A 56,692-nucleotide genomic window follows, 5' to 3' on the forward strand; every position below is an offset into this window, starting at 1 on the left:
CGCGTTGTTTGCCGTGGGACTTGGGGAAGAAAGGCTCAAGACGCGCCATCTGCGCATCCGTCAGCCAAAAAAGATCAGACATGGTCACCGCCCGATTTTCGAACCGTGACTCACGCAGCCACGCGGAAATCAATGGGTCCTGACCCTAGCACGCTTAATGGTGTCCAACGATAAGGAACCACAAGATTGCGAATATCAGAAAGTGCGGGAATAGCATACTGCACCCTCGCCATGTTCACACCGCCTAAGGCCGATATGGCTCAGTGGGCATGAGACCGCCAACAAGGCGATCTACCGAAGGCGTATGGTGTTGCAGCGAACAAAACTGTTGGGCATGAGTTAATGGCTCCAAAAGAACGGACAAAAGCAAGCGGAAAACTGACAGTTTGCGGCTGTTCTTCAAGCTCCAGAACCGTTCATCAAAGAAGTTTGCGGCGATTCCCGGCTGCTTACTTGTCTTTGATCAGCATTTTTTATAATCTCTTCTCGTGTTTTGTTAGATAATTAGAGACTGTGCCAAACGTCTTTTTTTGCTCTTGTTTCAATAATGTAGAGCATAGCGCAATGACCGTTTTGGGGGTTGCTTATGTCAAAGGTTGGCGACACAAGTACGCTACCTGAAGTTGCGGGTGATGGCGGTGATGACGCGTCACAGATTCATGATTTTCTGCAGTCAGAAGAATGGCAGCAGAAGATTGAAAACGCGCGGAAACAGCGGAAGAAAAAACTTGCGGATCTTGGTCGGAACCGCAAGGAAAATCCGGACCGCGAACTTGATCAACCGGGAAAGGATCGCTCAACCAAAAGGGTGAATGAATCCAGACCACAGCACTTGTGGGACAGGCTGGAAGAAGCGCGCAGGCGAAGACAGGCGGTGCTTGCGCGTCACTCGGCTGAGGCCGAGAAGCATGCCCCTGGTGAGTCGGACGTCGGTGGTAGTGAGCAAGTTAGCAATGGTGCTGGAAGAGCAACTGCCGCTCCTTCTGAATCCCGACAACAGAAAACAGGCTCAACTGGATCCGTTCGAGAAAGACATCAACAGCTTGCGCCCAGTATTGCGTCTTTGTATGGTGCAAGATCAGAAAGAAACAGGGGCCTTGAACGTTTGTTTCCGGTTGGAGACGTTCCCGCCAAAGTCGACAGAACGAGTGTTGAACTTGAGAGTCGTGTTCGCTCGCCCTCAAGTGCAGACCAGCCGGTCGAAGATGCCGCTGAAAACATTCGCAGAAAGCTAAGTTTCCGCTGGCCCAAACAACAACAACCGCTCAGAGGCAGATTTGCGTCAGTAGCCATCGGGTGTGGAATTGGAGTCGTATTTTCATTTTCGACAATGTTTGCATTGGCCCGGTGGGAATCAAATAGTGGAGAAAAACCATTCTCTTCCAGCAGTTTGGATACAAATACTCCCCAGACCACCACACTGCCGGAAAAGAGTTCTACGCAATCAAATAGTTCGCAAATAGAGGGGCCAAAATCTCCGCCAAGTCAGGTGGTTCGGTCGTTGATGCAGCCGGATACTTCGCCGAATTCGACTTCCTTCGGGAAAATTTTGGCAACGGCAGAAAGCTCAAGCATAGTCGCGTCTGCTATACCCCTTATGAAAGAGATGCCGCTTGATCCCAAGTTGTTCGAACCAATGCTACCGCCGGTCGCTCCTTCGCTTCGTCCGGATCTGCTGACCCTTGAGACGCCAAAGCGGCCAACCGGGCCTCCCGCCACACAGAATCCACAAAGTGCCTTCCCGAATTCTGCTTGGTCTCACGATCAAATAGCGCAAGCGTTTTTGCATTTCAGAACGTCGATCGTTTTGCCTGATGTTCCTGCGATCTTCGACAGTTTGAAAGCTGTTGTCGCAAATGCGACTGATCCAGGCTCAAGCGCTCCCGAGATTTCATTCGAGCTGGTTTCATTGGTCTATGCCGAAGACCAGCCTTCTACGCTGAAACAAGCTGTGGCGTTTCGGTCTGCGCCAAGCGAAACGGAATTTGCCCTGAACAGCCTTGATAATCTACCGAAATTGAATCTCGTCATTCCAGGCAAGGTAAGTCCGCCGGACGCGCCTGATTCAAATGATCGAACAGGAATTGATCTAAGAGAGCTTTCAAAAGCCCCCTTACCAAGAACAGAAGAAGTGTCGCCAAAATCAGTGGTCAGATTGCAAGACAAATTGGAACCACCTTTAACGTCGTCTGAGACGACAGATGGCGCAGCAAAGCCGCGCGAGGACACTGAATCAGCGGAAGTGATTGCCAGCAGCGGCGGCGCAGAATTTAAGCTGTTTATACCAAACAGCCTTGGCGCACGGACAGTGAACTCAGTGGTCAATAACCTCGTAGCGGCAGGTCATGAGTTAAGTGGAACAGCGCGTGTTGGCTTTGGGGTTAAACAATCCAACGTCCGGTTCTATCACAAGGAAGATGCCGCTCAGGCAACAGCGCTTGCAGAAGATGCCGGTGCTTTGTTGCGCGATTTCACGGGCTCTAAGTCCAAAACGCAAAACGGCGTCGTGGAATTATGGTTGGCCGGCAATAATGCGACGAAACCCAAAGTAAAAAAGGTTCGTCGCAGCGCTTCTGCGACAGATCAAGTCGATCAGCTAAAAAGGCAGGTTTTAAGCAAACTAAAAACGGCAACAGACCAATGAATACCTGCCAGTTTCTGGCTGTAAGAGGCAAAAACGATGTAGGTTAACAATCGGAGATCGGGGTTTAAGATGCCTAACTCTAAACTTGTTGCGATAGTAACTGCCCTATTGTTCTTACTGCCGTCCCAGCATGTGCGTGCCGAAATTACATTGGAGCATTTGCTGACGATAGATCAGTTTTTGTCCGAGAATAACATCCAGGCTTTGTGGGATTATCTTCAAAAGAACCCAGACTTGCTATTGGGTGATGACGAATTATCACTTGAGTTGCGCAGTTTTTTTGACACCGTTTCACGGGGACAGGTGGATTACGGCTTTGCTGGCAATGCCGCAAACAGTGCAGAGGTTTCACAAGTTGGCAGCGCTGCGCTTGCCGCTTCTTCCCTGCACTGAAATCATGACGCAATTTCCAAACATTCGATATCCTAAGAAAGTGAAGATAGCATATGTTATTGAGCCCCGCTTTTTAGGTGGCACTTCCATGGCTGTCGCTGCCGAACTGCGTGTGGCCGCCGAGTTCGCTGATCTGGTGGTGCATGCCAGAACCTCAAAGATGTTTGGCAGCAGTCAGCATGTCGCGCCGGTGCTGCAGCGAGTGTTGGACGAGCTTCGTATCCCAGTGGTTTGGGACGCCCCCCGGATAAGCGCTGATTTTGTTATCTTGCACAATCCGTCTTTCCTGAAGTTTCAAAACTCTTTGAGCGCAGAGATTTATGCGCAGGAAATAATCGTTGTAACCCACGAAAACTTCTTGCGGCCGGGCGGCGAAGAAGGCTTCGACGTTTCAAACTGCCTGGATCAGATAGACTTGTCGACCCTCGCGCTTAGGAAAACGCTTGCGCCAATTTCGGCGTATAACCGTGAGACCGTTACAGGCTGGTTGTCCAAATTTCGTAAGGGCGGCCATTGGAATGTCCTGGAAGATGACTGGTTCAACATCTTTTTCAGTGACAAAGACGAACCATGCGAAAAGCCAGAGGACCGACGCGGTCGACATTCGCGGCCTGGCTTCGAAAAGTTTCCATCTGTCGCTGATCTTGATTTGTGTTTTCCCAAACACGCGAAGTCCAATGTCATTCTTGGTGCGAACGCGTTGATGGACACGGACATCGTTCGTCCGCATTGGACTTTGTTTCCATTTGACGCGATCAGTCTGGAAGATTTTTTTGAGATGATAGATTTTTTTGTCTACTTTACAGCGCCGACTTGGCGAGAGAGTTTCGGGCGCGTAATTGCGGAGGCTATCGCAGCCGGCAAGGTCGTCTTGACGGATCCGGAAACGGCAAAGACATTCGGAAATGCCGTAATCCCCTGTAGCCCCGGGGATGTGGACCGGATCATTTCTGACCTGATTTCGTCCCCCAACCGGTATCATGAAAAAGTTGCTGAGGCACAGCCGCTGCTTGAGCGCTACTCAGGCCACAAATTCAAAGAGCGATTGGGCGCCATTCTGACCGCGGACAGAGAGGCGCTGACATGATTTTTGTTGAAGCGGGTACACTTTCAGTTCGGTCTTTTGACGCACAATTGATTTTTGCTCTGAAACTCCGAAAGCGTGGTTTCGATGTTTGCATCGACGCAACCTATTTTCCTGAGGATGCAGGGCGCGGAAGACACTACGAGGCTGCGACACTTCTCGCCGATACCGAAGAACTCGAAGCTGAAGCCGTGTTTATCCTCGGCGCGGAAGAAGTAGATGACCGGCTGCTTGCCTCATTGCGACAAAAGCAACTTGGGACGGATGTTCCGGTAATCGCAACTGGCCGGTTCAGTACTCAGCAAAGCTACATTAGTGCAAAAGCCCGTCTCGCGTTTGCACTGGGGCGCGAAGCAACTGTCATTGATCTATCGGACCTTCAGCCGCGTTCCATTTCACCTTCAGCTATCAGCCCCCTGGTAACTGAAACCCGACCGATCACCCGGCCAATTGGTGAATTGGCGAACGTAACCGTCGTGTTGGGATCCTTGGAGTTGGACGACTCTGAAACGTTGTCCTGTCTGTCCCGGATGAGCAATCAGGGCAGCTATGGCTTTAAGCTGGTTGTGAGCGGTGCGCAGAATGAGTTCCTAAAGGCGTCAAAATTCAACGATCTCCCCAGAGTTCTTTATACTGATCTTTCGCCTCTAACCCTCGCAAATTCAACGGATATCCTCGCGATGTTTGGGAATGGCATCGCAGGCGACCGGATGGCCGAGCTTGCGCTTGAAGTGATTGCAGCCGGTGGCGTCGTGATCGACTGCACCGAAGACGAGGTTTTGATATCGTCCGGAGCGCCGGCGTTACTTGGACCCAAGACGCTTTTTGCTTTGGATGGATACCTGATCGGCAAAATTATCGGGAATACACCACACATCGCTGAACAAACACGAAAGTCTCCGTGGCCGCGGACAGTAGATATATCCCGGCTCGAGACCGCCGCGGGGCTTAGCGCCAAACCGCGACCACCCAAACGGACGTCGCCGAGAACCTTGTTTTTGCCAACTAACGGAGTTGGGTTGGGTCATGCGCAGCGGTGCACTGTGATCGCCAAGGCTTTGCCAAAACACATGTCCCCGGTGTTTGCGGCCTTCCCAAGTTGTGTTCCTATGGTTCGACGCGAAGGGATCGACTGTATACCGCTGGTCGCCCGGTCAGACGTAAACGACAGTTCCAACGCGAATGACATCCTGACTTACCGGCGTCTGAACGCCGCATTACAAGAAGGCGACCGGTTCGTTTTTGACGGTGGCTATGTGTTCGATTCCGTCAATCGCGTAATCCGGGAACACAGATTATCCGCAATCTGGATTCGCCGTGGCCTTTGGCCCAAAGGTCGGTCACGTCATACCATGCTTCGTCGCGAGGGTATTTTCGACCGGGTCATCGTGCCGTCAGAGGCTTTTGAGGAGCTTAACGACGCTTACAGTTACGGTGAACATGTTCACAACATAGGGCCAGTTTTTCGCCAGGTAGATCAATCGCCCGAGGACTCCGAAAACCTACGTGCGCGCCTGGCCGAGCGGTTTGATCGCGACTTTAAACTGCTGATTGTCAGCATGTTAGGCGGAGGAGTTGCCTCTGACAGGTCCGCTCAACTGCAAGCAATCTCAGGAATGCTTGAGTGCCGCGCAGACTGCCTTCACCTGGTCGTAACCTGGCCTGGTAGCGCGGTTCAGGCAGCCGCGTTTGGTTGGAAAAATTCAAAGGTGGTTAATACTTTAGAGGCTACAAAGCTATGTCTATCCGCCGACTTGGTAATATCTGCCGCCGGGTACAATTCGGTCCACGAGATCCTCTACCACAAGATTCCCGCAATACTTATCCCACAGTCTGCGCCTTATTTGGACGACCAGGAACGACGCGCAAGAGCACTATCTGACCGCAATCTTTGCGCAACCATTACGGAAGCGGAATTCATGAAGCTGGAACGAACGGTACAGGTTTGTCTGGATGACGGGGGCGCGGAAGACTTTCGTACAACACTGCAACAAATAGAGCTGCCTGAATCCGGTGTGTCCGCAGCTGCTGAAATCATAGCGACGAGCTGAAAAAATGGCTGAAAACAACTGGTACAAGATAGTCAACACCTTCACGCCGGAACAACCGGCTAATTTGGATGACGTTATCCTTCGAGATCGAGGAACGCGGCAATTTGGAAAAGTTCTGTTCCCCGATATGGACTTACTTCCGTCAACCGCACTTTGGGAACGCGAAGTTGAGGACCACACATATATTGGCGTCAGGATCGTTGAGCCTTCGAAGTCTCCATATACTGTTGCAAGATTACTCGCCGCCGCAGCAATCGAAAGAAATGTGGTTCCGATTATTCTGAGCCGAGTTGATTTTTGCGGGCTCGAACAGTTTGGTTTTCGAATTGAACGCATCCCTGACGAGGAAACAGCGGCACGGTCAGCTGAGGCAGAGGTCGGGAAATTCTGGAACTTTGCTATTGTTATCGACGGTCACGACGTTGCCAGATTGAGTTAGGCAGTGTTGAAAACATGCCGATGTTCCTGATCTGAACATCTGGTGCAGAAATTCAAAGGGCTTCCGAGACTACCTCCAAAACAGGATCGTCAGGCTGGTTCAAAGCGCCAAAGATTGGTGTCACTGTGCCTATTTGACGACCAGGTTTATTGCGGCACTCGATCAATCGGGCCAAAAGAGGTAGCTGGTTGAAGGCCACAGGTCAGCGGCGCAGACACGGTCAAATTGAAGAACCAGAGAATCTGATCGAAGATAACGCTGCATAATCCGCGTTTATCAAAACTCAAAATTTGCGCAGTGAAGGCGCACTTTATTAATATTTTATAGACGCTTAGAGTATTTTCTTGGAGCGGGTAACGGGAATCGAACCCGTAACAAGAGCTTGGGAAGCTCGTGTGATACCTTTTCACCATACCCGCCTCTTTGGCTGGCATAGCATCGTCGCCGGATCGGGATCAAGCAGGATCGTTACTCGGTCCGGGCACGCAGGCTTTCAATCAGCGATTGATCTACGTCTAATGCCTTGCCCGCCGCGTCCAGTGTTTGCCGGTCAAGGTGTTGCGGGTTCAGATCAACATCTTCTGCAAACGCCTTAAAAATGACGTTCATAGCATTGATTCTTGCGTATTTCTTGTTGTTCGCGGGGATCACATGCCACGGCGCTTTCAGCGTCGAGGTTTTGGCCAACATTTCATTCACGGCGACCTCGGTTATCTCCCACTTCTCACGATTACGGAAATCTTCATAGGTCAGTTTCCAGCGTTTCAACGGGTTTGTCAGCCGTTGGGTGAAACGTTGCATCTGCTCATCCTCTGAAATGTGAAAGAACAGCTTCACAATCCGGGTCCCGTCATCCACCAACATGCGTTCGAAATCGTTGATCTCCTGATATGCTTCGCGCCAGCGTTTTTCAGGTGTAAGCTCCTCGATCCGTTCAACCAGGACCCTGCCATACCAGCTTCGATCAAATGCGGAAATTGCGCCCGAAGGTGGCAGACGTTCCCAAAACCGAAGCAGGTAGTGCCGGTTGAGATAGTAGTTTCGGGGCGCTCCGATCGGCCAGACCTTGAAGCTGCGCGGGTCCAGCGCCTGACTGATCCGACGAATGGTTCCGCCCTTCCCTGCGGCGTCCCAGCCTTCGAACACAATCACGCCTTTCAGGTCGTGGAACAAAAAAGCCTGCTGTATCTTTGCAAGCTGCGCCTGAAGCCCCTCAAGCCGCTCGAAATACTCCTTTTTGGTCAGTCTCTTGCTGAGGTCCGCATCGGACAGTTTTGGTGGAATATGTTTGGTCATGAAATCACCTGATCGCAGCGTTCCGATTACGATATTCTGCGGCAGCATGGAAAAACAGCATTGATCAATATCAAAAAGAAAAGGCCGGGTGGAGAACCCGGCCTTTTGAAAAAAGTCGAAACGGTTCAGGCGCGGCGACGACGGCCACCACCGCGACGGCCACCTGCAGCACCGGCTGCACCGGCTTCTTCCGGGTCTTTGTTGAACCGGATCCACTCTCCGCCATGCGCGTCATTGTTGGTCAGCAGGTTGGCAGCACGAATGGCCTCCATTTCCTTACCAGCGCGTGGCTTGGTCGAGCCCAGACCGAACATCTGAACAAAGGCCTCATCATCCATGCCCTCAGGCAGGATGATTCCAGCCGCAGTGACCTGCTCTTTCTTCTCTGCGATCTTCTTCTGCGTCACCGGCAGCGCGACCGGGTTCATGATCGCCGAAGTCATGCCAGCGCCCATTGCCATCGGCAGGAACGCGTTGTTGATGCCGTGGCGGTTCGGCAGACCGAACGAGATATTGGACGCACCGCAAGTGGTGTTCACGCCCAGTTCCTCGCGCAGGCGACGGACCAGGGCGAACACCTGCTGACCAGCCGTAGCCATCGCACCGATGGGCATGACCAACGGGTCGACGACGATGTCATGCGCAGGGATGCCGAAATCGGCGGCGCGCTCAACAATCTTCTTGGCCACTTCGAAACGGACATCAGGGTCTTCCGAGATGCCGGTGTCATCATTCGAGATCGCAACAACCGGAACGTTATATTTCTTGACCAGCGGCAGAACCAGTTCCAGACGCTCTTCTTCGCCAGTGACCGAGTTCAGCAGCGGGCGGCCCTGAGCTGCCTCAAGACCGGCTTCCAAGGCTCCGGGAACCGACGAGTCGATGCACAGCGGCACTTCGACCAGACCCTGCACCAGTTCGACGATCTTGCGCATCAGCGGCGGCTCGGTCTCGTTCGGGTTGGGATTCGAGTTGTAGACAACGCCTGCGTTGATATCCAGAACGGTCGCGCCTGCAGCAACCTGAGCGATGGCGTCTTTCTCAACGGTCGAGAAGTCCCCCGCTTCCAATTCAGCGGCCAGTTTCTTGCGGCCGGTAGGGTTGATCCGCTCACCGATCACACAAAACGGTTCGTCAAAGCCCAGAACGGCGGTTTTTGTTTTTGATTCTACGACTGTACGGGTCATGTCCGTTCCTTAGGAGTTTACAGGCTGCGCCGAAGCACCGCCGTTGTCGATTGCCCAGTTGGCGTTGGTTTTGATACCACCAAGCGGGAAGAAATGTACGTTGGTGATGTTGAAGTCAGGGTTGGCGGCCTTGTGGTTGGCCAGCTCGGTTACAACATCGGTCGGCTCATAGGGCAGCAGAAGCTTGGAGACATCCATGGCACGCTTCTGCAGAACCTTCAGAGACGGGCCGACACCACAGGCAATCGCGAATTTGATCAGCGTCTGCAACTTGGCTGGTCCAGCGATACCAATGTGGATCGGCAGATCAATGCCCGCCGCTTTCAGACCGTCGGCCCATGCGATGATCGGCTTGGCGTCAAAGGCGAATTGGGTTGCCAGCGCCATCTCCGCGTCGGTGGTTTCACTGAACTTCTGTTTCCAGCGCAGCGCGTCGTCGACATTCTTGGTCGAACCGTCCGGGTCGATGTCCTTGTTACCCTCGGGGTGGCCGGCAACATGCAGACGTTTGAAGCCCGCCTTGTCGAACAGGCCAGTTTCCAGCAGCTGCATCGAGCTGTCGAATTCGCCATGCGGCTTGGCAACACCACCGGCCAGCATCAGCGCCTGATCGACCCCTGCTTCGCCCTGGTACATCGAAATCCAGTTCTCAAGCGTCGCGGCATCCTTGATGATGCGCGCCGGGAAGTGCGGCATCACCGGGTACCCCTCGGCCGCAATCCGCTTGGCGGTCTGGACCATGTCTTCGATCGGTGTGCCCTCGATATGGGCGATGTAGACGCGGGTGCCTTCGGGCAGCAACGCGCGGAAATCCTCGACCTTCTCGGCGGTGCGAGGCATCACCTCGATCGAATAACCTTGCAGAAAGGCTTCGACGGTCGGATTCACCGGGGCCTTCTCGGCCACATCACGTTTCTTGAAATTCAGCAAAGCCATTGAGGCCTCCCTTTGTAAAAACCGGGCCTATGCCCAACCGTCGTTGGCGATCAGGGCCTTGATGCGGTCCTGATCGTATTCCGTTTCAAGGCGTACGGCCTGGGCTTCGGCGATTTCTGCCGGATCACCCTCGACCTCGAACGGGTCGGCCTTGCGCCATTCGGCCAGGTAGGCATCACTGTCCTTGGCATTTACCTTCATCGCAGCCCGGTCAATGGCTTGCTCGAACCGCTCCTCCAACTGCCGCTTGGCACCACGCCGGCCTTTGCCAACGATGACCTGAGCGGGGATGTCGCGCCAAAAAACGATTGTGACGTCAGGCATCGCCTTTGATTCCTCCTTACCAGATGGACCGGTTCTAAACTTCAATATGGGCTCGGGTCGGTCGGTTTTCGACACACAACGCTTTTCAAGCGACCTTTTCGGCCCACAACGGGATACCGCGGGTTCTAACCCGTTTCGGTGCTCTGCGCGCACCTCAAAATTCTCAAGTTCTCGATGAAAACGGCACATAAACAGAAATTCCCCGGACCACACCTGCCGTCCGGGGAATGATTCAACTCAGAAGCGGGGCTTAACCGACCAGGCCACCGTCCTCGCGCGTGATGGCGATGATCGCCGAACGCGGCACCGAGTCACCGCCTTCGGGCCAGTGGCTGTTTCCATCCTCACCCGGGTGCTGAATGCCGACAAACATGGTTCGGCGATCCGGAGACCAGCTCAGACCGGTGACCTCGCATTCATTGGGGCCAACCAGAAAGCGGCGGATCTCACCTGTCACCGGGTCCCCTGCCAGCATCTGGTTGTTGCCATGGCCTGCAAAGTCACCGTTGTTGCCGTAATTGCCGTCAGTCTGGATCCAAAGCAGGCCATTGCTGTCAAACTTGAGGCCATCGGGCGAGTTGAACATGTTATCGGCGTTCACGTTGCCGGATCCGGCATAAGCGTCACTGTGCACCGTGGGGTTGCCCGCCAGAACATACAGATCCCAGCCAAATCCAGCGGCGGTGTGGTCCCCGCCATCCGGACGCCAGCGAACGATCTGACCATAGTTGTTTTTGTCCCGCGGGTTCGGGCCATTGGCGGATGTGTCGTCGCCCCCAGCATTCGGTTTGACGCCTCGGTTCTTGTTGTTGGTCAGGCAGCAGTAAACCTCCGGCGCATTCGGGTTCGAGGCGACCCATTCCGGGCGGTCCATCGTGGTTGCGCCCACCGCCGAGGCACCCAGGCGCGTGTGAATACTGACCTCGGCCTGTGAAGCCAGCCCGGTGGTCTCGGGCGTCAGCTCCAGCCACTCGCCAGTACCGTCGTCGTTGAACTTAGCAACCGAGAGCGTCCCGTTTTCAAGCAGCGCATTGGTATCTACTCCGGCTGCATAGACGCCGTCGGATACAAAGCGATACAGGAACTCGCCACGTTCGTCATCGCCCATGTAAACTACGATGCGACCATCGTTGTTGACCACGGTGTCAGCGTTTTCGTGTTTGAAACGGCCCAGGGCGGTCAGCTTACGTGGGGTCGAGTTGGGATCTCTCGGATCGATTTCAACGACATAACCTGCGCGGTTTGGTTCGTTGGGGTTCTTTGCGACATCGAACCGGTCGTCGATTTTTGCCCAACCGTAACCCCAATCTTTAGCGGACACGCCGTAACGCTTAAGCTCGGCACTGGTTTCGTGGTTTTCATCTTCGGCCGAGAAATAGCCGTTGAAGTTCTCTTCGCAGGCCAGATAGGTGCCCCACGGTGTCATCCCGTTGCCGCAGTTGTTCCATGTTCCTTTGCAAGCCGTGCCCGATGGATCGGCTTCGGTTTTCATCAGGTCATGACCAGCGGCGGGTCCGGTGATGGTCATGTCGGTCTGCGGAGTGACTCGGCGGTTATACGGGCTGTCCTTGACAATGCCCCACTTGCCGTCGGTGTTGGCAATCTCAACAACGGTGACACCATGTGCCATCATGCCTTTGGCCACGTCATCGTCAGATGCCGGCTTGGCGTCAGGGTTGTTGCCCCAAATGATATCGCGATTGGTGTATTCATTGTTCACCACCAACAGCACGTGTCCATCATGGAAGAATACATCCTGTCCGTCGGTATTGTCGCCGAAGGCGCGTTCCTGACTTGCACCAGTGCCGCGCGTGGCGTGATCAAACTCGGGCGCATCCGACCACAGCGGATCGCCCCAGCGCACCATGACCTCTGCCTTGTAACCGGCAGGCACCACGACATCGTCCGCTGTGGATACAGGGATCGCTTCGAATGAGAAACGGTTGGCAGCGGCCCGCGCGCCTGTCGGCAGAATCGAGCCCCCAACCGCAGCAAAGCTGCCCATCGCCAGAACACTTCCCATAAATCCACGGCGCGACACGGCGCGTTCGACGACGCGGTCAAAATCACATTCCTCAGGGCGTGGGTTTATGAGTTCATCATACTCGTCAAAAGAAAGGGTGCGCTCGTCTTTCATGGCAGACTCCGTATCTGGCTGTAAGCTTGTAAAGAACCCCGAACAGGGTTCTGACAAGACAGGTTGCACTTCAGTGTGAACGATGCGTGACATTCACCTTAAATTCAGTTTTGAAATCACTTGCACGACGGCGATGTGCCGCCTAGGGTCAGGTTAACTCGAAAATCGGAGGGCGTGAAGATGGCGCCCAAGCGTCCCAAAGGTGCGGGCGCGTTCCCGAAAGCGGTCGAAAGCCCCGCGCCGGCAAAACCCGATCCGGATGCACTATATGCGGCACTGGATCTGGGAACGAATAGCTGCCGCATGCTGATAGCCCAGCCCAAGGGCAGCGGGTTTCATGTGGTAGACAGTTTCTCCAAGTCCGTGCAACTGGGTGCGGGACTTGAACGCACCGGACGTCTGTCTCGGGCGTCTATGGCGCGTACCGTTCAGGCGCTCAGGATTTGTCAGCAGAAGCTCAAACGGAACCGCGTCAAGCGAATGCGCCTGATTGCGACCGAGGCCTGTCGGCGCGCCAAGAACTCGCGCGAGTTCATCCGCCAGGTCAAGCGCGAAACCGGCTTGACGCTGGAAATCATACAGCCCGAGGAAGAAGCCCGTCTGGCAGTCATCTCCTGCGCTCCGTTGGTGTCGACCAAGACCGAGCAACTGCTTGTTGTAGACATCGGTGGCGGTTCGACCGAGCTGGTGTGGATCGATATCTCATCCGTGCCGCGCCGGGATCGCCCTGCTGCAATCATGCGTCTTCATAATGGCTTTCACGCGGCTGAAAGCCCCTTTCCCGCTGCCAAGGTGGTGGATTGGATCAGCGTTCCGCTGGGCGTCGCCACTTTGCGAGATCAGTTTCACGACGTCGAAGACGACTCGGCCCGCTTTGCGCTGATGAGTTGGTTTTTCGAGGAAAACCTTGCCGACTTCGCGCCCTACAAGGACGAACAGGCGCGGGAAGGATTCCAGATCGTAGGCACAAGCGGCACGGTTACAACTGTTGCGGCCTCGCATCTTGGACTGAAACGGTATGACCGGACGAAGGTAGACGGTCTGCGCATGACCAGCGATCAGATTGACAAAGTCATACGTGGGTATCTAGAACTCGGCCCTCAGGGTCGGCGCCGGGATCCGCGCATCGGCGATGACCGGCAGGCCCTTATCATGTCCGGCTCGGCCATTTTGCAGGCTTTGTTACGATGCTGGCCCACCGACCGTCTTTCCGTGGCGGACCGGGGGCTGCGCGAAGGTCTGCTTTATGCACAGATGAGCGCGGACGGCGTATTGGAAGACGGACCGTTCTGATGGCGAAGACACCGACTGGCAAAAATACCTCAGGTCGCGGACAGCGCGACCTGAAGGTCAAGGTCAAGACTGCACGCGGGCGCAAGCTCAGCTCGACCCGCTGGCTCGAGCGGCAGTTGAACGACCCTTATGTAAAGCGCGCCCAAGCCGAAGGTTATCGTGGGCGTGCCGCATTCAAGATATTGGAGCTGGACGAGAAATTCCGCTTTCTGGTTCCGGGAGCCCGTGTCGTGGATCTGGGCTGCGCACCCGGCGGCTGGCTGCAGGTCGCGGTCAAACGGGTCAACGCGCTGGGCGAGAAAAGCGGCAAGCGGATCGGTACTGTTCTGGGTGTCGATTTACAGGAGGTGGAACCGGTCGCCGGTGCGATAGCTCATGTGCTGGACTTCATGGAGGACGACGCTGACCAGAAGGTCAAAGACTGGCTGGGCGGCAAGGCCGACGTGGTAATGTCAGACATGGCCGCTGCATCCTCGGGGCACAAACAGACCGACCATTTGCGGATCATGGCGTTGTGCGAAACGGCCGCCTATTTCGCCTTTGACGTGCTGGAAGAAGGCGGCACCTTTGTCGCCAAGGTTCTGGCCGGCGGCGCTGAGGGCGATCTGCAAAAGCTGCTGAAACAGAAATTCGAGAAGGTGGCCAATGTCAAACCACCTGCATCGCGGTCAGATAGTTCGGAAAAATTCGTTGTTGCAACTGGATTTAGGGGCTGAACTTAATCGTCCAGCAGTATTCGGTTTCCGCTTAGGCGTTGTTCGCGGAAGGACGCGGTGGCCATCCCCTGAATAAGCAGAGCTTCGCCGTGATTGATGTAAACGGGCGGTCTGGCCTGTAGTTCTGCAATCCGCTGATCGATTGTGACGCGGCGTGTACGCTTTGGTTCGGGCGCTGGTTGTTCAGGCATGGCTGACCTCGTGAAGAATGCTGGGATTTGTACCCTGCCCTGAGATTGCCAGCGGAATTTGCCATCAACATGGCGCAATACAGGCGCTGACATGCCGAACAAAGCGGCATTTCACGCCAAATACCTCAAATGTACGAGCAAACGGGTCGCCGGCAGCGCGCCCTACTTTTGTTAGTCTTTCGCTTGGGACTCGTTTTCAAGATCCATCAATGCACCGTTAAATTCCGCTCCCAGGATCAACATGGCGGCGCACAGGTACAGGAAAATCAGGGCCGCCATAGCCCCAGCCAGACCAGCATAGGTCGCGCTGTAAGTCGCGAATTTGCCGATATAGATGGAGAAAGCCCATCCGCCTGCGGCCCACAACGAAAGCGTCAAAAAAGCGCCCGGCAGAATCTGGGTCAACCGATGCCGGCGCGTTGGCAACACCAAATGTGCGATAATTACCAAGCCCGCAGGCACGGCAACTGTAAAAATCCAGCCCAGCCTGTCCACGGACAACCACCCTGATACATCAACGGCCGTGTTTTCCGTCACCAACCTTGTGTAAAAGGGAAGCACAACTTCTACCATTGCGATGATCAGAACGGAGGCACCGCCAAGGATGACGAGGCCGATACACAAAAGCCGGGTCTTCCAGAACGGCCAGCTGTCACTGTCATGATAGGCCTGGTTCATAGCGGCGCGCACAGCGGCCACCCCGTTTGATGCAAAATAGATGGCGAGCAAACCGCCCAGCGTTATGACGCCCGAGCCGGCGTTGTCCAGCACCGCGCGCAGTTCGGCAACGATCGGTTTGGCCACATCTTCAGGCCACGCTCCGAAAATCAGGTCGATCAGATCGTCAGTGACGTAGCCCTGCGACAACGAACCAGCCAACGCGACGGTGAAAAGGACAAATGGAAACAACGCCATCATCAAAGACATGGCGACATGGCTGCTCATCACAAAACCATTCTTGTCGACGAACCGCCGGATTGCCAACCACAGGGCACGAAGCGGACGATCAAACGAGGGAATCATGAACGCGTGCATGTCGCGAGTCTAACCCGCATAAGTCTTGCAAAGAACCCGCGTGCAGGCCTGTGTTGCCGAATAGACGCGTATAAATGCCTGAGCGCATTGCATAAACCCGCCGCGCTGTGCAGAATCGGACCGTGACCCTTAACAAATGTACCGGAAACTGTTCGTTCCATGGATCTGAAAGCCCAAGAATCGAGTGACCGCCCCATGCTCAGGCTGTCGGTTCTGCGAGACATTGTGATTGTCATCACTCTGATCGTGGTTGGCCTATATGCCGGTTCCGCATTCCTGATTCCGCTGACCATGGCGTTGCTGATAAACGTTCTGATCATTGCCCTCAGCGACCGGGTGATAGCCGTTACCCGCGCACCGGTCTGGCTGGCCAACATTGCCGGTGTGACTGTGGTTTTGGCGGGTCTGTTCATGATCATGTACATTGTGGGCAGCCAGGCCACGCAGTTCGCCCGTTCTGTCACCACATACGAAAGTCAGTTCGACGGCGCGGTAGAGCGCGTCACAGGGTTGGTCGGCAACGATGTCACGAAATTCATACGGGACAATCTGGTCAGCCTGGACATGACTTATGTGGCCCGGATTCTGCTGGGCAGCGCCACCTCTCTGCTCAATCACTTCTTTCTCATCAGCCTATACGTCGCCTTTCTGATGGCCGAACGACTTGCTTTTCGCAAAAAGATCCAACTGGCCGCAGGCAACCCGTTGGCCGGGGCCGAGTTCGCCGCAATTCTGGACGCAATTACCGACAGTCTTCAACGCTATGTCGGTGTCAAAACCTTTATCAGCCTGATTACCGCAGGCATCAGTTATGCGGTGTTCCGGCTTCTTGGCCTTGAATACGCTGAAACCTGGGCTGTTTTGACATTTGCGCTGAATTTCATTCCCTCGATCGGATCCATCATCGCCGTTGTCTTCCCGGCCATGATTGCACTGGTTCAGTATGAAACAATCGGCCCGTTTTTGATCATCGTTTTTGGCTGCGGCACCATCCAGTTTCTGATTGGCAACTTCCTGGACCCTGCCCTGCTGGGAAGATCACTTAATATGTCCACGTTTCTGGTGATACTGGCGCTGACCTTCTGGACAACTGTTTGGGGCCTGATCGGAGCATTCCTGAGTGTGCCGCTGACCGTATGCATTTTGATCGTTTTCAGCCACATCCCTGCATTGCGACCGGTTGCCATTCTGATGTCACTGGACGGGCAATTGGGTGAAGACGGGTCCAAAGAAAAGTAGTTAACTTGGTCCGGTCACCCCTCCGCTAAGTTTAACCTGAAATTAGTATATTTTAATCTTCCTATGTGATAGTTCTGCCTTCGCAGGTACAGTTATTCAATCATTTCCCGAGGCTCTCTCAGAAAAAGAATTCAATCAGAGAATCAGCGCCTTACACATGATGTTTCAGCAGTTTTTCGGCTGAGCCGTCAATTTCGAAACGACCGGGTTCCGACCCGCCATTTCAGGAGCGTAAGATGTCATCAGAAGAACTCAGACCAACCCCACTATTACGTAGGCTAGCTGCGGCCACATTTGCCGCGTGCCTTGCAATTCCGGCATGGGCACAGAATGAAAAGCCCAATATCCTTGTGATATGGGGTGACGATATCGGTCAATCCAATATCTCGGCCTATACGATGGGTTTGATGGGTTACAGGACACCCAATATCGACCGCGTTGCCAATGAGGGTATGATTTTTACCGACTACTACGGTGAACAGTCCTGCACCGCAGGCCGGTCATCTTACATTATGGGTCAATCGGTTTTTCGCACCGGCCTGTCCAAGGTTGGCCTGCCTGGCGCAAAAGAAGGGATGCAGGTCGAAGACCCGACAATTGCGGGTTTGCTGAAGGACCACGGGTACGTCACCGGCCAGTTCGGCAAGAACCACCTTGGCGACCGGGATGAGCACCTTCCCACAAACCACGGTTTTGATAAGTTTTTTGGGAATCTCTATCACCTGAACGCCGAGGAAGAGCCCGAACATGAAGACTATCCCGGAGACGCGGTTTTGCCCGACGGGCGCACCTTCCGCGAGGCTTATGGCCCACGCGGTGTTATCCGCTCGACCGCAGGAGGTCCGATTGAAGACACTGGTCCACTGACGAAAAAGCGCATGGAAACGGTGGATGAGGAAACGCTCGAGGCTGCCATAGAGTTCATTCGCAAGGCCAATCAGGATGGAACACCCTTCTATGTCTGGTGGAACGGCACTCGCATGCATTTCCGCACCCATGTAAAAGAGGAAATGCGCAATCAGGCAAATGAGATCATGGGCGGCGTGGCCGATGAATATACAGCCGGCATGATCGAACATGACATCCACGTCGGTCAGTTGCTGGACCTGTTGGACGAACTCGGCATCGCCGACAATACAATCGTCCACTATTCCACCGACAATGGCCCGCACTACAACACCTGGCCTGATGCGGCGTCGACCCCGTTCTGGGGCGAAAAGAATACCAACTGGGAAGGCGGATGGCGCGTGCCATCAATGGTGCGCTGGCCCGGCAAGATCGAGCCGGGTTCTGTGACCAATGAAATCGTGCACCACATGGACTGGCTGCCGACATACCTTGCTGTCGCCGGTGATCCGGAGATCAAGGAAAAGCTGATGGCCGGCTATTCCTCGCCCGCGATGGGTCGCGATTACAAGGTGCATCTGGATGGCTACAATATTCTTCCACTGTTGACAGGTGAAACCGCTGAAAGCCCGCGCCGGGAGGTGTTCTATTTCACCGATGACGGCGACCTTTCGGCTTTGCGGTTCGATGACTGGAAGCTGATCTTTCTCGAGCAGAAAGCATGGGCAACCCTGCGCGCCTGGATGGAACCCTTCACCCCGCTGCGCGTCCCGATCATCGTGAACCTGCGCCGCGATCCGTACGAACGCGGTTATCGCACGTCCAACACATATTACGACTGGATGATCGACCGGGTCTATTTCCTGGTGCCTGCCCAGCAATATGTCGGGCAATTCCTGAGCACGTTCCAGGAATTCCCGCCGCGGCAGAAAGCTGCCAGCTTCAGCCTGGATCAGGTGATGGACAAACTGTCAACTCCAACCAGCAACTAAAACTGCAAACAACTCGGGGCCGCCTGCAAGGGTGGCCCCGGTCATTTTGAACGGAGTGTTGTGTAATGCTGCGATTGTCTGCCATCGTCTTTGCCTTGACCTTTCCTGTCACCGGCAGTGCTGATCCCCTGCCAAGCTGGCAAGACACCGAGACCCGCGATCAAATTATTTCATTTGTAGAATCGGTAACGGATCCGTCCGGGCCAGCATATGTCACTCCTGCCGACCGGATCGCGGTCTTCGACAATGATGGCACCCTTTGGGCCGAGCAACCTGTGTATTTTCAGTTTATTTTTGCTATGGACCGTCTGGCCGAAAAGGCAGAACAGGATCCCTCAATCCTCACAACACCCATCCTGAAGGCGGCGGCGCAAGGAGATCTGGCGGCTGTCCTGGAAGGTGGGCATGATGCATTGATCGAAGTCGTCAACACCTCGCATTCGGGCATGACCGTCGCCGAGTTTCAGGACACGGTCGCACAATGGCTCGACGAGTCTCGCCATCCGCAAACTGATCTCCGCTATGATCAGATGACCTATCAACCCATGATCGAGCTGCTGCGCTACCTGCGTGATGAAGGGTTCAAGACATACATCGTTTCCGGCGGCGGCCTTCATTTCATGCGTGTTTTTGCCGAAAGCGCCTATGGCATTCCGCCCTGGCAGGTCCTCGGCACATACGGCAATACCAGCTATGAAACGGTCGATGGCTCACCAGTTCTGGTCAAGGCACCGGGCATCGCCTTTATCGACGACAAGGAAGGCAAGCCAATCAACATCGAACGCACAATCGGCAAACGCCCGATTTTGGCAGGAGGAAACTCGGACGGAGATTTCGCCATGATGGAGTGGGCGACGTCGGGCGAAGGACCACGACTGGGCATCCTGATTCATCACACGGATGACAAACGCGAATGGGCTTATGACCGCGACAGCCCGATTGGGAAACTGGCCGACGGTCTGGACAAAGGGCCCGGGATGGGATGGGTCATTGTTGATATGGCGCAAGACTGGTCGCGCATCTACACTGGGGCGAACTGAACAGGTTCGGAGCTTTCAACCTCATGTGGACACTGCTTGTTTCCGCGTTTCTGATATTTCTCTACGTCACTGCTGTGGTGTTCTCGATACGGGCTGCACAGACAGCTCGTACGCCACAAGGTGCGGTCGGCTGGGTGGTTTTTCTGATCGCAACCCCCATGCTGGCAGTGCCTATGTACTTGTTTCTGGGTCATCACCGATTTCGCGGATACCGCATTGCCCGAAAGGAAAGTGAACGGGTTGTCGAGGGCATCAAGACCTTTGCAGACTACTCAAAGCCGGACAGAGAAAGCATGCAGATCAATCCGCGTCCATTCGAAGCTTTGGCGCACCTGCCGGTGTCCCGTGGCAATGGCGCGTCGTTGCTGATTGACGGTCAGGCGACTTTCGACGCGATTTTTGAGGCAATCGATGCCGCCAAGAATTATGTCCTGATCCAATTCTACATCGTGCGTGATGACCCGTTGGGCCAGCAATTGAGGGATCGGCTGGTTGCGGCGGCGGAACGTGGGGTGCACGTACGCTTCCTGACCGATTCCGTGGGCAGCTATGGCCTGCCCACCTCATATCTTGAATCGCTGCAGCAAGCAGGAATTGATGTTGCAAACCCCAAGGAGCGTCGTGGTCCTAAGTTCCGGTTTCAGCTGAACTACCGCAACCACCGCAAAACTGTGATCATTGATGGCGAGACCGGGTTTATCGGCGGGCATAATGTCGGCGTGGAATATCTGGGTCAGAACGCGCATTTTGGCCATTGGCGCGATACGCATGTCCGGATTACCGGTCACATCGTCCGCCAGTTGCAACTGATCTTTACCGAAGACTGGCACTGGGCCCATGAAGAGGACCTGATCGACCATCTGGATTGGGCCGGCAGTGAATCCGATCAGGACATGAACGCCCTGCTGGTTGCCACCGGCCCGGGGGACGAGACCGAGACCGGCGCGATGATGTTCTTTGCCGCCATCGCCGAGGCGAAAGAGAGATTATGGATCGCCTCGCCGTATTTCGTCCCAGACATTGACATCATGACGGCCCTTCAACACGCCGCCCTGCGCGGCGTGGACGTGCGGATTCTGGTCCCTGACATGATCGACCATCGCCTGCCCTGGCTTGCAGCCTTTGCCTATTTCGACGAAATCCGTGACTGCGGTGTTCGTGTGTTTCGATATGCCGACGGGTTCATGCACCAGAAGGTTTTTGTGGTCGATGACACCCTGGCGGCCGTGGGAACGACCAATCTGGACAATCGGTCCTTCCGCCTGAACTTCGAAGCGATGGCCCTGTTCTTCGATGCCCGCGCCGCTGAAGCCGCCGCAAGTATGCTGCGCACCGACTTTGAGAAAAGCTACGAACTGACACGCACCCTGCAACAACAACCGGCACATATCCGCTTTGGGGCACCTCTGGCGCGTCTATTCGCCCCTATCCTTTAACAACAACTCCTCCTGAAACACCCGTGTCATCAACGCGACCATGAAAGCGGTGGACAAGCCAAACGCCAAAAGGCCGGTCACGGATGCGAATGCCCCGAAGATTCGCAGTTCTTCACCCAGAACGATGTCGCCGTATCCAAGCGTCGTGAACGTCACCAACGAGAAGTAGAGAGCCGAGTTCCAGTCGGGCAAGACATCACCAAAGACCCAGACAATGGCCCAAAGCCAGACTTGAAGGGTGTGAATCAGAACAATGAACACCAGCGCCACGCTGATCGGCGCGGCAGTGGTGAAAAAGCGGTGCGTGTCCTGCCACTTTTCAGTCAGTTTTTCAATCAACTGCGTGCACCATGTCAGCAAAGCAATCTCGATCAGAAAGCATATGCCCAGATAGATGCTGCCCCAGATGATCTGGTCGGATAAGGACATCCGCTCGCGCCTCGTGCCGAAGGGTGAAACCGTTGGCACAGCATGGACTTTTGCCCGGCCGGGAACAACCCCGGCCATCGACCAGTGCCACACCTGCGGCGAAAGGAACCGGGAAAGCATGCGCACTGGACACTGGCGCGTGCCGTTGCGCATTGTGACAGGAACCAGTCAGGATGCCCGGATGTTGCTTGTAGTTGATCAGGTCAGGAAATCGTACCCGGGTGGCCGCCCGGTTCTGAATGGCGTTTCTCTGTCACTTGATGCGGGCCAGACATTGGCGCTGACTGGGGAAAGCGGCAGCGGCAAAAGCACCTTACTGAACCTCGCTGCAGCGTTGGACAGTTTTGACAGCGGCGAAATAGCTCTGGACGGCACGGCGCTGTCGGCACTGGACGATCCGGGACGCGCCGCATTGCGGTGCGACAGTGTCGCGTTGGTTTTTCAGCAGTTCAACCTGATCCCTTCGCTGACCGTCGGGCAAAACCTGTCCTTTCACGCCCGGCTGGCCAATCGCCACGACCCGGACTGGATTGCGCATCTGGCCGACAGGCTGGGGCTGACCGATCTGATACACCGCTATCCGGAATACTTGTCTGGCGGACAGCAACAAAGGGTCGCCATAGGGCGCGCATTGGGCGTTCGGCCCAAGCTTTTGCTGGCGGATGAGCCAACGGGCAATCTGGACGAGACCGCCAGCGCGGCGGTGCTGGATCTGATGCTGTCACTGGTCGCAGATACTGGAACGGCACTGCTGCTGGTGACCCATTCCCATACCATTGCCGCGCGTCTGGACCAGCACGCCCACCTTGCGGGCGGACACATCGCATGACCTTTGTGGTTGTTCAGGCGCTGTGGTCTCACTGGCGCAGGCATCTGTTGCAACTGGCAACGCTGCTGATTGGAATTGCGCTGGCAACCGGTCTTTGGTCAGCAGTGCAAGCCATCAATGCCGAGGCGCGGGCCAGTTATGATCGCGCCAATTCACAACTGGCAATTGGCCAGTATGACATTCTGAGAAACCCGGCGGGCCCGATCCCCATCGATCGCTATGTCGCGCTGCGCAAGGCCGGTTGGCAGGTTGCAGCGGTTCTGGAAGGGCCGTTTCGCATCGCTGATCGAACGCTGCGCCTGATGGGCGTGGACATGATCTCCTACCCCGCCCTGCCCGCAATTACGCAGGCAGAACAAAGCGCCGAGCCGCCCGAACCGGTTGACGTGCTGACAGCCCCGGGTGTGCTTTTGATCTCGCCGGTGTTGGAACCTTTGATTGCTGAACACTCCGGACTGCCCAAAGCGATCACAAGCGCGTCTCTGCCGCCGGACGTTATCCTGACCGATATCGGCGTTGCCGAAACCCTTTTGAACAGACGGGGTGAAATAAGCCGGTTGGTCATATTGCCCTTTCAACCCCGCACGGTCCCGCCTTTGTCGGAACTCGCGCCCGAACTGGAACGGATCAGCCCGTCATCGCAGCTGGACACCGCGCAACTGACCGAGAGCTTTCACCTCAATCTGTCCGCATTTGGACTGCTGTCGTTCGCCGTGGGTCTGTTTATCGTTCACGGTACGGTTGGACTGGCTTTTGCCCAGCGACGCGGCATGATCCGGACTTTGCGGGCCTTGGGCGTCTCCATGCGTCGATTGGTTTGCCTGATCTTCGCAGAGTTGACCATGCTTGCTCTGGTCGGCGGCGGGCTGGGCCTTTTGCTCGGCTTCTTTCTGGCAGGTGCGTTACTTCCTGACGTGGCAGCCACCTTGCGCGGTTTGTATGGCGCCCCTGTCAGCGGACAGTTGTCATTGCAGCCTCAATGGGCCGCTGCAGGCATCGCCATGGCCGTTGCCGGTACGCTGATGGCCAGTGGACACGCGCTATGGCGACTGTCTCGAAGGCCGCTTCTTGCGGGTCCGGGCCTGCAGGCCTGGGGCAAGGCCACAAGCTCACGCCGGATTGCGGGCTTCACCGGCCTCGGGTTGATCGTTGCGGGCTGCCTCGCCTTGTTGGTTTTCCCCGGGCTGATCGGCGGGTTTGCCCTGTTGGCTGGTATCCTGACCGGATCGGCCCTGCTGCTGCCTGCGTTTCTTTCAGCGATCATTCATGTCCTTGAGCGCAAGGCCCGCAGTCCTGTTGCGCAATGGGTCTGGGCTGACATGAGGGCGCAGCTTCCCGGCCTTTCACTTGCCTTGATGGCTTTGCTGCTGGCGTTGGCCGCGAATATCGGTGTCGGGACGATGGTGTCCAGCTTTCGGCTGACATTCACCGGCTGGCTGGATCAGCGCCTGACGTCCGAATTGTACGTCACGGCCATAGACGATCAACAAAGCCAAGCGATTGTCGATTGGCTCGCCCCACAGGTGGATGCCATCCTTCCGATCCGCCGGGTCGAACTCCCTCATGAAACTGGTCCCTTGTTCCTATACGGTGTGATCGATCATGCGACGTACCGGAAGCACTGGCCGCTGATCGCTTCGTCGCAGGATGTCTGGGATCGCGTCATGGCCGGAGAGGTTGTTCTGATAAACGAGCAACTGGCCCGCCGTTCCGATCTGTGGCCCGGAGATCAGTTGGCCCTGACACCCGGTCGGATGCTGGAAGTTGCTGGTGTCTATTCCGACTACGGCAATCCGACGGGTCAGGCCATCGTGTCGATGGAACAGCTAAATGAAATCGCGCCCAATACTCCGGCTCGGCGTTTTGGTGTACGCGTTTCCCCGGAAGCCGCTGGCAAGCTGGCGCAGGCAATCCGAGACCATTTCGAATTACCACGCGAAAGCGTTGTCCAACAGGCAGCGATGAAGGCGCAATCCATAACTGTGTTCGAGAAGACATTTGTTGTGACTTCGGCGCTGAACATTCTGACACTCGGCGTTGCCGGATTCGCCATCCTGACCAGCCTTCTGACATTGTGGACACAACGGCTGCCGCAGATCGCGCCGGTCTGGGCACTTGGGCTGAGCCGCGCGCACCTGGCCCGGCTGGAGTTGCTGCGCAGCGGGCTGTTGGCCATCCTGACGGCCTGCCTGGCGCTGCCGCTGGGCCTTGTTCTGGCCTGGGTTCTGCTGACTGTCATCAATGTGCAGGCTTTTGGCTGGCAGTTGCCAATGTTCCTGTTCCCAAGGGAATGGCTGGGTTTGTTTGGACTGACCGTTGTCGCAGCGCTTGCCGCCGCAGCCCTGCCCGCCTTGCGACTGCTGCGCCTGCCCCCGGCGGACCTGCTGAAGGTGTTTGCCAATGAACGTTAGGACCTTGCTTTTCATGTTGCTATTGGCGCTTCCCTTTCCGGCTTTGGCACAGGGCTATGCCGGGTTGGGCGGCTCCGCCGAGGGCTTTGATGTTCCTGAACCCGGCTACCAATTCAATTTCCCGCAGGATCACGGCCCGCATCCGTCCTTTCGCATCGAATGGTGGTACCTGACGGCAAATCTGCGCGGTGAAGATGGACTGGATTACGGTGTACAGTGGACCCTGTTTCGCTCAGCGCTGAAACCGGTTGAAACTGGTGGTTGGCAGAGCCCTCAGATCTGGATGGGACACGCCGCTGTCACAACGCCCAATACCCACTATTTTGCCGAGCGCCTGTCGCGTGGCGGTATCGGGCAGGCCGGGGTTTCCTCGCACCCCTTCGAGGCATGGATTGACGAGTGGCGAATGGGTGGTCCGGACCTGAATACCCTGTCGTTGACAGCAAATGGCGAAACCTTTGGATATGACCTGTCGCTGACAGCCGATGGACCGCTGGTTTTTCACGGTGAGGATGGGTATTCAGTCAAATCCGCAGATGGTCAGGCCAGCTACTACTATTCTCAGCCCGCCTACACGGTCCGGGGCACACTGCACTTGCCGGACCGGGATGTGGAAGTCACCGGTCAGGGGTGGCTGGATCGCGAATGGTCATCGCAACCTTTGGCTGCGGACCAAACCGGCTGGGACTGGTTCTCGCTCAGCTTTGAGGGCGGCGACAAGCTCATGGCGTTCCGTCTTCGCGGCGCGCGCGGAGACTTCACCTCGGCCACTTGGATCGGCGCGGACGGAGAGGCTACCAGCCTGCCGAATGGGTCTGTTTCAATGACGCCGCTGGAAACCGCAATCGTCGCAGAACGCGATATTCCGGTTCGGTGGCGTGTCACGTTACCGGATCGTGACCTGGATGTCGAAGTATCGGCCCTGACACCAAAGGCGTGGATGGGCACCCGGTTCGAATACTGGGAAGGCCCGATCAAAATAAAAGGTACCCACGAAGGTCGCGGGTACCTTGAGATGACAGGCTACTGAAGCAGCGCTGACCTAGCGGACAACGTAAACCGAAACGTTCGCGTGCCGCACGACGCGGGCGGCATTGGGCCCCAGCAGATAATCCTTCAGATCGGGCTTATGCGCGCCGATCACGATCAGATCGCTGCCCGCGCTTTCCGCTGTCTTCAGAATTTCCTGATAGGCGGTTCCGGTTGCCACCACATGACGCACTTTTTCGTTGCGTTCTTTGCCCAATGTGGCCTCGCACATTTCCGACAGTCTGGCATGCGCGTCCTGGAGCGCCTTTTCGTGATGGTCGGGTTCGAAGAAGCCGGACACCCAGGTTTCACCAAAATCCGGAACGATCGACACGACATCCAGTTGCGCGCCCTCCATCTCGGCCAGTGCACCGGCTTTTTTCAGGACCGGGACATCCAGATCCCCGTTGCTGATATCAACAGCGCAAAGAACAGAACGTGTCATGCAGGCACCTCTTGTCTTGCGGCGCGGCCGCGTTGCAGGAAGGCGATCAGACCCAGCAGGATCATCGCCGGGATGTAGACCAGTTGTTTCGGCGGCTGGCTGGACGGCAGACTGACCGAGGACAGGCGCACGGCCTCGTCCCCGTAATAGTCGAAATTGCCCAGATCATCCGCCACTGGCGAGCCGAACAGGGGTTCTTCCAGTTTGACCAACCCGTCTTCTTCGATCAGCAGCAAGCCCATCGCCTCGACACGCGCGGCACCGCCTTCTTCACTGCCGACCGGGACGACGATGGTTGTGTCAACCATCTGCAAGGTGTCGAAATCCGGCCCGCTGATGACCATCCGAACCTCGGTGCCCGGTGCAGTTTCACCCATCGTCTCGACAAATGCCGACGGTTCGACCGTTTCGAACGGCGGTGAAAAGCGATCCATGAAGAAGTCTGGCCGGAACAGAGCGAAGGCCACAAAGATCAGCGCAACGCTTTCATAGATGCGGCTATGGGTCAGGAAGTATCCCATCGTTCCAGCCGTAAACACAAGAATCGCAATCGTCGCGGATATGGCCACGATGATGCCTTCGACCCAAGTCACATCGATCAACAGAAGATCTGTGTTGAAGATGAACACAAACGGCAGAGCCACGGTGCGCAAACTGTAGAAGAACGCGGTGAATCCAGTCTTGATTGCGTCGCCCCCCGACACGGCGGCAGCGGCAAAGCTGGCCAAACCAACCGGCGGCGTCACGTCGGCCATGATACCGAAGTAGAACACAAACAGGTGCACGGCGATCAACGGTACGATCAGGCCGCTTTGAGCGCCCAGTTCAACCACGACACCCGCCATCAGTGAGCTGACGACGATGTAGTTCGCCGTGGTCGGCAGACCCATGCCCAGGATCAGGCTGAGAAGCCCCACCATCACCAGCATCAGGATCAGGTTGCCACCCGAAAGGAACTCGACCAGATCAGCCATGACCTGCCCAACTCCCGTCAGCGTAACAGTCCCCACGATCACACCCGCAGTCGCCGTAGCAAGCGCGATGCCGATCATGTTACGCGCACCGTCGATCAGGCCCTGCCACAGGTCAGCAACACCGTCCGCAAATGTGGCGGACATGTTGGTTTGTCCCCGGAACAGCGCCTTCAGCGGTTTCTGCGTCAGAAGGATCACAAACAGCAGTGCCGTGGCCCAGAAAGCAGACAGACCGGGCGACTTCTGTTCGATCATCAGGAAATAGACCAGAACGATGATCGGCAGAAGGTAATGCAGACCAGCCTTGTAGATCTCGCCAATGACCGGCAGCGTGACTTCCTTGGCATTGGGATCATCAGGCTCCAGGTCCGGAACCTGCGCCGCCAGATACAAAAGCCCGACATAGATCGCGCAGACAATCAAACTGAGGATAAGCCCGGCTTGCGTCGGCACCCAGCTGGTCACGGCATCGACCGGAAATTGCGAGCCATAGCAGAGCCCCGCAAAGATCAGGAAGAAGGACAGCATTCCGACTACGGTTCGCGCCAGATGCACGTCGCGGTCGCCCAGCGTGGGCATGTTCCGCTTCACCGCCTCAAGATGAACGATGTATACCAGCGCGATGTAGGAAATCGCGGCAGGCAGGAACGCGTGGGTGATCACCTCGACGTAAGAGATGCCCACATATTCGACCATCAGGAAGGCTGCGGCCCCCATCACGGGCGGCATGATCTGGCCGTTGACCGAACTGGCGACCTCGACCGATCCGGCCTGTTCGCTGGAAAAGCCGACGCGCTTCATCAGTGGGATGGTGAATGTGCCGGTGGTCACGACGTTGGCGATGGACGAGCCCGAAATCAGGCCGGTCGCCGCCGAACCCACCACGGCCGCCTTAGCCGGGCCACCGCGCAGGTGACCAAGCGCGCCAAAGGCCATTTTGATAAAGTAGTTCCCTGCCCCGGCCTTATCCAGCAATGCACCGAACAGCACGAACAGGAACACGAATTTCGTCGAAACGCCAAGGGCGATGCCGAAGACACCTTCGGACGTGATCCACATGTGGCTCATCGCCTTTTTGAGGCTCGCGCCTTTCCAGCGGATTACTTCGGGCACCCATTCCGACGAGCCGAAGAACACATAGGCAAGAAAGATCGTGGCAATGATCGCCATCGCCGGGCCAAGCGCGCGGCGCGCGGCCTCGAACAGCAGCAACAGACCACCCAGAGCGACCCATTTGTCCATATCGTCTGCCAGACCGCCCGCATTGACGATCTTGTCGTAGAAGAAGAAACCGTAAAGCGCGACAAACGCGCCCAGAATTCCCATGATCCAGTCCTGGATCGGGATGTAGTTTCTGGGGCTGGATTTCAGCGCAGGATAGGCCGCGAAGGCCAGGAACATCGCAAAGGCAAGATGAAACTGCCGTGCGTTATTCACAATGCTGCCGGGAAGAACGTAGTTTGCGATCGGTGACGCCAGAAGCACCTGAAAAATCGACCAGATCGCGGCGACAATTGCCAGAAACAGGCCCACGTTTCCGGCTGGATCACGGGCCCCTGCATCCGAAGATGCGACCAATTCCTGAAGTTCTTCTTCGGATAGCGGACGATTGCCCTGCTGATCAGCGCTCATCAAATCTCTCCCCGTTCAGCGGCCGGTTTCCGGCGCGGTTTTTTGTTCCGGTGTTTCACCGGTTGAAAAACGAGGCGCCGAAAAGCGCCTCGTCAAAATGTTTAGGACGGATTACTGAATCCAGCCTTTTTCTTTGTAGTATTTTTCGGCACCCGGATGCAGCGGAGCCGACAGGCCGTCCGCAATCATCTCTTCCGGCTTGAGGTTGGCAAATGCGGGGTGCAGCTTTTTGAAGTCATCGAAGTTCTCGAAGACCGAGCTTACAACTGCATACACAGCGTCTTCCGACACGTCAGCCGACGTTACAAATGTCGCGCCCACACCGAAGGTCTGGGTGTCGCCATCCGATCCACGATACATCCCGCCGGGGATGGTAGCGGTACGATAGAACGAGTTGTTTTCAACCAACTTGTTGACCGCATCGCCGCTGACATTCACCAGAACCGAGTCACAAGCGGTGGTTGCTTCCTGGATCGAACCCGACGGGTGACCAACAGTGTAGACCATCGCGTCAATCTGGTTGTCGCACAGGGCAGCAGACTGTTCAGCCGCCTTCAGCTCGGTTGCCAACTCGAAATCGCCGGTGGTCCAGCCCATTTCGCCCAGAAGAACTTCCATGGTGCCGCGCTGACCTGAACCGGGGTTACCGATGTTGACGCGCTTGCCCTTCAGGTCCTCGAAGTTGGTGATACCGGAATCGGCCCGCGCAACAACGGTGAACGGTTCGGGGTGAACCGAGAATACTGCACGCAGGCCTTCGAACGGACCAGCCTCTTCGAATTTCGAGGTACCATTATAAGCATGGTACTGCCAGTCGGACTGGGCCACACCAAACTCCAGTTCGCCTTCGCGGATGGTGTTGATGTTGTAAACCGAACCGCCGGTCGATTCGACCGAGCAGCGTACACCGTGTTCCTTGCGGCCCTTGTTCACCAGACGGCAGATCGCACCACCGGTCGGATAGTAAACGCCGGTCACGCCACCGGTGCCGATTGTGATGAATTCCTCCGCAAAAGCAGCAGGCGCCATCAGCGCTGCGGTAACAAGCGCGCCGAGGCCCAGTTTGCTGTTGTTTTTCATTTTCGTGATCTCCCAAATCTTTATTGTGGTCGGAAGATCCGTAAACAACCCCTCCTAAGAACTTGTCAACACAGCAAGTTCCCCCGTCGAAAAAACGGGTTCACGCACCTGAATTTCAAAAATCTCCCAACACTTACGACGTTTCATTCCAATACATCGCTTGTCAACCCCCGCGTCTCGCAAGCCCGTGTAAAGCCGCACATCTGACGGTGTTTCCCGAACTTTCCCCCCGGACGATCCGAGGACAGTCCCTTTCAGTCCCACAAATGCGGTTCGGCAAACTCAACGGAATTGCCGGCCGGGTCACGCACATACAGCGAACGGGCCCCGTTCGGCCAATCAAACTCGGCATCCAGCGGTACGTTCCAGTCAAGCAGATGCTTACGCATTGTGTCCATTTCGACCCGCGAAAGGGCAAGGCACACATGCCCGGGCCCGCGCGCGCCATGCGGCGGCACCGGCAAGTCAGGATTTCGCGGTGCTTGTTCCGTTTCCTCGGCGTTGAACAACAACAACACGGAACGGCCCACACGGAAGAACACGTGCCGGTTGTCCACGCGCTGGATTTTCTCCAACGCCAGAATGTCGCCGTAAAAACGCTCTGCCGCGTCCAGATCATTGACGTAAAGCGCCGCCTCCAGAACTGCCGACGAGCGCGGTATGTCCGGTGTGACTTTCATGAGCCCAGTGTACCTCAGGCCCTGCCTTCTGTCACCGTCGCGGTCTGCGGTCTCTCTTTCGTTGCGGTGCTGCGGAAACCTCAGGCATGGGCAGGCTTTCCCATTGCCCCGGCTGCAATCCCTCCAGCGTCCAATCCCCGATGCGGGCCCGAACAAGACGCAATGTGGGATGTCCGACCGCTGCCGTCATCCGGCGCACCTGCCGATTGCGCCCTTCGCGCAGGGTCAATTCGATCCAGCAATCAGGAACCGTCTGACGCACCCGGATCGGCGGCGTCCTGGGCCAAAGGCTATCAGGTTCGTCAATCACCCGTGCCTTTGCGGGTCGGGTTGGCCCATCATTCAGTTCGACCCCTTCGCGCAGCGCCTTCATCGCGGCAGCGTCGGGAATACCCTCGACCTGAACCCAGTAGGTCTTGGCCATCTTGTGTTTCGGGTCGGAAATCTGCGCCTGCAGCTTTCCGTGATCCGTCAGCAGCAACAAACCCTCACTGTCCCGATCCAGTCGTCCGGCCGGATAGACACCGGGCAGATCAATGTAGTCGGATAGCGTGCTGCGCGGCGAATCTCCATTCGCCCTGTCGGTAAACTGCGGCAGGACATCGAAAGGTTTATTGAAGCGAATGAACCAGGACATGAACAACGCCATAGCGCGCAGAAACCACCTAGCGCAAGCTGTGGATAACTGTCACGCGATTGTTACGGATTCGCATTAATCAATCCCCGAGATATTGTGGAAAATCAGGGCTTGTCAGAGTTTTAACACGATATATAGTTAAGTTAAGGCCGGGGCGGGTGTTCCCCGCTCTGATGTCAAAAAACGGGCAGTGCAGAGCGAGGAGCGATTCTGTTATGGACGGAGACTTCAGGACCGAATTTGTCAGGGAACCCGGTGCACTCAGGCGTCATCCGGCACTGGTCCTGAACGCTGATTATCGCCCCCTGTCCTATTATCCTCTGTCTCTTTGGCCATGGCAGGAGGCGATCAAGGCCGCCTGGCTGGATCGGGTCGACATCGTGGCCGAATATGACGAAGTTGTCCGCAGTCCCAGTACCGAGATACGAATACCTTCGGTCGTTGTCCTGAAAGACTATGTAAAACCCAGAAAGCGCGTGGCCTTCACGCGCTTTAATTTATTCCTGCGGGATGAATTCTGTTGCCAGTACTGCGGCAGCCGAGGCGACCTGACGTTTGACCACGTTGTTCCGCGCGCGGCGGGCGGTGTGACCAGCTGGCAGAACGTGGTGGCAGCATGCAGCCCATGTAACCTGCGAAAAGGGTCAAAATCGCTGCGGCAAGCTGGCATGTCTCTGCGCAAGCCACCCCGCCAACCCGATGCCGAGGCGCTGCGCAATATCGGGCGCAAGTTCCCGCCAAACCATCTGCACGACAGCTGGATCGACTTCCTGTACTGGGATGCGGAACTGGATCAGATCTGACGTTTACCGGACCCGCCACGCTGCAAGCCAGACCAGAACCAAACCGGCCGACAATACGGCATTCCAACCTGCCATGGAAAGACCAAGCATTTCCCACGGGATGTCGTCACAGCGCACCAGCGGCGCGTTCATGATCTGATCCATCAACTCGGTCGTCGACAACCCACCAATGTCGCTGGACGTGCAGCTGCTGGGACCTTCCCACCACTTCTGCTCGACGCCGGCGTGATAAACACCGATACCCGCCGTGGTCGCAGCGGCCAAAGCCCCCAGAAGCGGCAGAACCGAGACCCGTGGCACAGCAATCGCCACTGCACCGATCAACGCTGCGGCGGCGTGCGGATACCGCTGCCAAATGCACATCTTGCAGGGTGCCAACCCGCCAAGGTACTGGAATCCCCATGCCCCCAACAGCAAGGCGACAGACCCTGCCGCCGCAATCAGCACTAATCTGTTTCGGTTGGTCATAGATACTTCACCGCGAAAAATCCGCCAAACAACAGCAAGATAAACAGGGTAAACATCAGGCCCAGGCGCTTTTCGATGAAATCGCGGATCGGTTCGCCGAACCCCCACAAAAGCCCTGCAACGACAAAGAACCGCAAGGCCCGTGCCAGAATTGAGGTCGCAACAAACGTCCCAAAGGGCATCCCGGTCCAGCCGGACATGATCGTGATGACCTTGTAGGGGAATGGCGTAACACCTGCGGTCAGCACAGCCCAGAAGCCGAAATCATTGAAACGCTCGTTGAACTCTTCCATGGCATGGCCTTTGCCCATCGCCTCAAGGACCGGTTGGCCGATGCTTTCATAGAAGAAGGCTCCGATCGCGTATCCCAGCATCCCACCCAGCACCGAAGCCACGAGGGCAACGGTCGCGATCAGCCATGCCCGCGACGGCCGCGCCAGGATCATTGGAATCATCAGCACATCCGGCGGAATCGGAAAGAACGAGCTTTCCACAAATGCCACAATGGCCAGCGCCCAAAGAGCATGCGGATGTTCGGCCAGACGGATGGTCCAGTCATAAAGGGATCGCAACATAAAACACTAAGGTCCAAATCTCACTACCGGCAAGGCAAACCATGCACCCACCGGGGCGTCAACCGTTCAAAGGCAAACAATCCAGATACTGGTTGTTTTTTGCCTCTGGACCTTCCCCGCGTTGGGCGATAATCCAGTGTTCGTGGCCCAAGTGGCGGAATGGTAGACGCAGGGGATTCAAAATCTCTATTGTCGTCACCTGCGGGAATCATTAATCCACTGCTACTTTCGCAAATTGGAAAGAAAGTCGTTGATTATTCGACGTTTCTGGGGATTCCTTTTTCGGGAACTTCCCGGAGGCGCGCGTCACCAATTGAGTGAGCAGACTACTGAAGCAAGGAGTCTTAGGTGTTCGCAATCCTAGGTCGAAGGATACTTCACTAAGACACGTCGCTATTGTACGAGACTCTTTAGAGATTGTTGCTGCACGGCGGTCAAACATACATTTAGAGGGTAATAATGTCTGACGACGCATTGGTCGAACTTCATCGCAAACCCGTTAACTGGTTTGAAGAAAGGATACCGGTTAGAGGTTGCAGGCTTTCTCTCGAGAAGATCAAGAGTCTCTACCGTGAATTGGACGCACCTAATACGGCGTTCGGAGAGCAATTGGTTGCCTCCTTGCCTAGGGACACGAGCATGTCAGACGAGGAGTGGGAAAGTAACAAGAGATTCCTGGTTCAAGACGGATTTAAGCTAACAGTGACCGTAACAGGTTTACGCGACCAACAACTTTATGGCGAAACGATTGAGGTGTTCGACCACCCTGAACTCCCCAATCCAATAAAGTCTATCTACTTCACAAATTCTACAGCGTTTGCTCGTCACGCGAGCGGCAACGACCCCAGAAATATGGTTTCAGTTTTGTTGGACTTCGACAAACCAAAGGTTTTTGATCCAAACCCGCTCGTGTCAGCTGAGACACCCAACACCAGCAATGTTTACGTCCGTGCTGAAGACGTATCATTCTTCAACGCCGTCGTGCGAGCTGTGGAGCGGAAGCTGACAGGTCATAAGACTTGGTACGCTCCGATCCATCGTAATTTCAGCTATGACATTGGCTTGTGGTTTGTGGCTCTACCGGTAGCTCTATACTTTTCAGCACTCTACATGGACAAATTGATACCTGTTGGAAGCAGTTTCGAGCTGTTCAGATGGCCGCTGTTTGTCTACTTTGTTGGACTTTGTTTGATAGCATACCGCCTATTGGTTACTTATGCGAAATGGGCATTTCCGGTAAATGTATTGGACGAAAACAACGACAAAGCTCTTGCACATCGACTGGCATTAGGAGGCGTACTCATATGGCTCTTTCTGCAGGTCGCCGGGACAGTCTACGGTATCGCCTTTGGTATCGTTTTTGGTTAGCCAGCTTTTTGTCCTCAGGCACTGGCTCATCTATCAGCGTTACTAAGCGCCTAAATTTGCGGTTGTTTGTCCCTGCAAGTTTTGGGCTGCAACTGCCTATTGACGACCTTCGATGGGTCAAATAAACGACTGGACATTGCCCTTCTGGTGGAATGGTAGACACGAGAGATTCAAAATCTCTTGCCGGCAACGGCGTCCCGGTTCGAGTCCGGGGAAGGGCACCACGAATTTCCGCTTTACTGTATTCTGGCTAAAGCATAGCCGTGGACGAAGCGTCTTCTCAATCTGACTCATTTGTAGTTGCCGTGGATACGTAGTGACTCCGCGTGAAACTAATGCTCGAAGGTGCTGACTTGAGTGGCTCGCTTGTGACCTAAAGCCAAAATTTGGTGACTTAAGGTCGAAAAAATTCAACAAAAACAATGGCTAATTTTTGGCCGTTGATTCAAAATCCCCCGCCTTCACGGGCGTGAGAGTTCGAGTCTCTCCTTGGGCACCACCAGCCAAATAACGATAGTACCGACCAGGAATTATCCATTAGGATATTTGCGTATTATGTTGTTTCTTAAAGATAAATTCCGGAAGCCACTTCATCATACCAGTGTTCGCCTGAACGTAAATAAAAAAGACCGAAACACTTCCAACCCGACTCGCATCTACCGTCAGCAGTTAGGTTTCTGGTAACGAACTTCCCCACATAATCGGATTCAGCAACCAAAACACTAGGTGGCCGGTGTTGAGTGGAAGGAAACAAAAAAATGCGATGAACAAAGTGTATTGTGCGAGTTCACCTTTGGCCGGACGAACTGTTTCCAAACGACTGACAATGAACTTCCCAAAACTCCACAGAGGGTTTTGTTCTAGTTTTGCCGTTTTCGGCTCAGAAGACCGTATTTGACAGCCCAGGCCCGGAAGGATCGGCGTTTTCCACCCTCGCGTTTCACACCTTGCTTTGAGTGCGCGCCTCCCATTCTGTTGAACTCGAAGACATCAATAATGCGTTCGGCGCAGCCACAAGCTTCGCCCATACCGACTTTGGCGAAGTAGAACTTTTCAAAGGACTCCGGATTCTTCATGGCAAACCTCCCTGACCTCATTGAAGCCCGCCTGTAGGGGTTTGCCAAATCACTTCTTCGCGGCTCAAGGCGCGAATAATTGACTGTTAGTCTTTGATCCGCGAGTTGTGATCGCCCAGACAAAGCAGTCGCATACAAAACGCAGCTAATCTGCATAGCAGGATGGTTCCATGCAGCCGTGTTGCAATCTCTGAAAACTAGGGGCGGAGAAACCCGCGCCCATTACTTGGTTATTTGGCTCTCAGAAAGGCTCACAAGCTCAATTTGTCGCGCATGAACGCCAAGGCCACACCAAGGCCGTCAGGATCGATTCCGTGGCCCGTGCCCTTCATGACATGTGCGTAAATCTCTTTGAATCCAGCCCCTTGCAAAGCTTCCGCGGCCTCGGGAAGCGATTGCGGAGGCACGACATCATCAGAATCGCCATGGACCAGTAGAATCGGCATGCGGCTGACGGTCTCCTCGGCCAGCATGTCAGGCTCCAGCAACCGGCCCGAGAAGGCCACGATACCGGCAACCGGGTCTTCGCGTCGAGGTGCCACGTGCAAACTCATCATGGTGCCTTGTGAAAAGCCGAACAAAACCACTTGTTCCGGCAACAGATCCTCATCCACCATCAAAGCGTCAAGAAAGGCGTTGAAATCCTCAACCGCCATCGCCATTCCCCTGCGCGCCTCTTCTTCGGACGAGCCGTCAATCCAGGGGATCGGAAACCACTGATACCCGTTGGGCATGCCGGCGATCTGTTCGGGTGCATCGGGGGCCACAAACAGCGTGTCAGGCAGATGGTCACCAAGCACGTCCGCCAGCCCCAAAAGGTCAGCCCCGTTGGCACCATAGCCGTGTACGAACACCACAACCGAGCGTGTGTCGCCCGAGACCGGCTCTTTCCGGAGCGCATTCAAAACCCGTGTCATCTGATCCCTTCTCGTTCTTTCGCGACCCGGTAATAGGCCCACAATACCCGCGCCGCAACCGACCGCCACGGCGACCAGGCTTCGGCCATTTGACGCAACTCCTTGTCCGTCGGGCGTTTTGGCAGGTCGTACAGAATTCGCGCAGCCTCCTGCAATGCCAGGTCCCCAGGCGCGATCACGTCCGCGCGGCCCAGCGAGAACATCGCGTAGATCTCGGCGGTCCAGACGCCGATGCCTGGCACTTCGGTCAACGTGGCCACAACATCCGCGTTAGGAGCATCGCGCAATGCCCTGTAATCAATACGTGCTTCGGCCAGCGCGCGGGCGTATCGGATTTTCTGACGGCTCAGCCCCACGGCGCGCAGATCGTCATCGGTCGCCCACATGATCTTGCGCGGTCCAGTGAGCTTGGCATCCTGCAGCCGTTTCCAGATCGAATTGGCCGAGGCCACACTGACTTGCTGGCTGACAATCGCACTGAGCAGCTGCGCAAATCCGTCCGGGCGACGACGCAAGGGCAATGGCCCGGTTTGGTCCATCGCGTAGGCCATGCGCGGACAGGATTCTGCCAACCACCTTGCCCCTTCGGCAACGCATTCGGGCGTTTCGATGATGCGTCCGACGGACATGGCCTCTCCATAATGTGACACGGGCCGCACGTTAGGCACATATGCCGCATATGCAACCCGCTTGTGTGCCAGGGATTTCACCGATACCCATGCCCCATGACGATGATGACTGCCTCTCCCGACAACTCTCTGGCCAAACGCAACGTAGCGGTTCTGGTTGCCGCGCAGGCCATTCTGGGCGCGCAAATGCCGATGATGTTCATTGTCGGCGGGTTGGCGGGGCAGTCGCTGGCCAGCAACCCTTGCCTTGCAACATTGCCTATCTCACTGATCGTGCTGGGGTCGATGCTGGCCGCCACACCGATCTCGGCGATCATGCAGAAATGGGGTCGCCGGGTGGGTTTTCTGTTTGGTGCGACTGCCGGAGCTTGTGGTGGCGTTGTCGGGGCGTACGGCCTGTACCTGGGGTCTTTCCCGATCTTCCTGCTGGGCAGCCTGCTGACCGGCATCTATATGAGCGCACATGGCTTTTACCGTTTTGCCGCCGCCGATACTGCGTCAGACAGTTATCGCCCGAAGGCGATTTCCTACGTCATGGCCGGCGGGCTTGCAGCTGCAATCATAGGACCGCAGATCGTCAAGCTGACGGCGCAAGCGTATGTCATTCCATTTCTTGGCACCTATCTGGCCGTGATTGCCGTAAACGTTTTTGGTTCGGCCCTGTTCTTTTTCCTCGATATTCCCACACCGGAAAAACCCGCCGAAGACGCGCCGAAGGGCAGAACGCGGATCGAAATGCTCAGAACGCCGCGCATCGCGGTGGCGGTGATTTGCGCCATGGTGTCCTATGCGCTGATGAACCTTGTAATGACATCCACTCCACTGGCGGTTGTAGGTTGCGGTTTCAGCCCGAATGACGCGGCGGATATCGTGACCAGCCATGTTCTGGCGATGTATGTTCCCAGCTTCTTCACCGGCCAACTGATAGCCCGGTTCGGGGTTGAAAAGATCGTCGCGCTCGGGCTGGCCATTCTGGCAGCGGCCGGCGTCGTTGCCCTGCAAGGCGTTGAGCTTGGCAATTTCTTTGTTGCCCTGATCCTGCTTGGGATCGGCTGGAATTTCGGCTTTATCGGCGCGACCAGCATGCTCGCGGACTCGCACGACGTGAACGAGCGTGGACGGATGCAGGGACTGAACGATCTGCTGGTATTTGGCGGTGTTACTCTGGCGTCGCTGGCATCGGGGGGACTGATGAACTGCTCGGGCGGTTCACCGGTCGAGGGATGGACGGCCGTCAATCTGGCCATGATCCCATTGTTGACGCTGGCCGGTGGCGCATTGTTGTGGCTGGTTCTTAAACCGGCCGAGGCCGAAACAGCCTGACAAACGTATTACCAGCGACCGCTGCCGGACCGCCACATCAGTGACGCGCGGCGCCTGACTTCCCCTTGCCACAATGTGCCATTGGCGACGCGTTCAGGCTGCGTCAGCGCCTGCTTCAACACCCAGTCCGCCTGCCAGCCAGCGAATAGCGCGGGTCGGGCCTGCACCGAAACATCCGCCCGCCTCGCACGCGCGCTGTTCAGCCGATCCAGCCCAACCTGCGCCAATGCACGTATGGCATCGGGTGTTCCGTTCAACAAAGGAATGCGGCCGCGCGCCTCAAGCTCGGGGATGGCACGGAACCAGTTGGCGACCCCGACGCCATAGCCAAAATCGCGCAAAACGGCTTCATCTGCAGCGCCGAGCGCCTGCGCTGACGCGACCATCAATGTCCCCGCACTCTGGTCGATATAGGTATCGAAGTGCTCTTCATCTTCGAAAGGGTCTTTGTAGATATCCCAACGCCTTACCGCCACATATTCATCCATAACCGAGGCCAGATGAGGGTTAAGAACCCTAGATAGCGGCGTCACGACCTCATGCCGTCTTATCGTCGGGCCTTGGGCGATTTCCTGAAGCGCATCTCGCCACCATTGCAGGCGCATTTCCGCGATCATCGGCTCTTGCGTCACCCACGGTGCGCGCGCAACTTCGACATTCAGTGCGTAAATGGGAAACAGGACCGCGCGTGCAGGAACCGGGGCGGCCATTGCCGCCATGAATCGATCCGAATCCGCCCGGTGCACCAGTTGCGCACAGGCCTTGAGATCGTCGTCGAATTTCACGCTCACTCAGCCGCTTCCGAGCGCGGATTGCAGTCGCGCACCAGTTTCCACTGGATCGCATCCAGCAGCGCCTCAAACGAGGCATCAACTATGTTGGCACTGACACCAACAGTTGACCATCGGCGTCCCTGCCCGTCTTCGCTGTCGATGATGACCCGCGTGACCGCCTCGGTGCCGCCCTGAGTAATGCGCACCTTGAAGTCGACCAGATGCATGTCATTCAGTATCCGCGAATACTGACCCAGATCCTTGGCCAACGCCTTGGCGAGGGCGTTGACCGGGCCCCGGTCGCTGCCGTCGCCGTCCAGCGATTCACTGACCGACAGTTTCTTTTCCCCGTCGACCTTCACTACAACGACGGCCTCGGAGAGGCTGACCATCTTGTTGTATTTGTTCTTGCGCCGCTCAACCGTGACCTTGTAACGCTTGACCTCGAAGAACTGAGGCAGTTGCCCCAGTTCCGCACGGGCCAGCAATTCAAAGCTCGCCTGTGCGGTGTCATAGGAATATCCAACCGCCTCGCGCTGCTTGATCCGCTCCAGTATGCGCCCCAGCGCCGGATCGCCGGCTTCGACCGTCAGCCCGGCTTCGGTCAGGCGTTTGCGCAGGTTCGATTGCCCGGCCTGGTTTGACATCGGAATGATGCGCGAGTTGCCAACAGTCGCCGGGTCGACATGTTCATAAGTCGACGGGTCCTTAAGAATCGCGCTGGCATGCAGCCCTGCCTTATGCGCAAAGGCCGAGGCCCCGACATAAGCCGACTGCTTGCTGGGCACCCGGTTCAATATGTCGTCCAGCATCCGGCTGATCCGCGTCAGACCTGACAAGGCTTCGCGACTGACGCCAACCTCAAAAGTCGAGGCATAGGGTTCCTTCAGCAAAAGGGTCGGAATCAGGGCAGTCAGATTGGCGTTGCCGCAACGCTCGCCCAATCCGTTCAGCGTACCCTGTATCTGGCGCGCGCCTGCATCTACCGCGGCCAGCGAACAGGCCACAGCGTTTTCCGTGTCGTTATGGGTGTGAATACCCAGACGATCCCCAGGCAGCCCGGCGGCGATCACCTCGGAAACGATGCGCCCGACCTCCGCAGGCAAGGCACCACCATTTGTGTCACACAACACAACCCAGCGCGCACCAGCGTCCAGTGCAGCGCGACAAACCGAGATCGCATAGTCAGGATTGTCCTTGTATCCATCAAAGAAATGCTCGGCATCGAACAAAGCCTCGCGACCCTGCGCCACGACATGCGCGACCGAGGCGCGTACGTTCTCGGTGTTTTCCGCAAGGTCGATACCAAGCGCGTCGGTCACGTGGTAATCATGTGATTTCCCCACCAGACAAACCGCCTGCGTTCCCGCATTCATCACCGCCGCCAGAACGTCATCATTGTCTGCGGACCGACCCGAACGTTTGGTCATCCCGAACGCGGTCAGACAGGCCGAAGTCTTTGGTGCCACATCGAAAAACGCACTGTCCGTCGGGTTGGCACCCGGCCAGCCGCCTTCGATATAGTCAATCCCCAGCGCATCCAGCGCCTGCGTGATCTGCACCTTTTCAGCAGTCGAGAACTGAACGCCCTGTGTCTGCTGCCCATCGCGCAGGGTGGTGTCATAAAGATAGAGCCGTTCCTTGGTCATCACACACCTTCCAGCTTGGATGCGTCAAAGCCCGCGCCGGGGACCAATTCGACACTGTTCTTGCTCATCCGAACTTCAATGCCTGCGGAAACGTACAGGGCTTTCAGGCGATCCACTTCAGCGAAATCTTTGCTCTGCATGGCAGCAGCCCGTGCCTGAACAAGCTTTTCGGCATGGCCGGACAAATCGACGCTATCTGTATGCGCCCAGCCCCCCATCTCATCCGTCAAAAGCCCAAGAAGACGGGCGCCAGCCAACAGACCAGCAGCGTCCCCTTTCGCTGCGAGCCGGTGCAGTTCCGCTACGGCACCCGCGGTGTTCAGATCATCGGCCAGCGCCTCCACAAACGCGTGTGTCACGCTGGCGGCGGGCTTGATGCCCGCTGTCAGCGTCCGCCATTTGCGCAGCGTCCCCTCGGCCTCACGCGCCTTTTTCTCCGTCCAGTCCATGGGCTTGCGGTAGTGAGTTTGCAGGAACACAAAGCGGATCACCTCGCCCGGCACACCCTGCTCCAGCAGATCATGTACGGTAAAGAAATTGCCGAGCGATTTGGACATTTTCTTCCCTTCGACCTGCAGCATCTCATTGTGCAGCCAGACCCTTGCAAACTCACCATGCGGATGCGCGCATTTGCTCTGGGCGATTTCGTTTTCATGATGCGGGAACATCAGATCATTGCCGCCCCCATGAATGTCGAAGCTTTCGCCCAAGAGTTCATAGGCCATGGCAGAGCATTCGATATGCCATCCCGGGCGTCCACGGCCCCAGGGTGACTCCCAACCAGGCAACTCATCGGTCGAGGGCTTCCACAACACAAAATCCATCGGATTCTTCTTGTAGGGCGCAACCTCGACACGCGCGCCTGCGATCATGTCGTCGACCGACCGCCCAGACAGGCTTCCGTATTCTTCCTTCCAGCTGTCCACTGCGAACAGCACATGACCTTCGGCCGCATAAGCGTGCCCCTTTGCGATCAGGTCTTCGATCATCGCAATCATCTGAGCGACAAATTGCGTCGCTCGCGGCATCTCGTTCGGCTCCAGCGCCCCCAGGGCGCCCATGTCGTGCAGATACCAGCCAATGGTTTCGTCGGAACGCTCCTGCACCAACTGCTCAAGCGACCCGACCGCGCCTGCCTGCTTTCGGGCCAGCGCCGTCGCATTTATCTTGTCATCCACATCCGTGAAGTTGCGCACATAGGTCACGTGTTCCGGGCCGTAGACATGGCGCAGCAATCGATAAAGCACATCGAACACCACCACGGGCCGGGCATTGCCAAGATGCGCGCGGTCATAGACGGTCGGGCCGCAGACATACATCCGCACATTGTCGGCATCGATCGGCACGAAATCTTCCTTCGTCCGCGTCCGTGTGTTGTGCAGTCTGATGGTCGTCATCTCGTGGGCTCCTAAGAAACAGCAATAGCTTGCGCGTTGGCGCGGGCTTAGCAACTTGTCTCAGGGATGAAAACGAAAGAAACCGGCCCGCTTGAGAAATCAGCAGGTAATGCAGCAGATAATGATGCAGGTCATCCGGTTCATGAGGACCGATTACCACGTAAAACACGTCAAGCCAAGGCTTGTGATCGCGCGGATGGCGGGGCACTCTGCCTTGTATGAGCCGAGACCTCGTGAACTCCATATGCCGTGACCTGCCCGGAGCGGAAGTGTCCGACCCCTGGGGTGGCGGTCATGACGCGTGGAAGATTGGCGGCAAGATGTTTGCCTGCATTGGCACGGCGGGCACCGGCGTTTCAGTAAAAACCCCTGATGTCGACACTGCGCAGATGCTGATCGAAGCGGGCGTCGGCACCAAAGCGCCCTATTTCCACCGCAGCTGGTTGCTGCTGCCATGGGAAACGGATGCCGACGAGATGCGCCATCGGCTGATCGCTTCCTATGACATTGTGCGCAAATCGCTTACCAAAAAAGTACAGGCTGAGTTGCCACCTCGTAGCTGATTGACAATACAACGCCATTCAGACCCGGCCGGAAGACGGGTTCCGGCCACGCGCAGAACGGAGCGATACCGCAGCCGACGGGGGCGTTGTCCTTGCTGATCAACTTTGCCCACCACCCCAACCGGAGCGGTCTATTCCGCCGACCCGTTACAAAGCATCTCTGATATTTGCCGAACACGCGACCTTTGGCTGATTTCGGACGAAGTCAGTGACACGCAGTTTGGGTCGGCGTCCATATTTCGCCTCAAAATTTGCTGGTCATGGCCGAACGCACCCCGGTTGTTCGGACCATGTTCAATTCACATGCAATGACAGGATCAAACTACAGCCGGATCATCAGGCCCTAGTACGTCATTTCCATTCCGATCAATCTGGCAATACATACAACGTATGGCGTTCCTAGATTTATTCAGGACGCCTCCAGTTTTACGTTGAACTCGGGCATTGATCTGAAACAGGATTTCTCGGAACTCGTCCGCAATCGGCGAACCTTGGCTATCGAACTGTTGAGCACTCGGAACGTTGTCGGGCTGGTGCCCGAACAGGGGACATGTATTTGATGCTGAATGTTCGTATCAACAGGCGAAGTGGTGAGGCATTTGCAAAGGCGCTGCTCGAAACGCATTCCATTGCGTTGAGGCAAGGTGAGAGCTTGGGCAGCGTTGCGGCTGGTCCCATCCGGGTTGCGATGACGATCGCAAACGACCTCTTCATTGCAGCGCTGCAAACACTGCGTGATTTGGCAATGAACGCTCCCGGGAGAAGCCAAACCATTGATCAGAACCGGAAGGTCGTCCGCAGATTGAAAGTGTTGGCGCCGAGACTGCCATTTGATCGGGTCACATTGTCAAAATTCTGACGCAGCGCCTCGCCACTGATGATAAATCTGTCATTGACCGGATAGGCAACGCCAATTCCGTAGACCGCCGCCGTGTCATTGTCGGCGGACGTATCGATCCGTGCGGCCCCGACCACCACATACCCCAACGCCGGTCCGAAGTCGTACCCGCCGCGCAGTTTCAGCCGTGTCAGACTGTCTAATGTACCTTCCCCCTGACCGAGGTTCAGCGACAGGTGATTGTATTCCAATTCGCTTCCCAGAACGAAGCTTCCGAAATCGTGGTCATAGCCGACATGGAGTCCAAAACTGGAATCGTCACCGCTGGATCCGTTGGGGCCGTCCGCTTCAGTATACCCAAAGCTGAATCCTGCATAACCCCCGGTCCAATCCTCGGCGACTGCCGGGACGGCGCTTAACATTGTCATTGCGACAATGAGGGCCGTGCTGAATTTCATTCACGTCTCCAACATGTTACAGCCCCGATGAGCGGGAATTTCGGGGCGCTTACAAACCATTTACCCGAACATTGGGTCCGAGAACCGATATTTCAATTCTGATAACAGACAGGTTAATAAATAGTGATCCAACTATATCAGATTTCCACCCGAACGGGAAGAAATCTCACGCTGAAACCCTTTCGACAAAGAAAGGGAGCAATGGCGACCTATTTCTAAGTTTGGGTCGCAAACAGGACAGATCATGTCGCCAGGTGAAGGATAACTACGGCCAACGTAAGAGGTCCGCATGAAAAGCGACTACTGGAAAATCCGCTTGATCAGCCGCACCATTGGTGCGGATCGCGGACGTGCGGCGCGGGGAAGGCCATTCTGAGGGTGAATTAAGCCACTCTTCAGGAACAGCTCTTAACCCGGACCAAACACATGAACGACCAAACCCGTACTTCCTCTCGCAGCGGCGGACGCTCCGCGCGCCGTGCCGCCCGTGCCTCTGCCCTGCCCGATCACCTGCGCCCCGTGCGGCCCGGAATGGAGGGCGGCACCCTGAACGTGCTGACTCAGTCACAGTTGGAACGCATTCACGAAGCTGCGCTGACAGCGCTGGAAACGATTGGCCTTGCGGATGCGCCGCAAAGCGGGATCGACTATCTTGTTGCCGTAGGCTGTACCCTGGGTGATGACGGTCGCATCCGGTTCCCGCGTGCGCTGGTGGAAGATACCATCGCCAAAGCCAATCGTTCCGTGACGCTTTACAGCCGGGATGGAAAGACCGATCTGGAACTGTCAGGCACGCGTGTTCATTACGGCACGGCTGGCGCGGCTGTCAGCATGGTCGACGTACACGGCCAGGAATACCGCGATTCGACCGTGCAGGATCTGCATGACGCCTCACGCATCTGCCAGCAGCTTGACAACATTCACTTTGTGCAGCGTCCGATGGTTTGCCGCGATATTGCGGATAACCTTGAGATGGATCTGAACACGGTCTACGCCACGACCTCGGGCACGTTCAAGCATATCGGCACATCCTTTACCGAACCCAGCCATGTCGCCCCGGCGATAGAAATGCTGCACATGATCGCGGGCGGCGAGGACAAATGGCGCGAGCGGCCGTTCATGTCCAACTCGAACTGCTTTGTCGTTCCGCCAATGAAATTCGCAACGGAAAGCTGCGAAGTGATGGAAGAATGCATCAAGGCCGGGATGCCGGTGCTGCTGCTGTCGGCGGGAATGGCCGGAGCGACTGCGCCTTCGACGATTGCGGGCGCAATCACTCAGGCAACGGCGGAATGCCTGGCCGGTCTGGTTTACGTCAATGCCGTCAAACCCGGTGCGCCAGCCGTTTTTGGAACCTGGCCCTTTGGTCTGGACCTGCGCACCGGCGCGATGTCCATCGGTTCGGGTGAACAGGCCCTTCTGACCGCGGGCTGCGCCCAGATGCACAGGTTCTACGACCTTCCGGGCGGTGCCGCCGCCGGAGCATCGGATGCGAAACTGCCGGACATGCAGGCCGGATGGGAGCAGATGTGCTCGAACGTTATGGCCGGATTGTCGGGCCTGAACATGGTCTACGAAGCGGCTGGAATGCACGCCTCATTGTTGGGTTTCTGCTTTGAGAGCCTGATCCTCAGCGATGACCTGATCGGCCAGGCGCAGCGCTGCGTGCGCGGGATCGAAGTGACGGACGAAACTTTGGCGCTGGACCAGATGGCGGCCGTCTGCATGGGCGGACCGGGTCACTATCTTGGCACGGATGCAACGCTCAGCCGCATGCAGGCAGATTATGTCTATCCGACCTTCGGAGATCGCTCCTCACCCAAGGAATGGGTGGAACTCGGCAAACCTGATCTGATTGAGAAAGCGATCAAGCGAAAAGATGAAATCCTGTCAGCACCGTCGCCGGCACAATTCGACCCGATGCTGGATGCTGAACTTCGAAGCAGATTCAACATTCACTTGCCGAGATAAGACACTGAAAAGCGGCCTGAAATGCTCAGGCCGCTTTCCCGCACCCGGATTTAGCCGTCACTGGATGGAAGCAAACCCGCTTCCTGTGCGACGGCAATCTCGGCCTGATCCAGCGCGCCGTCGCCATTTGCATCCATGGCCGAGAACCCGTCTGCGTCGACATCGGGCAGAATTGCCTGCACTTCTTCGATTGTCAGTACGCCATCCCCGTTTGCGTCCACTGAGGTTTGAGCGACGGCCAGTGTTGGCAATCCAAGTACGATTGCTGAGAATACAGCCAGATTTTGGCGTTTCATTTCGGTGCCTCCTGAGAGTGTTGTTGTCTGTTTCCTGTCCGGACAGGCCCCAGAAACACCCGATTGACGCCTTCTGTCACTCGCAATGGTTGAGGACGTAAATTTCAGGACAATCATTGCGTGTTTTGCAGAGTCGCATCTGCGGTCCGCCGCCAAGAAAAACACCCGAAGTTCTGTTCGGCGGTTCTTGCCCGATAACAGGAACGCATTCCGGCAAGGCTTTGCTCAGGTCAAAAAAGAAAGGGGGCCGAAGCCCCCTGTCAGTTTCGCCTTCCAGGCTCGTATCGTTGACCGCCCGGTGTTTTTTTGCCTGCGGCCTGGACTGCGCATGGGACGAGCGCACCCGCCCCGTGAAAGAGTGGGAAGGACCGATATTCCGCCCCACCCTGTTCCCGGCCAACACGGGCATGTCGGCCGAGTGGAGAAAGGTCAGTTGGTAAGTCTCAGAGCCTTTCTCCGTATTCGTCGGGGCCGGTCACTGTGGCAGCATCCGACCCCTGCACCCCGGGGTGCCAGGGCGCTAAACTTCAGCTACACCCGCTTGTCGCGCCACAGGTGTTGCATTTCATGCAGGTGCCGTTGCGCACCAGCGTGTAGTTTCCGCATTCTCCGCACGGGTCGCCCTCGTATCCCTGCATCTTCGCCTTCGTACGGGCGTCCATGCTGGTCGCGACGGCTGTCTCCGCAACCGGTGCCGCAAATTGCGCTGCGGATTCGGCCATGCCGTTCGCGCCGGACTGCCCACCATTGAACACCATCAGGTCCTGCGGCAATCGCTTGCGGAGGTAGCCAGTCGAACTGATTTGTTTCAGTACTTCCAAGGACTTGGACGCCGCTGTTTCGCTGATTTCCGAAACGTTCGACAACCCGTCTTCCTCTCCCCGGCCCAGATCATCAAAGGTTGCGCCTTCGGGCTTCACATGGGCTAGGTCTGTGCGGTCGAGATAAGACACGGCCAGTTCGCGGAAGATGTAATCCAGGATCGACGTCGCGTTCTTGATCGAGTCGTTGCCCTGCACCATCCCCGCCGGTTCGAACTTGGTGAAGGTGAAGGCATCGACGAACTCTTCCAGCGGTACGCCGTATTGCAGGCCAACAGACACGGCGATGGCAAAGTTGTTCATCATCGCACGGAAGCCAGCGCCTTCCTTGTGCATATCGATGAAGATCTCGCCCAGCTTGCCGTCTTCGAACTCGCCGGTGCGCAGATAAACCTTGTGGCCGCCGACGATCGCTTTCTGGGTATACCCCTTACGGCGATGCGGCAGTTTCTCGCGATGGCTGCGGATCATTTCCTTGACCACAACCTTCTCGATCACCTTTTCGGCCAGAACGACGGCTTTCTCCTGCGCCGATCCGCTCTCTAGCACTTCAGCGGCTTCATCGTCATCCTCGACCAGCGCCGCAGCCAGAGGCTGCGACAGTTTCGAGCCATCACGATACAGCGCGTTCGCCTTCACACCCAGCGACCAGCTGAGTTCATAAGCCTTCTGGCAATCCTCGATGGTTGCGTCATTCGGCATGTTGATCGTTTTCGAGATCGCACCTGAGATGAAGCTTTGCGCCGCGGCCATCATAGTGATGTGGCTATCAACCCCAAGGAAACGCTTGCCTTTCTTGCCGCACGGGTTGGCGCAGTCGAAGATCGAGTAGTGCTCTTCCTTCAGGTGCGGCGCGCCTTCCAGCGTCATTGTTCCGCATACATGGTCGTTGGCCGCGTCGATATCCGCTTTGGTAAAGCCCAGATGGCGCAGCAGATCGAAGGTCGGGTCGTTCAACTTGGTCGCCGGGATGCCCAGAACGCCGGTGCAGAAATCCTCGCCCAGTGTCCACTGGTTGAAGACGAACCGGATATCAAAGGCGCTTTCCAGCGCGGCATCCACCTTGGCCAGCTCATTCGCGCCAAAACCATGACCGGTCAGCGAGGTGTGGTTGATCCCCGGCGCGTTGCCGATGGTGCCGTGACCAACCGCGTAACCCACGATCTCTTCAATCTGAGACGAGGAATAGCCCTGCTTTTCCAGCGCCGACGGCACTGAGCGGTTGATGATCTTAAAGTAACCGCCACCAGCCAGCTTTTTGAACTTCACCAGAGCAAAGTCAGGTTCGATTCCGGTCGTGTCGCAATCCATCACCAGACCGATGGTACCGGTCGGTGCGATCACGGTAGCCTGCGCGTTGCGGTAGCCGTTCTTTTCGCCGAGGCTCAGCGCCTCATCCCAGGCCGACATTGCAAGATCAATCAGACGCTTGTCTGGGCAGTTGCCATGGTCCAGCGGCACCGGCTTGACGGCCAGTTTCTCATAACCCTCGGTCACACCCTGCGACGCACGGCGGTGGTTGCGGATAACGCGCAGCATGTGGTCGGCGTTACGCTCATACCCTTTGAACGGGCCAAGCTCGCCTGCAATCTCCGCCGAGGTCGCATACGCCACACCGGTCATGATCGCGGTCAGCGCGCCACAGATCGAACGCCCCTCATCTGAGTCATAGCTGTAGCCCATGTTCATCAGCAGGCCGCCGATGTTGGCGTATCCAAGACCCAAGGTACGGAAATCATAAGACAGTTGCGCGATTTCCTTGGACGGGAACTGCGCCATTGTCACCGAGATTTCCAGCGTCAGGGTCCACAGACGCGAAGCGTGCATGTAGTCCGCCGCCTGAAACTCACCATCCTTGAGGAAGGTCAGCAGGTTCATCGACGCCAGATTACAAGCCGTGTCATCGAGGAACATGTATTCCGAGCAAGGGTTCGAGCCGCGGATGGCTCCGTCTTCGGGGCATGTGTGCCATTCGTTGACTGTGTCATGAAACTGGATACCCGGATCAGCACAGGCCCATGCCGCATGGCCGACTTTTTCCCACAGATCGCGCGCCTTGACGGTCTTGGAAACCTTGCCGTCGGTGCGATTGATCAGTTCCCAATCCGCGTCTTTCTCAACTGCGGTCAGGAAAGCGTTGGTCACGCGGATTGAGTTGTTCGAGTTCTGGCCCGAAACCGAGCTGTAGGCTTCCGAATCCCAGTCCGTATCGTAAGTCGGGAACTCGATGCTGTCGTGACCCTGACGCGCATAATCCAGCACGCGCTTAATGTAAGTCTCTGGGATCGCGACTTTTTTGGCTTCGCGAACCGCGTTCTTCAGGCTGTCATTCTTATTGGGATCATACGCATCATCCTGCGCGCCGCCCCAGCTGCGGATGGCCTCGAAAATGCCGTTCAGCATCTTCTCGTGCATCTTCGATCCGGCAACGATCGAGGCCACCTTCTGCTCTTCGATCACCTTCCATTCGATGAATTGCTCGATATCGGGGTGATCTGCATCGACGATTACCATCTTTGCTGCTCGACGGGTTGTCCCGCCTGATTTGATCGCGCCAGCGGCGCGGTCGCCGATCTTGAGAAAGCCCATAAGGCCCGAGGACTTGCCACCACCCGACAGCGCCTCACCTTCTGCACGCAGATGGCTGAAGTTGGTCCCGGTACCCGAACCATATTTGAACAGGCGCGCCTCGCGCACCCACAAGTCCATGATGCCGCCTTCGTTCACCAGATCATCATCGACGGACTGGATGAAGCAAGCATGCGGCTGCGGGTGCTCGTATGCGGATTTCGATTTGGTCAGCTTGCCGGTTTTGTAGTCGACATAATGGTGACCCTGCGCCGGGCCGTCGATCCCGTAGGCCCAATGCAGACCGGTGTTAAACCATTGCGGCGAGTTCGGCGCCGCGCGCTGGGTCGCCAGCATATAGCGCATCTCATCAAAGTAAGCGCGCGCGTCATCCTCGGTTGAGAAATACCCGCCTTTCCAGCCCCAATACGCCCAAGCGCCGGCCAGACGGTCGAACACCTGCTTGGACGAGATTTCTCCGTCAAACTCAGCGTCTTCAGCGGGAACCGAACGCCACAGGAATTCGGGAACGTCCTTTTCTTTGACTTTCTTCAGCTTGGACGGAACACCAGCCTTGCGGAAATATTTTTGGGCGATGACATCGCTGGCAACCTGGCTCCAGCTTGAAGGGATTTCGATATTCTCGAGACGGAAAACAATTGTCCCATCCGGGTTGCGGATTTCGGATGTTGCCGAAACAAACTCCAGATCTGCATATGCATCCTGCCCGGATTTGGTGAATTTTCTGTCAATCTTCATGTCCGCCGCCCTAGCTACAACCAGCTTAATTTTCGGTTTTCGACACCAAATCTTGTTTGCGGGGTGTCGACCGCCTGCCACCGATTTCCGGACAAAAGGGTATCGGTCGCTGCCTTTGACAGCGCATAGCCGAACAATTCGGCTGCACGTGGCATTGGTATGCTTTCCGTCCCTCGCCCGTTGCCTTATTCTGGTAAGTGCCTACCAGATATTGTGGCACGTCTTTCGGCCCATACAATCTGACGTATATACCCATATGTGGTCAACGGGCTTTTTCGATCTTTTTTCAAATCTTTTTTGTTGACCTCATCCCATGACGAGTCCGCAATTCACTTGTCCACGATTCCTCCACAGGTAAGACGCTTCCGCGCAGGACCTGACCGCCGGACGGCTCAAATTGATTTCTCTTTTTTCTCGCCATGGTTATCGGCCAATGATCAAGCAACCAGCTGTTAATGCTCGGGCCAGAGAATCATCGTCCCGTGCTCCGGTCCCATGCCATAGTGAAACCATCTCTAAAGTCTGAACCCTGTTGGTTTTACATATGAATCTGCTTCATCTGCTGCCTGTTGCCGCGCTGATCGTGTCCTGCACACCACAAGACACGTCCCCGTCATCGCGCAGCGCTGAATTCCCGGAGTATCCCCAAAAGCTGTTCAGTGCGTTTGAAACCGACTGCGTGGGCCCTGGCAACAAATATGTAAAAACCGACCGAAACACCGTCGAATGTCGCGAGTTGCTGCCCCCCGACATGACGGCCTATCTGATTCTCAACTTTGACGGTTATCCCCAAAACCTGCCGCAGATCGTGACGTATCTGCATTCCAGTAAGATCCAGGCTGGCTATCGGGTCGATGCCGAGTTGTTTTTTTTGGTTCCGCAGAAAAGTGGGAAGACCGTGAAGATTCCAGTGCAAAGCGAGATGGTTAATCGCGATTTTTCGCGGCTGTACACCGAATTTGGCGGGAATCCGATTTGATCGAAAAAGTGGTCGGGGCGGCAGGATTCGAACCTACGACCCCCTGTACCCAAAACAGGTGCGCTACCAGACTGCGCCACGCCCCGGACCGTGCGCCTTCCTAAACGTGCCGATTTGATTTGAAAAGCCCTAACAGGGCCAAATCGCAGGTCCGCGCGAAAAAACTTTGTGCCGCATCTGGGAACCGGGCGTTATCAGGTACCGCGCCGCGAGACCGGCGTTAATTTCCAATACCGCAAATACCTTACCCCCACCGTCGACAGGGGTCAGATCACCCGGAACCGCATTGTGGTGCACTTTCATTACGGACCCGGACTGATCCAGAAAAATCATGTCCAAAGGAATCAGCGTGTTCTTCATCCAGAACGCCACGGGTTGCGGCGGATCGAAGACAAACAGCATCCCCGACTGTGTCGGCAGTGATTCCCGAAACATCAAGCCGCGCGCACGGTCCTGAGGCGAGATCGCAAGTTCGATATCAAACCGAATGTGAGTTTTGTCGTTCCGGACATAGATCCTGTCTTCCCGACAGGCCGCCAACGCGGTTTCAGCCCACATTACTGAAAGAATAATGAGAACCGAGAGAAACCTGATCATTGGCACTTATGCGTCCAGAGCAGCTTCCCAGGCCAGAACCTGCGCCGCCATACGTCCCCGCTTGCCGTCGATGACACGCATCGCAAGGGCCTCGCCCGGCTGAAGATCGGCCAGCCCGGACCGGCGCAGAACCTCGATGTGAAGAAAAACGTCTTCATCACGGCCAAAGACATTTGCAAAGCCAAAGCCCTTGCCTTTGTCGAACCATTTGACGCGCGCCGCCTCAAGCGGTGCGTTGGCAATCACGACCGGGTCAAGATCGGCGAAATCGGCCAGCAGCATGGCATCTGCGCGTGCGGGGGGATCGACGGTCACGACTTCGACCGCCTGAACACCGCGATCGGTGCGATGCGTCATAATCTCGATACCAGCGCCATCGGCGACCGAACTTTGCCCGAAATTGCGCAACACGTTCACATGCAACAGAATATCCGGGCCGCCTTCGTCGGACACAACAAATCCGTACCCCTTTGCGGGATCGAACCATTTAACGTGTCCACGTACGCGGTACATGTTGTTCAGATCTTCTGGCACTGTTTTCCCATCGCGAAAATTAGCACTTCGTTAAGGGTTTGATGTGTATGGGAATGGCGCGCAAATTCAAGTTGAAAAAAATCATTGTTTTCTGCGTGTTGCATTTCACGATACGCGAACGTCATGGATTCAACCTCTGCACTTGCCACGCGGAACCCGATTGATCCCGCCGCCATCTGAACCGATCATGCAAACGAAATGCACCATCGGCCCAAAACTCGATTTCCGTCGGCTCCAACCGATACCCGCCCCAGAACGGCGGGCGTGGCGGATTGGGTCCAAGTTTCGCCGTTACTTTCGCCACTTCCGCCATCAGAACCGATCGGCTGCTCAGCGGCTGCGATTGTTTGGAAGCCCAGGCCCCCAAACGGCTTTTCAGTGATCTCGAGGCATAGTATTCATCCGCCTTCGGACCATCCTCGCGCGATATTGTACCACGAACTCGGATCTGCCGCCGCAAGGATTTCCAGTGCATGACAAAAGCCGCTTTGCCGGCACTTTCCAGTTCGGCTGCCTTGGCGCTTTCATAGTTCGTGTAGAATACAAAGGCGTCCGGCTCGATTTCCTTAAGCAGAACCATGCGCACATTGGGCATACCGTCCGAATCTACGGTCGCCAAAGCAATCGCATTCGGATCGTTAGGTTCAGACTCTCTGGCCTCGCCCAGCCACCGCTCCGCCAATTCAAACGGATCAGTTCCGGCAAAAATGCCGCTACGCTCGTTCATTTCCATCCCCTGGAAAGTAATGTTGACGACCCTAAGGCGAGAACCCGCTGCGGGCAAGACCCGCTCAGCCTTGAAGCAGCGCATCCAATGGCCTAAACCACTCTGATAAAACCGGGACAGGCGGAGATCCAAATATGTCTAATCAGTTGATGGCCGGAAAACGCGGCCTCATCATGGGACTGGCCAATGACAAATCAATCGCATGGGGAATCGCCCGCGCCCTGTCCGAAGCAGGCGCTGAGCTGGCGTTCTCGTATCAGGGCGATGCGTTGAAAAAACGGGTTGACCCACTGGCGGCCCAGTTGGGTAGCGATATCGTGTTGCCCTGTGACGTCAGTGATGAGGCATCCATTGACGGGTTGTTCGCGCAGCTTTCTGAAAAATGGGGCAAGCTGGACTTTATCGTCCATGCCATCGGATTCTCGGACAAGAACGAACTGCGCGGGCGCTATGTCGATACGTCACGGGCTAATTTCAACCTGACGATGGACGTGTCGGTCTATTCCTTTACCGCAGTGATGCAGCGCGCAGAAAAACTGATGTCCGAAGGCGGCAGCGCAATCACGCTGACCTATTACGGGGCCGAGCAGGTGATGCCGCACTACAACGTGATGGGCGTCGCCAAGGCCGCGCTGGAGGCATCGGTCAAATATCTGGCTGAAGACCTGGGCAAGGACGGGATTCGCGTAAACGCTATTTCCGCGGGTCCGATCAAAACACTGGCGGCAAGCGGTATCGGCGATTTCCGCTATATCATGAAGTGGAACGAATATAATTCGCCCCTGCGCCGGAACGTGACCATAGACGATGTCGGCAAATCCGCCCTATACCTGTTGTCCGACCTCAGCAGCGGTGTAACCGGTGAAAATCTGCACGTGGATTCGGGGTATCACATCGTCGGCATGAAAGCCGTCGATGCGCCGGATATTGAAAAGGGTTGATCAGATGAGCGCCAAAGACCGCTTGCCGCACGAAAAAGGGTTTCATATCAGCTGGGACCAGATTCACCGCGATTCCCGCGCCCTGGCGTGGCGTCTCGATGGCCAGGGGCCCGACGACGGCGCCTGGCGCGCGGTCGTGGCCATCACTCGGGGCGGTATGGCTCCTGCGATGATCGTCAGCCGAGAACTGGATATTCGCACGGTCGATACGATCAGCGTCCGCTCGTACCATCATCAGGAACAAGGCGAGGCCGAAGTGCTCAAGGCACCGGATGCCAAGCTGATGAGCGACGGAACTGGTGTGCTGATCATCGACGATCTGGTCGACAGCGGCAAAACGCTGGAACTTGTACGCGACATGTATCCCAACGCGCATTTCGCCACAGTCTACGCCAAGCCCAAAGGTCGTCCGATGGTGGACACCTTCATCACCGAGGTCAGCCAGGACACCTGGATATTCTTCCCCTGGGACATGGCCCTGCAATATGTCGAGCCTTATCGCGGCACCGATTGATCCCACGCCGCGGTTTCTTCTGTTCAAAATACCTCGGAGCGCGGGGCAGTGCCTCGCAAAAACCGCATGACACATACACGCACCACCGCCACTTTCGCCCCTCCGGTGATGGAGGCGCGACGCTGGCTGGAAGGCGTCGAGTTTCCCGAAGACCGGCCTCTGATCAATGTCAGTCAGGCCGCGCCCGTGGACCCTCCGCCACTCGAACTGCGAAAGGCAATGGCAGAGTTCGCGATTTCCGAAAACAGCGCCCATCTTTACGGGCCTGTGTTGGGCAATACCGACCTTCGCACAGAGCTGGCCCGCCAGATCGGGGCACATTATCAGTCCCATGTCGAACCGGAACAGGTCGCAATCACATCAGGATGCAATCAGGCATTTTCTGCTGTGATCGCCGCGATCACGGATCAGGGGGACGAGGTTATCCTGCCAACCCCCTGGTATTTCAATCATAAAATGTGGCTCGACATGGTTGGTGTGCGGGCTGTTGATCTTCCCACGGGTGATAATCTGCTGCCGGACGTGGCCCGGGCCCGAGACCTGATCACCGAAAAGACACGCGCGATTGCGCTGGTCACTCCGAACAATCCAGGCGGCGTCGAATACCCCTCGGAACTGGTTGGGGCGTTCTATGATCTTGCGCGTGAGGCCGGCATCAAACTGTTGGTGGACGAGACCTATCGGGATTTCGACAGCCGGTCCGGTGCTCCGCATGAACTGTTCCGTCAGCCCGACTGGCAGGATACATTTGTTCATCTCTACTCGTTTTCCAAGGCCTTCCGTCTGACCGGCCACCGGGTCGGAGCCATCGCGGCAAGTCCGCAACTTTTGGCCGAGATCGAAAAGTTTCTGGACACGGTTGCTATTTGCCCGGGTCAGATCGGCCAGTTCGCCGCGCTGTGGGGGATGCAGAACCTGTCACAATGGCTTGCGTCTGAACGTGATGAAATCCTGGATCGCCGTGCAGCCATCGCAAAAGAGATGCCCAGACTGACGGCCAGGGGCTGGCGATTGCTTGGTCTGGGGGCGTATTTCGCATATCTTGAACATCCATTCGACATTCCGTCAGATGAGCTTGCCCAAAAGCTGGTGGCCAAAGCTGGTGTTCTGCTGCTGCCAGGTACCATGTTCACACCCACTCAGGATGCGGCGGGCCAACGGCAGGTGCGCATCGCTTTTGCCAACATCGACCGCGTGGGTATCGAACGATTGTTCGACCGTCTTCAGGCGCTTTCCATCTGATCTTGCCCCCCGGCGGAACGCGTCGTATTCAGGGCCGCAACCAACAGGGCAGTCATCTGCCGACAAAAGCATGAAAGAGGGCATCCATGGCCGCAGGCATGAAAAACCTATCAAAGACCTTCGTCTGGATTCTCATGGGCTTGCTGATGCTTGGACTTGCAGGGTTTGGCGCCGTAAACCTCAGCGGTACGGTGCGGACGGTGGCGCAGGTCGGCGACGAAGTGGTTCCGATCAACGCTTATGTGCGCGAACTGCAGCGTGAAATCCGCGCGGTCGAGGCCCAGACAGGTCAGGCCCTGCAAATGTCGCAGGCACAGGAGTTGGGGCTGGGCCAACTGGCGTTGTCCCGTCTGACGGCTCTGGCTGCGTTGAACAACGAGGTGGCTCAGCTGGGCGTATCGATTGGCGATGAAAACCTGCAGAAGGAAATCGTCGCGATCCCGGCATTTCAGGGCGTGGACGGCAATTTCGACCGCGAGAC

General features: G+C 56.3%; 51 protein-coding genes, 3 tRNA genes and 1 pseudogene (1 of these 55 cut by a window edge). 25 read left to right on the forward strand and 30 right to left on the reverse strand.

Annotated elements, in window-relative coordinates; translation table 11 throughout:
• A pseudogene (locus ACR0CG_RS00005) lies at positions 1 to 82 on the reverse strand (IS5/IS1182 family transposase); the annotation flags it as partial.
• Between the two features lie 504 nt (positions 83 to 586).
• Between ACR0CG_RS00005 and ACR0CG_RS00010 the strand changes: the two are divergent.
• From ACR0CG_RS00010 to ACR0CG_RS00030, 5 genes are all read left to right on the forward strand, one after another.
• Positions 587 to 2,644: a hypothetical protein gene (locus ACR0CG_RS00010; RefSeq protein WP_480522312.1), complete on the forward strand. Its 2,058-nt coding sequence runs from the start codon at positions 587 to 589 to the stop codon at positions 2,642 to 2,644.
• Between the two features lie 69 nt (positions 2,645 to 2,713).
• On the forward strand, positions 2,714 to 3,037 hold the full coding sequence (locus ACR0CG_RS00015) for a hypothetical protein (RefSeq protein ID WP_480522313.1): 324 nt from the start codon (positions 2,714 to 2,716) through the stop codon (positions 3,035 to 3,037).
• Positions 3,000 to 4,124 (forward strand): hypothetical protein, encoded by a 1,125-nt coding sequence (locus tag ACR0CG_RS00020; RefSeq protein WP_480522314.1) that lies wholly within the window; start codon positions 3,000 to 3,002, stop codon positions 4,122 to 4,124. The genes ACR0CG_RS00015 and ACR0CG_RS00020 overlap by 38 nt, the downstream gene beginning before the upstream one ends.
• Positions 4,121 to 6,172, forward strand: a complete 2,052-nt coding sequence (locus ACR0CG_RS00025; RefSeq protein ID WP_480522315.1) for a glycosyltransferase — start codon at positions 4,121 to 4,123, stop codon at positions 6,170 to 6,172. Before ACR0CG_RS00020 ends, ACR0CG_RS00025 begins: the two co-directional genes overlap by 4 nt.
• A gap of 4 nt (positions 6,173 to 6,176) precedes the next feature.
• A complete protein-coding gene (locus ACR0CG_RS00030; RefSeq protein ID WP_480522316.1) occupies positions 6,177 to 6,611 on the forward strand; it encodes a hypothetical protein in 435 nt (144 codons plus the stop codon).
• Between the two features lie 345 nt (positions 6,612 to 6,956).
• On the opposite strand, the gene ACR0CG_RS00035 is transcribed toward ACR0CG_RS00030, so the two are convergent.
• The 6 genes from ACR0CG_RS00035 to ACR0CG_RS00060 all read right to left on the reverse strand — a co-directional run bounded on the left by ACR0CG_RS00035 (position 6,957) and on the right by ACR0CG_RS00060 (position 12,491).
• Positions 6,957 to 7,030 (reverse strand) — tRNA-Gly (locus ACR0CG_RS00035).
• 49 nt (positions 7,031 to 7,079) lie between these two features.
• Positions 7,080 to 7,907: a polyphosphate kinase 2 family protein gene (locus ACR0CG_RS00040; protein ID WP_480522317.1), complete on the reverse strand. Its 828-nt coding sequence runs from the start codon at positions 7,905 to 7,907 to the stop codon at positions 7,080 to 7,082.
• Between the two features lie 125 nt (positions 7,908 to 8,032).
• On the reverse strand, positions 8,033 to 9,094 hold the full coding sequence (locus ACR0CG_RS00045; protein WP_170614975.1) for a methyltetrahydrofolate cobalamin methyltransferase: 1,062 nt from the start codon (positions 9,092 to 9,094) through the stop codon (positions 8,033 to 8,035).
• Positions 9,095 to 9,103: 9 nt separating this feature from the next.
• Entirely contained in the window at positions 9,104 to 10,030 is a 927-nt protein-coding gene (locus ACR0CG_RS00050; RefSeq protein WP_480522318.1) for a methylenetetrahydrofolate reductase, read from the reverse strand.
• A 27-nt stretch (positions 10,031 to 10,057) separates the two neighbouring features.
• Positions 10,058 to 10,354, reverse strand: coding sequence for a virulence factor (locus ACR0CG_RS00055; protein WP_321252861.1), 297 nt, complete (start codon positions 10,352 to 10,354; stop codon positions 10,058 to 10,060).
• Positions 10,355 to 10,604: 250 nt separating this feature from the next.
• Complete coding sequence (locus ACR0CG_RS00060) at positions 10,605 to 12,491, reverse strand: PhoX family protein (protein ID WP_480522319.1); 1,887 nt, start codon at positions 12,489 to 12,491, stop codon at positions 10,605 to 10,607.
• A gap of 180 nt (positions 12,492 to 12,671) precedes the next feature.
• Between ACR0CG_RS00060 and ACR0CG_RS00065 the strand changes: the two genes are divergently transcribed.
• The gene (locus tag ACR0CG_RS00065) at positions 12,672 to 13,784 is read left to right on the forward strand and encodes a Ppx/GppA phosphatase family protein (protein WP_170614971.1); all 1,113 of its coding nucleotides are present in this window, start codon (positions 12,672 to 12,674) and stop codon (positions 13,782 to 13,784) included.
• Positions 13,784 to 14,500: an RlmE family RNA methyltransferase gene (locus tag ACR0CG_RS00070; protein WP_480522320.1), complete on the forward strand. Its 717-nt coding sequence runs from the start codon at positions 13,784 to 13,786 to the stop codon at positions 14,498 to 14,500. Before ACR0CG_RS00065 ends, ACR0CG_RS00070 begins: the two co-directional genes overlap by 1 nt.
• A 2-nt stretch (positions 14,501 to 14,502) precedes the next feature.
• On the opposite strand, the gene ACR0CG_RS00075 is transcribed toward ACR0CG_RS00070, so the two are convergent.
• Both ACR0CG_RS00075 and ACR0CG_RS00080 read right to left on the reverse strand, forming a co-directional pair.
• Entirely contained in the window at positions 14,503 to 14,691 is a 189-nt protein-coding gene (locus ACR0CG_RS00075) for a hypothetical protein (RefSeq protein ID WP_170614969.1), read from the reverse strand.
• A gap of 171 nt (positions 14,692 to 14,862) precedes the next feature.
• Positions 14,863 to 15,714: a YihY/virulence factor BrkB family protein gene (locus ACR0CG_RS00080; protein ID WP_480440313.1), complete on the reverse strand. Its 852-nt coding sequence runs from the start codon at positions 15,712 to 15,714 to the stop codon at positions 14,863 to 14,865.
• Between the two features lie 171 nt (positions 15,715 to 15,885).
• On the opposite strand from ACR0CG_RS00080, the gene ACR0CG_RS00085 reads away from it, so the two are divergent.
• The 4 genes from ACR0CG_RS00085 (at position 15,886) to cls (ending at position 21,279) form a co-directional block, all read left to right on the forward strand.
• Entirely contained in the window at positions 15,886 to 16,965 is a 1,080-nt protein-coding gene (locus ACR0CG_RS00085; RefSeq protein WP_480522321.1) for an AI-2E family transporter, read from the forward strand.
• Positions 16,966 to 17,201: 236 nt separating this feature from the next.
• Positions 17,202 to 18,803, forward strand: a complete 1,602-nt coding sequence (locus ACR0CG_RS00090) for an arylsulfatase (protein WP_480522322.1) — start codon at positions 17,202 to 17,204, stop codon at positions 18,801 to 18,803.
• Positions 18,804 to 18,868: 65 nt separating this feature from the next.
• A complete protein-coding gene (locus tag ACR0CG_RS00095; protein WP_480522323.1) occupies positions 18,869 to 19,843 on the forward strand; it encodes an HAD family hydrolase in 975 nt (324 codons plus the stop codon).
• Positions 19,844 to 19,866: 23 nt separating this feature from the next.
• Positions 19,867 to 21,279 carry a cardiolipin synthase gene (gene cls / locus ACR0CG_RS00100; protein WP_480522324.1) on the forward strand — a complete coding sequence of 471 codons (1,413 nt, stop codon included), beginning with the start codon at positions 19,867 to 19,869 and terminating at the stop codon, positions 21,277 to 21,279.
• Here cls and ACR0CG_RS00105 read toward each other — a convergent pair.
• Complete coding sequence (locus tag ACR0CG_RS00105) at positions 21,259 to 21,708, reverse strand: ion channel (protein WP_170614964.1); 450 nt, start codon at positions 21,706 to 21,708, stop codon at positions 21,259 to 21,261. The two genes, cls and ACR0CG_RS00105, sit on opposite strands and share 21 nt — an antisense overlap.
• 181 nt (positions 21,709 to 21,889) lie before the next feature.
• Between ACR0CG_RS00105 and ACR0CG_RS00110 the strand changes: the two genes are divergently transcribed.
• Genes ACR0CG_RS00110 through ACR0CG_RS00120 form a run of 3 tightly spaced genes read left to right on the forward strand, consistent with a single transcriptional unit; the run spans position 21,890 to position 25,978 of the window.
• Positions 21,890 to 22,537, forward strand: coding sequence for an ABC transporter ATP-binding protein (locus tag ACR0CG_RS00110; protein WP_480522623.1), 648 nt, complete (start codon positions 21,890 to 21,892; stop codon positions 22,535 to 22,537).
• A complete protein-coding gene (locus ACR0CG_RS00115) occupies positions 22,534 to 24,948 on the forward strand; it encodes an FtsX-like permease family protein (RefSeq protein WP_480522325.1) in 2,415 nt (804 codons plus the stop codon). Before ACR0CG_RS00110 ends, ACR0CG_RS00115 begins: the two co-directional genes overlap by 4 nt.
• Positions 24,938 to 25,978 (forward strand): lipocalin-like domain-containing protein, encoded by a 1,041-nt coding sequence (locus tag ACR0CG_RS00120; RefSeq protein ID WP_480522326.1) that lies wholly within the window; start codon positions 24,938 to 24,940, stop codon positions 25,976 to 25,978. Before ACR0CG_RS00115 ends, ACR0CG_RS00120 begins: the two co-directional genes overlap by 11 nt.
• A 12-nt stretch (positions 25,979 to 25,990) precedes the next feature.
• Here the strand turns inward: ACR0CG_RS00120 and ACR0CG_RS00125 are convergent, their stop codons facing one another.
• The 5 genes from ACR0CG_RS00125 to ACR0CG_RS00145 form a co-directional block, all read right to left on the reverse strand.
• Positions 25,991 to 26,422: a universal stress protein gene (locus ACR0CG_RS00125; protein ID WP_170677240.1), complete on the reverse strand. Its 432-nt coding sequence runs from the start codon at positions 26,420 to 26,422 to the stop codon at positions 25,991 to 25,993.
• Entirely contained in the window at positions 26,419 to 29,028 is a 2,610-nt protein-coding gene (locus ACR0CG_RS00130; RefSeq protein WP_480522327.1) for a TRAP transporter permease, read from the reverse strand. The genes ACR0CG_RS00125 and ACR0CG_RS00130 overlap by 4 nt, the downstream gene beginning before the upstream one ends.
• A 111-nt stretch (positions 29,029 to 29,139) precedes the next feature.
• The gene (locus tag ACR0CG_RS00135; RefSeq protein WP_480522328.1) at positions 29,140 to 30,108 is read right to left on the reverse strand and encodes a TAXI family TRAP transporter solute-binding subunit; all 969 of its coding nucleotides are present in this window, start codon (positions 30,106 to 30,108) and stop codon (positions 29,140 to 29,142) included.
• Positions 30,109 to 30,362: 254 nt separating this feature from the next.
• Entirely contained in the window at positions 30,363 to 30,788 is a 426-nt protein-coding gene (locus ACR0CG_RS00140) for a VOC family protein (protein ID WP_480522329.1), read from the reverse strand.
• 31 nt (positions 30,789 to 30,819) lie between these two features.
• Entirely contained in the window at positions 30,820 to 31,425 is a 606-nt protein-coding gene (locus ACR0CG_RS00145) for a pseudouridine synthase (RefSeq protein WP_480522330.1), read from the reverse strand.
• Between the two features lie 215 nt (positions 31,426 to 31,640).
• On the opposite strand from ACR0CG_RS00145, the gene ACR0CG_RS00150 reads away from it, so the two are divergent.
• Complete coding sequence (locus ACR0CG_RS00150) at positions 31,641 to 32,228, forward strand: HNH endonuclease (protein ID WP_170614955.1); 588 nt, start codon at positions 31,641 to 31,643, stop codon at positions 32,226 to 32,228.
• Between the two features lie 3 nt (positions 32,229 to 32,231).
• Here the strand turns inward: ACR0CG_RS00150 and ACR0CG_RS00155 are convergent, their stop codons facing one another.
• Both ACR0CG_RS00155 and ACR0CG_RS00160 read right to left on the reverse strand, forming a co-directional pair.
• Positions 32,232 to 32,696, reverse strand: coding sequence for a disulfide bond formation protein B (locus ACR0CG_RS00155; protein ID WP_480522331.1), 465 nt, complete (start codon positions 32,694 to 32,696; stop codon positions 32,232 to 32,234).
• On the reverse strand, positions 32,693 to 33,271 hold the full coding sequence (locus tag ACR0CG_RS00160) for a YqaA family protein (RefSeq protein WP_170614953.1): 579 nt from the start codon (positions 33,269 to 33,271) through the stop codon (positions 32,693 to 32,695). The genes ACR0CG_RS00155 and ACR0CG_RS00160 overlap by 4 nt, the downstream gene beginning before the upstream one ends.
• A 459-nt stretch (positions 33,272 to 33,730) precedes the next feature.
• On the opposite strand from ACR0CG_RS00160, the gene ACR0CG_RS00165 reads away from it, so the two are divergent.
• Together ACR0CG_RS00165 and ACR0CG_RS00170 are read left to right on the forward strand one after the other, a co-directional pair.
• Positions 33,731 to 34,639, forward strand: a complete 909-nt coding sequence (locus ACR0CG_RS00165) for a hypothetical protein (protein ID WP_480522332.1) — start codon at positions 33,731 to 33,733, stop codon at positions 34,637 to 34,639.
• A 138-nt stretch (positions 34,640 to 34,777) separates the two neighbouring features.
• A tRNA-Leu gene (locus ACR0CG_RS00170) sits at positions 34,778 to 34,863 on the forward strand.
• A gap of 636 nt (positions 34,864 to 35,499) precedes the next feature.
• Here ACR0CG_RS00170 and ACR0CG_RS00175 read toward each other — a convergent pair.
• The 3 genes from ACR0CG_RS00175 to ACR0CG_RS00185 all read right to left on the reverse strand — a co-directional run bounded on the left by ACR0CG_RS00175 (position 35,500) and on the right by ACR0CG_RS00185 (position 37,261).
• Positions 35,500 to 35,715 (reverse strand): hypothetical protein, encoded by a 216-nt coding sequence (locus tag ACR0CG_RS00175; RefSeq protein WP_480522333.1) that lies wholly within the window; start codon positions 35,713 to 35,715, stop codon positions 35,500 to 35,502.
• Between the two features lie 251 nt (positions 35,716 to 35,966).
• On the reverse strand, positions 35,967 to 36,632 hold the full coding sequence (locus ACR0CG_RS00180) for an alpha/beta hydrolase (RefSeq protein WP_480522334.1): 666 nt from the start codon (positions 36,630 to 36,632) through the stop codon (positions 35,967 to 35,969).
• Positions 36,629 to 37,261 carry a DNA-3-methyladenine glycosylase family protein gene (locus ACR0CG_RS00185; RefSeq protein ID WP_480522335.1) on the reverse strand — a complete coding sequence of 211 codons (633 nt, stop codon included), beginning with the start codon at positions 37,259 to 37,261 and terminating at the stop codon, positions 36,629 to 36,631. Before ACR0CG_RS00185 ends, ACR0CG_RS00180 begins: the two co-directional genes overlap by 4 nt.
• A 96-nt stretch (positions 37,262 to 37,357) precedes the next feature.
• Between ACR0CG_RS00185 and ACR0CG_RS00190 the strand changes: the two genes are divergently transcribed.
• Positions 37,358 to 38,584, forward strand: coding sequence for an MFS transporter (locus ACR0CG_RS00190; RefSeq protein WP_480522336.1), 1,227 nt, complete (start codon positions 37,358 to 37,360; stop codon positions 38,582 to 38,584).
• A gap of 8 nt (positions 38,585 to 38,592) precedes the next feature.
• Here the strand turns inward: ACR0CG_RS00190 and ACR0CG_RS00195 are convergent, their stop codons facing one another.
• From ACR0CG_RS00195 to cysS, 3 genes are read right to left on the reverse strand one after another with little or no spacing between them, the layout of a single operon-like run.
• A complete protein-coding gene (locus ACR0CG_RS00195; RefSeq protein WP_480522625.1) occupies positions 38,593 to 39,369 on the reverse strand; it encodes a squalene/phytoene synthase family protein in 777 nt (258 codons plus the stop codon).
• A gap of 2 nt (positions 39,370 to 39,371) precedes the next feature.
• Positions 39,372 to 41,006: a citramalate synthase gene (cimA, locus tag ACR0CG_RS00200; RefSeq protein ID WP_480522337.1), complete on the reverse strand. Its 1,635-nt coding sequence runs from the start codon at positions 41,004 to 41,006 to the stop codon at positions 39,372 to 39,374.
• Positions 41,006 to 42,403 carry a cysteine--tRNA ligase gene (gene cysS, locus ACR0CG_RS00205; RefSeq protein ID WP_480522338.1) on the reverse strand — a complete coding sequence of 466 codons (1,398 nt, stop codon included), beginning with the start codon at positions 42,401 to 42,403 and terminating at the stop codon, positions 41,006 to 41,008. The genes cimA and cysS overlap by 1 nt, the downstream gene beginning before the upstream one ends.
• A gap of 218 nt (positions 42,404 to 42,621) precedes the next feature.
• Between cysS and ACR0CG_RS00210 the strand changes: the two genes are divergently transcribed.
• A complete protein-coding gene (locus ACR0CG_RS00210; RefSeq protein WP_480522339.1) occupies positions 42,622 to 42,966 on the forward strand; it encodes an MmcQ/YjbR family DNA-binding protein in 345 nt (114 codons plus the stop codon).
• Positions 42,967 to 43,743: 777 nt separating this feature from the next.
• On the opposite strand, the gene ACR0CG_RS00215 is transcribed toward ACR0CG_RS00210, so the two are convergent.
• On the reverse strand, positions 43,744 to 44,262 hold the full coding sequence (locus ACR0CG_RS00215) for an outer membrane protein (RefSeq protein ID WP_480522340.1): 519 nt from the start codon (positions 44,260 to 44,262) through the stop codon (positions 43,744 to 43,746).
• A gap of 426 nt (positions 44,263 to 44,688) precedes the next feature.
• On the opposite strand from ACR0CG_RS00215, the gene ACR0CG_RS00220 reads away from it, so the two are divergent.
• Complete coding sequence (locus tag ACR0CG_RS00220; protein ID WP_480522341.1) at positions 44,689 to 46,233, forward strand: trimethylamine methyltransferase family protein; 1,545 nt, start codon at positions 44,689 to 44,691, stop codon at positions 46,231 to 46,233.
• A gap of 50 nt (positions 46,234 to 46,283) precedes the next feature.
• On the opposite strand, the gene ACR0CG_RS00225 is transcribed toward ACR0CG_RS00220, so the two are convergent.
• On the reverse strand, positions 46,284 to 46,529 hold the full coding sequence (locus ACR0CG_RS00225) for an EF-hand domain-containing protein (protein ID WP_480522342.1): 246 nt from the start codon (positions 46,527 to 46,529) through the stop codon (positions 46,284 to 46,286).
• A gap of 527 nt (positions 46,530 to 47,056) precedes the next feature.
• The gene (locus ACR0CG_RS00230; protein WP_480522343.1) at positions 47,057 to 50,677 is read right to left on the reverse strand and encodes a vitamin B12-dependent ribonucleotide reductase; all 3,621 of its coding nucleotides are present in this window, start codon (positions 50,675 to 50,677) and stop codon (positions 47,057 to 47,059) included.
• Positions 50,678 to 51,221: 544 nt separating this feature from the next.
• Between ACR0CG_RS00230 and ACR0CG_RS00235 the strand changes: the two genes are divergently transcribed.
• The gene (locus tag ACR0CG_RS00235; RefSeq protein ID WP_480522344.1) at positions 51,222 to 51,656 is read left to right on the forward strand and encodes a hypothetical protein; all 435 of its coding nucleotides are present in this window, start codon (positions 51,222 to 51,224) and stop codon (positions 51,654 to 51,656) included.
• Between the two features lie 9 nt (positions 51,657 to 51,665).
• Here ACR0CG_RS00235 and ACR0CG_RS00240 read toward each other — a convergent pair.
• From ACR0CG_RS00240 to pdxH, 4 genes are all read right to left on the reverse strand, one after another.
• Positions 51,666 to 51,742 (reverse strand) — tRNA-Pro (locus ACR0CG_RS00240).
• Positions 51,743 to 51,785: 43 nt separating this feature from the next.
• The gene (locus ACR0CG_RS00245) at positions 51,786 to 52,253 is read right to left on the reverse strand and encodes a DUF192 domain-containing protein (protein ID WP_170614938.1); all 468 of its coding nucleotides are present in this window, start codon (positions 52,251 to 52,253) and stop codon (positions 51,786 to 51,788) included.
• Between the two features lie 6 nt (positions 52,254 to 52,259).
• Positions 52,260 to 52,787 carry a cold-shock protein gene (locus ACR0CG_RS00250; RefSeq protein ID WP_480522345.1) on the reverse strand — a complete coding sequence of 176 codons (528 nt, stop codon included), beginning with the start codon at positions 52,785 to 52,787 and terminating at the stop codon, positions 52,260 to 52,262.
• A 121-nt stretch (positions 52,788 to 52,908) separates the two neighbouring features.
• Entirely contained in the window at positions 52,909 to 53,514 is a 606-nt protein-coding gene (gene pdxH, locus ACR0CG_RS00255) for a pyridoxamine 5'-phosphate oxidase (protein WP_480522346.1), read from the reverse strand.
• Positions 53,515 to 53,648: 134 nt separating this feature from the next.
• On the opposite strand from pdxH, the gene fabI reads away from it, so the two are divergent.
• The 4 genes from fabI to ACR0CG_RS00275 form a co-directional block, all read left to right on the forward strand.
• Entirely contained in the window at positions 53,649 to 54,455 is an 807-nt protein-coding gene (fabI, locus tag ACR0CG_RS00260; protein WP_170614935.1) for an enoyl-ACP reductase FabI, read from the forward strand.
• Positions 54,456 to 54,459: 4 nt separating this feature from the next.
• Positions 54,460 to 54,969, forward strand: coding sequence for a xanthine phosphoribosyltransferase (gpt, locus tag ACR0CG_RS00265; protein ID WP_170614934.1), 510 nt, complete (start codon positions 54,460 to 54,462; stop codon positions 54,967 to 54,969).
• Between the two features lie 66 nt (positions 54,970 to 55,035).
• Entirely contained in the window at positions 55,036 to 56,211 is a 1,176-nt protein-coding gene (locus ACR0CG_RS00270) for an aminotransferase (RefSeq protein ID WP_480522347.1), read from the forward strand.
• An 86-nt stretch (positions 56,212 to 56,297) separates the two neighbouring features.
• Positions 56,298 to 56,692 carry the 5' portion of a SurA N-terminal domain-containing protein gene (locus ACR0CG_RS00275; RefSeq protein WP_480522348.1) on the forward strand. 1,447 nt of this gene lie beyond the right edge of the window, so 395 of the gene's 1,842 nt are visible here — the first part of the coding sequence; the start codon lies at positions 56,298 to 56,300; its stop codon lies beyond the right edge, outside the window.

This window comes from Ruegeria sp. AB8 (assembly GCF_056542605.1).

What these genes read in the sequence shown, in the direction of transcription:
- ACR0CG_RS00030 (WP_480522316.1), top strand. Translation starts at nt 6,177, where the DNA reads ATGGCTGAAAACAACTGGTACAAGATAGTCAACACCTTCACGCCGGAA.
- ACR0CG_RS00125 (WP_170677240.1), bottom strand. Translation starts at nt 26,422, where the DNA reads ATGACACGTTCTGTTCTTTGCGCTGTTGATATCAGCAACGGGGATCTG.
- ACR0CG_RS00175 (WP_480522333.1), bottom strand. Translation starts at nt 35,715, where the DNA reads ATGAAGAATCCGGAGTCCTTTGAAAAGTTCTACTTCGCCAAAGTCGGT.
- cysS (WP_480522338.1), bottom strand. Translation starts at nt 42,403, where the DNA reads ATGACGACCATCAGACTGCACAACACACGGACGCGGACGAAGGAAGAT.
- ACR0CG_RS00165 (WP_480522332.1), top strand. Translation starts at nt 33,731, where the DNA reads ATGTCTGACGACGCATTGGTCGAACTTCATCGCAAACCCGTTAACTGG.
- ACR0CG_RS00230 (WP_480522343.1), bottom strand. Translation starts at nt 50,677, where the DNA reads ATGAAGATTGACAGAAAATTCACCAAATCCGGGCAGGATGCATATGCA.
- ACR0CG_RS00095 (WP_480522323.1), top strand. Translation starts at nt 18,869, where the DNA reads ATGCTGCGATTGTCTGCCATCGTCTTTGCCTTGACCTTTCCTGTCACC.
- ACR0CG_RS00215 (WP_480522340.1), bottom strand. Translation starts at nt 44,262, where the DNA reads ATGAAATTCAGCACGGCCCTCATTGTCGCAATGACAATGTTAAGCGCC.
- ACR0CG_RS00135 (WP_480522328.1), bottom strand. Translation starts at nt 30,108, where the DNA reads ATGAAAAACAACAGCAAACTGGGCCTCGGCGCGCTTGTTACCGCAGCG.
- ACR0CG_RS00075 (WP_170614969.1), bottom strand. Translation starts at nt 14,691, where the DNA reads ATGCCTGAACAACCAGCGCCCGAACCAAAGCGTACACGCCGCGTCACA.
- ACR0CG_RS00115 (WP_480522325.1), top strand. Translation starts at nt 22,534, where the DNA reads ATGACCTTTGTGGTTGTTCAGGCGCTGTGGTCTCACTGGCGCAGGCAT.
- ACR0CG_RS00120 (WP_480522326.1), top strand. Translation starts at nt 24,938, where the DNA reads ATGAACGTTAGGACCTTGCTTTTCATGTTGCTATTGGCGCTTCCCTTT.
- ACR0CG_RS00270 (WP_480522347.1), top strand. Translation starts at nt 55,036, where the DNA reads ATGACACATACACGCACCACCGCCACTTTCGCCCCTCCGGTGATGGAG.
- fabI (WP_170614935.1), top strand. Translation starts at nt 53,649, where the DNA reads ATGTCTAATCAGTTGATGGCCGGAAAACGCGGCCTCATCATGGGACTG.
- cimA (WP_480522337.1), bottom strand. Translation starts at nt 41,006, where the DNA reads ATGACCAAGGAACGGCTCTATCTTTATGACACCACCCTGCGCGATGGG.
- ACR0CG_RS00055 (WP_321252861.1), bottom strand. Translation starts at nt 10,354, where the DNA reads ATGCCTGACGTCACAATCGTTTTTTGGCGCGACATCCCCGCTCAGGTC.
- cls (WP_480522324.1), top strand. Translation starts at nt 19,867, where the DNA reads ATGTGGACACTGCTTGTTTCCGCGTTTCTGATATTTCTCTACGTCACT.
- ACR0CG_RS00110 (WP_480522623.1), top strand. Translation starts at nt 21,890, where the DNA reads ATGTTGCTTGTAGTTGATCAGGTCAGGAAATCGTACCCGGGTGGCCGC.
- ACR0CG_RS00155 (WP_480522331.1), bottom strand. Translation starts at nt 32,696, where the DNA reads ATGACCAACCGAAACAGATTAGTGCTGATTGCGGCGGCAGGGTCTGTC.
- ACR0CG_RS00145 (WP_480522330.1), bottom strand. Translation starts at nt 31,425, where the DNA reads ATGTCCTGGTTCATTCGCTTCAATAAACCTTTCGATGTCCTGCCGCAG.
- ACR0CG_RS00025 (WP_480522315.1), top strand. Translation starts at nt 4,121, where the DNA reads ATGATTTTTGTTGAAGCGGGTACACTTTCAGTTCGGTCTTTTGACGCA.
- gpt (WP_170614934.1), top strand. Translation starts at nt 54,460, where the DNA reads ATGAGCGCCAAAGACCGCTTGCCGCACGAAAAAGGGTTTCATATCAGC.
- ACR0CG_RS00065 (WP_170614971.1), top strand. Translation starts at nt 12,672, where the DNA reads ATGGCGCCCAAGCGTCCCAAAGGTGCGGGCGCGTTCCCGAAAGCGGTC.
- ACR0CG_RS00050 (WP_480522318.1), bottom strand. Translation starts at nt 10,030, where the DNA reads ATGGCTTTGCTGAATTTCAAGAAACGTGATGTGGCCGAGAAGGCCCCG.
- ACR0CG_RS00130 (WP_480522327.1), bottom strand. Translation starts at nt 29,028, where the DNA reads ATGAGCGCTGATCAGCAGGGCAATCGTCCGCTATCCGAAGAAGAACTT.
- ACR0CG_RS00040 (WP_480522317.1), bottom strand. Translation starts at nt 7,907, where the DNA reads ATGACCAAACATATTCCACCAAAACTGTCCGATGCGGACCTCAGCAAG.
- ACR0CG_RS00225 (WP_480522342.1), bottom strand. Translation starts at nt 46,529, where the DNA reads ATGAAACGCCAAAATCTGGCTGTATTCTCAGCAATCGTACTTGGATTG.
- ACR0CG_RS00015 (WP_480522313.1), top strand. Translation starts at nt 2,714, where the DNA reads ATGCCTAACTCTAAACTTGTTGCGATAGTAACTGCCCTATTGTTCTTA.
- ACR0CG_RS00010 (WP_480522312.1), top strand. Translation starts at nt 587, where the DNA reads ATGTCAAAGGTTGGCGACACAAGTACGCTACCTGAAGTTGCGGGTGAT.
- ACR0CG_RS00105 (WP_170614964.1), bottom strand. Translation starts at nt 21,708, where the DNA reads ATGTCCTTATCCGACCAGATCATCTGGGGCAGCATCTATCTGGGCATA.
- ACR0CG_RS00060 (WP_480522319.1), bottom strand. Translation starts at nt 12,491, where the DNA reads ATGAAAGACGAGCGCACCCTTTCTTTTGACGAGTATGATGAACTCATA.
- ACR0CG_RS00045 (WP_170614975.1), bottom strand. Translation starts at nt 9,094, where the DNA reads ATGACCCGTACAGTCGTAGAATCAAAAACAAAAACCGCCGTTCTGGGC.
- ACR0CG_RS00210 (WP_480522339.1), top strand. Translation starts at nt 42,622, where the DNA reads ATGAGCCGAGACCTCGTGAACTCCATATGCCGTGACCTGCCCGGAGCG.
- ACR0CG_RS00140 (WP_480522329.1), bottom strand. Translation starts at nt 30,788, where the DNA reads ATGAAAGTCACACCGGACATACCGCGCTCGTCGGCAGTTCTGGAGGCG.
- ACR0CG_RS00090 (WP_480522322.1), top strand. Translation starts at nt 17,202, where the DNA reads ATGTCATCAGAAGAACTCAGACCAACCCCACTATTACGTAGGCTAGCT.
- ACR0CG_RS00220 (WP_480522341.1), top strand. Translation starts at nt 44,689, where the DNA reads ATGAACGACCAAACCCGTACTTCCTCTCGCAGCGGCGGACGCTCCGCG.
- ACR0CG_RS00245 (WP_170614938.1), bottom strand. Translation starts at nt 52,253, where the DNA reads ATGATCAGGTTTCTCTCGGTTCTCATTATTCTTTCAGTAATGTGGGCT.
- ACR0CG_RS00160 (WP_170614953.1), bottom strand. Translation starts at nt 33,271, where the DNA reads ATGTTGCGATCCCTTTATGACTGGACCATCCGTCTGGCCGAACATCCG.
- ACR0CG_RS00180 (WP_480522334.1), bottom strand. Translation starts at nt 36,632, where the DNA reads ATGACACGGGTTTTGAATGCGCTCCGGAAAGAGCCGGTCTCGGGCGAC.
- ACR0CG_RS00185 (WP_480522335.1), bottom strand. Translation starts at nt 37,261, where the DNA reads ATGTCCGTCGGACGCATCATCGAAACGCCCGAATGCGTTGCCGAAGGG.
- ACR0CG_RS00150 (WP_170614955.1), top strand. Translation starts at nt 31,641, where the DNA reads ATGGACGGAGACTTCAGGACCGAATTTGTCAGGGAACCCGGTGCACTC.
- ACR0CG_RS00235 (WP_480522344.1), top strand. Translation starts at nt 51,222, where the DNA reads ATGAATCTGCTTCATCTGCTGCCTGTTGCCGCGCTGATCGTGTCCTGC.
- ACR0CG_RS00070 (WP_480522320.1), top strand. Translation starts at nt 13,784, where the DNA reads ATGGCGAAGACACCGACTGGCAAAAATACCTCAGGTCGCGGACAGCGC.
- ACR0CG_RS00190 (WP_480522336.1), top strand. Translation starts at nt 37,358, where the DNA reads ATGACGATGATGACTGCCTCTCCCGACAACTCTCTGGCCAAACGCAAC.
- ACR0CG_RS00080 (WP_480440313.1), bottom strand. Translation starts at nt 15,714, where the DNA reads ATGATTCCCTCGTTTGATCGTCCGCTTCGTGCCCTGTGGTTGGCAATC.
- pdxH (WP_480522346.1), bottom strand. Translation starts at nt 53,514, where the DNA reads ATGAACGAGCGTAGCGGCATTTTTGCCGGAACTGATCCGTTTGAATTG.
- ACR0CG_RS00085 (WP_480522321.1), top strand. Translation starts at nt 15,886, where the DNA reads ATGGATCTGAAAGCCCAAGAATCGAGTGACCGCCCCATGCTCAGGCTG.